Here is a 47,224-nt window from a genome sequence, read left to right as displayed (position 1 = left end):
GTTTCCAGCACGAACCCCATGTTACTGGAGGTGGTAAAGCAGCTGTAGAGCATCCATCCTTCAAATGGGTCAATATAATACTTGGTAACTTAAAAAATGCGCTCAAAGGTACTTATCATGCAATTAATCGCAAGCATGTTCCGCGGTACCTGGCAGAATTTCAGTACAGATTCAATCGCCGATATGATCTGCCGTCCATGATTCACAGACTGATTTATGTTGCTCTTAGGACTCCACCCATGCCATCAACCATGCTTTCTATGGCTGAAGCAGAGTGGTAATCAGAATTATTAATGACATATATTCTCATGGCATGTTATAGCTACCGATCAATTCTATAATAATATTGTTTCATTTGTATTCAAACTGGCAGCAGTCAGCAAGTTGGTAGCATGAATGTTCGCAAGGCGCACGTTCTTTCCTTGTGTTCACCTGCCTTTTGAATGTAGACAGGAATGATGAGGCCCAGAGAATTTGTATGGTCAATATAAGACTTAATATTACCCTTCCAAATCATATTGTGGATGACATCAAGGAACTCTACGGGCAACGCGGCCTGAGCCAGTTCCTTGCTGACGCTGCTAACGAGAAACTCCTTGAAATAAAAAAACAAGCTTATCAGGGACTCATCGAGGGATATCAGGCCACTGCGTCCGAAACTGTGGAAGTTCTTAAAAAATTCGAGTCTGCATATACTGAGAAACCTGATGTATAAACGTTGTGGAATATATCAGGTGAGCCTTTCGCAGTGCTGGGAAGAAAATTCATCTGTTTCTCCTTGTCTTGTTATCAGCAATAATATCAGCAACGGATTTTCACCTGTGCTTACTGTTGCTCCGCTTATATTTTCAAGCCTTGACAAGATCTACGAGTTCGAGACATTTCTTCCCGCCGTATCAAATGGTCTTGGAAAAGATGCAAAGATAAGTTCCCACATAATCTTGACCATTAACAAAACCAGAGTGATAGGAGAGCGGATAGCCTTTTTGCCAAAATCGATCATGTCTAATGTTGACAAGACCCTGCGTACGCACCTTGATTTATTGTAGATTCCTAACTTGGACGACTGTAGGCTCCTCTATGGCGAAATCATCAGGCTTTGGAGTAATGGGCAAGCTCAAGAAGCGTTCCGTCTGGGTCTAAGAAATAACACAGGGTTTTTCTGCCTGAATCATGGGCGATTATGTATTCAGGAACAGTTGCCGGGCCTCCCACAATTTTAACACCAGCCGCCCTTATTTTTTTTACCGCAGCCTCCATATCATCCACTTGGAAAGCAATATGTCTTAGGCCAATGGTGTTTGGCATAGAATTAGGCCCAAAGCATTTTCCTTCAGGGGTTTTATAGCAGAGAAGCTCGATTCTGGGGCCTGAATCCATACTTATAAAAACCACATCTGCTAATATACTTTTGAGGCCGGTTACTTTTTCAATCCATTCGCCCTCAAGATGACCCCTTCTAATTTCCTTGAATCCTAATACCTGGGTGTAAAATTCAACCGATTTTTCAAGGTCAGACACCACAATATTTATATGGTCAACATTGTTCAGCATATTTTATCCTTTTCAAGACAAGAATGATATGGCATAAAGCTAGAGTAAACTTTAACAATGAATGGTAATCAAAATTTATAATGCTGATTCTGCGATCCAGCAGACTGGAAATTAATTATGCCAAATAGCAGAAATACTCCACTAAAAACAGGCCGATTTCTTGGGATTCATTCGATTCCAGCCTATATATCCACTATTTTTCTTGCTGAATATGAAAATGCTCTTCTTCTTCTTGATGCAGGTTGCAAATGCGATGTCAAAAGAGTCGTGGATTTTATAAAACATGGCTTAAATAGGCCGATATCAGACCTTAAGCTTGTGATATCAAGCCATACCCATCCTGATCACGCAGGTGGCATCCAATATTTCAGAAAAAGATATGGAATTCCGGTTGCAGGCCCTCATAATCTGAATGACTGGTATTCAGGGTTTGGCGGCTATATCCAGCACAAGGTTGATACTGCGCTCGGATACTGGGTTGCAAAGGTTTATAACAGAAAATTCGAGGATATGTTTTATGGCAGGAGCTATGAGCTTGATTTTAAGCTTAGAGATGGTATCAGACTTCCTTTTTTTTCTGACTGGACAGTCTATGAAACACCTGGCCACACAAGCCATGACATAGTTGTCCATAACAGAAAGGAAAAAATTCTTTATGTTGGCGATCTGTGTCTTATGGTGAACGGTAAATTTATTCCTCCTTTTCCAGTAAGCTACCCAGAAGTAATGAAAAAATCCCTGAAAAAAATTGAGTCATTGAGATCTGAAAAGGTTCTTCTGGCCCACGGAGGGTTTCTTACTCCGCGCAAGCTTACAACCATTACAGAAGCCATTGCGAAGCAGATATGCAGAGGAATTCCAAAGCATCTGAAGCCTTTGACTCATTTTGAGGGAATAAACGGAGAAGCCCACAGAAAGCCATGATTTTTTGTGCCGTTTCAAAAACTTTCTTTTATGTCGTCTTTATATATGGATATTCCTGCTCCGGCTGGCCGTTTTTTGGAAAAAGCCCGGCAAAAACTTTTCAGCAATGTAAATAAATTCATTATGATGGTCTCGAAAAAGTCAATAAAGGCCTTCAACGTTATGCCTGACTTGACCGGCATCTTTGTATTTTCAGATATTTATAGATGCCGGTATGACTGAAATCGGACTTTTTGCGGCCTTGCCAATTATTATTTGGCTTTAAACCAGCAGAGGCCCCGGAGTGTTTCCAAATTGATCGTCAGGCACTTTAATCGATGCCGGAAATAGTCTGTTGACATAGCCTTATAACAAGGCTACATCCCTTTATATACACGGCTGGATTTTATAAGTTCACCGTTTTTACAGCCTTATTATTTCTAGCTGCAAGGGGTCATATTATATTTGATTTCCTTGCTTTTTTTCACAAACCTGCAGAATCGGAATCATTGGGATGACCCACTCAATTCTTGATTTTATCGGCAATACCCCACTTATTGAAATCAGTAGACTTAATCCTAATCCTTCGAAGGTAAAGATCTTTGCCAAGCTTGAATATATGAATCCGGGCGGATCCATAAAGGACAGGGCAGCTCTTTATCTGATAAACGAGGCTGAAAAATCAGGGGACCTGACCCATGACAAGATCGTCGTGGAAGCGACAAGCGGCAACACAGGAATAGGACTTGCCCTGGTTTGTGCAGTTAAAGGATACAGGCTTCTTCTGACGATGTCAGAGGCCGCAAGTGTGGAGCGGCAGAAGATTTTAAGGGCAAGAGGCGCTGAAATACTGCTTACTCCCGGCCAGATGGGTACTGACGGAGCAATTGAAGAGGCTTATCGCCTTGGCAGAGAGAATCCATCTTTATATTTTGTTACTGACCAGTTCAATAATGAAGCTAACTGGATGGCTCATTACCGTGGAACTGCCGAAGAAATATGGAATCAGACAGATGGCAGAATCACCCATTTCATTGCGACTATGGGAACCACAGGCACTCTTATGGGGTGTTCAAGAAGACTTAAGGAGTTCAATCCTGAAATCAGAATAATAGGCGTTGAGCCATATCTTGGTCACAAGATCCAGGGCCTCAAAAATCTTCGTGAAGCCTATGTTCCTGAAATATTCGATAAAAAACGTCTTGATGAAAAACTTAATATCGAAGACGAAGAAGCGTATGAAATGGCAAGAAGACTTTCTAAAGAAGAAGGCCTTTTTGTCGGAATGAGCAGTGGCGCGGCCATGGCAATGGCTGTCAGAAAAGCAAAAGAACTGGAAGAGGGTATTATCGTCGTAATTTTTCCTGACAGCGGAGAACGCTACCTCAGCACCTCTCTTTTTACAGTGCAGACTCCTCTTGATTTCAAACTCTTTAATACACTCACAAGGCGCAAGGAAGTTATCGAGCCAATTCTTCCAGGAAAGATAAATATGTATTCATGCGGCCCTACTGCCCATGATGTCATGCATCTTGGTGAATGCCGCAGATTTGTCTTTGCTGATCTTATCTACAGATATCTTGCTTATCATGGGTTTGAAGTCAACCATGTCATTAATATTACGGACATGGATGACAAAACCATAGAAAAGTCTGAAAAGACAGGGCAGAGCCTTGCTGATTTTACAGAGCACTATATAAAGCTTTTTAAAGATGATTGTGATTTTCTGAATATCATTCCAGCAAAAAAATATCCAAAAGTGTCAGAACATCTTGGAGATATGGTGGAAATGACAGAAAAGCTTGTCGAAAAGGGTGTGGCTTACGAAAAATACCATTCCATTTATTTCGATATTTCAAAAATTTCCGAATACGGCGGGCTTTCAGGCGTTGATCTTGAAAAAATAAGGCTCGGTGCCACTGTTGATCTTGATGAATATGAAAAGGAAAATCCCAGGGATTTTACTTTATTTAGAAGAATAAGGCTTTCAGAGCTTAAACGCGGAATCTATATCAAGACCAAGTGGGGGAATGTCAGGCCTTCATGGCATATTCAGTGTGCGGCAATGTCCATGAAATATCTTGGCGGAACATTTGATATACATACAAGCAGCATTCATCTTCTTTTTCCTCACCACGAGAATGAAATGGCAATTGCCATGGCACTCACAGGCAAACCGCTTGCAAATTCATGGGCACATTGTGAAAGGGTTATTTCCGAAGGCAGGATTGTTGATGACAAAGGATTCAGGCTTACTCTCAGAGATCTTATCGAGAAGGGTTGGAATTCAAGGGTTATCAGATTCTGGTTCTTGTCCACTCACTACAGAAAGCCTTTGACTTATAGTGATTCGAGTCTTGAGGCCGCTTCAAAGAGTCTTTCAAGAATAGATTTATGTATTAGCTCCATTCTCGGATACCAGGGCGGAACTCCTCATCATGATATTGATCAGTTTGTCTATGATATCAGGAAGGAATTCAATGATGCCATGGATGACGATATGAATATTTCTGAAGTCATGGCTGCTCTTTTCAAGGCTGTGAAAAAGGTTAATTCCCTTGTGCTTGAAAAGAGAATTTCATCAGAAGATGCAGTTAAAATTCTTGATGCTTTCAGGAAAATAGATGGGGTTCTTGGGGTAATGGTTTTTTCAGTTACAGCTGAAAGTCCTGAAATTAATGCCCTTATAGAAGAAAGAAATCTTGCCAGATCCAATAAGGATTGGGAAAGGTCAGATAGAATAAGAGACAGGCTGATAGCGCTTGGCGTTGTTGTCCAGGATGAGAGGTCATAAATGATTACTGATGTTCCTGTTTATTTCCCTTTTACTTTTATGGAACCGGAAAGGGTCGAAAAACTTTTTAGTTTTATGGGCCAGTTTAAGGCATACAGGGTTTTTGAAAGAAACGTATCAGATGAGATTTCTAAATTAGAGGCGGATGGGAAAATAATATGCGAACTATTCAGACTGTCATCGGATAAATCCGTAAAAATAGCTCATGGATTTCTGGACTGGTCAAAAAACATGGAGTCTATTGATCTTAAAGCTGTTGCAGCTTTCTTCAACCATATTGATCCGTTTAATGAGTCAGTTGATATAATGGGCAGCATGGATGGAATCGATAAAGATCCTGAAGACGACCATCAATCGTTTGATGAACTGCTCTTAAGACAGGAAATAACTCTTTTTCTGATTCAGCTTCTTGACCGTCAGGAATATGATATTAATAGTGCGCTCAGGCGTATTTCACAGAACCATAAAAGGCTTTTTATTGATCCTGAAAAGAAGAATAATGATTTTGAGGATAATGCTTCTTTTGATCTGTCCGGTTTCAGGCTTGATAATATGAAGTCGAGGGTGGTTTCGTGGCTGGCGGCATTCTTTTTTTTGTCTGGCCAAAGCAGAATGATATTTACGGACGAGAAGGAAGCCTTTATAGCCTTCAGTGAATTTTTTAAGAATGGTGAAATAAAGTTCTATAAAGCCAAAAAAGGAAAAGATGGGATTGCTAACTCAGATTTATTGAAGCTCGCATGGCATGTTAGTGAGAATCATAAATTTGATCCAAATTTTTTTGAGCTTCTGGAAAACGGGGAGCAGATTGTGGAAAATCCTGGCAACTTGTTTTTTGCTGCTTCTGATCCTTCAGACTTTAGGAAAGCACTGGCAGGAGCGCTTGGGTTAAAATTAGATGCTTTTGCTGGATATTCTTTATTATCAGATAATTGTATCTTTCCTGTTGTCTGTTTTGTTGCTTAAAACTTGTCCGCCTGTTTTTTTTTATTTCACAAGGTTGACATGCCAAATCAAACAAAATATAAAATTGGCGTTTCATTAAAAAAGCACATCTGGAGCTTTAAAATAAACTGTGTCTTATGGTTTTGAATAACCTTCACTTTTTGTTTTATGCCTTCAGCCACTCTCTTTTTTTATAGATGTTTAGTTGATGTTTTTCGTTATTTTTTTTCATGAAAATATGAATTTCATGCTTTACAAAAAAATACCGGCATATAATATGGGGTTCCATAAAGTATAATTAAAAAGATCCTTAAGGAGGGAATTAATCATGGGTTTCAATCCAATAGTTGATGAAGCAAAATGCCAGGGCTGTGAAGAATGCGTAGATGTATGTCCAGTAAACGTATTTGAAATGCAGGATGGAAAATCAGTTCCAGTTAATGCAGAAGAATGTCTTGGTTGTGAAAGCTGCGTTGAAGTATGTGAGCCAGGCGCAATCACCATCGAGGAAAGCTAATTTAAAGCTTTTATTCCGGTTTCTCTCCAATGAGGGAAACCGGTTTTTTATTTATTCCTGCCATAAAATTTCATAAAAATCCGCTCTGAATATTATCCTAAGTTTAAATCAAGTTAACATGGATTATTGCCGTAAAATGAACAGTTTTTTTCATGGGTATTTTTTTCAAAAACCCCATTGATTCTTTGGTTTTCATTAATCTATCTTTTTTATTTTCAGTAATTTCGAAAGCACAACTGCACTTAAGGAAATAACTGCGCTGAACAGGGCCCCCATTTTTGCTGCTCCTTGGACTTCCCCTGTAAAAGCCTGGCCTGCGACAAAAAGCGCTACTGTAAGGCCAAGTCCAGCCACGTTGCCTGCCACAAAAAGGGTCTTGCTGTCCATTCTGTCAGGCAGTGGGAATCCCATGGCCATTCCTATCCTGCCAAAAACGAAGACTCCAATGGTTTTTCCAAAAAGAAGGGAACAAAATACGAGCCAGGTTGCGGTTGATATTTCTGAAAACTCAACGCCTGCATTTGAAATTCCGAACATAAGCAGTCCGAAGTCTACTATGACTTTCCATTCGTGCTCGAATTTTGCGAGTGGGGTCTGATCAGAAGGATCATCCTCGTAGAGTTCGCCTTTTGAAACTTCGGTACATGGCATAAAAGGGACTATGAAAATTAACGCAAGGGCAGGGTGCATGTGTGCGAGAAAGAGTCCTGTCCATGATGGTATGCCTCCAAGAATAAGATATGGCCAGTAGTTTTTCGTATTATATTTTCTCAGCAGATACGCTGCTATCATGGCTGCAAAAACAAGTAAAAACCAGGCAGGGTTAACAGGGTTATTAAGATCAGGATAAAATATGGCTATTATCACAAGTCCAATGGCATCGTCAGCGATTGCAAGCAGAAGAAGAAACGATACTGCCGGGTGATCGGAACCGAATACAAATCTGGCCAGCAGCCATGCAAGGGCAATGTCGGTTGCTGTGGGTATTCCCCATCCGTTTGCAAATTCTGGTGAGCCTATGAAATGGTTCATTGTTATATAGACAACAATAGGGCCGGTGACTCCTCCAAGAGTTGCAATGATCGGATTGATAGCTTTTTTTATCGGGTTTAGATTTCCACCCGGATGAAAACTTTTTGTTATTTCAACGGCAGCAATGGCAAAGAAAAACACCATGAAAACATCATTTACAAAAAAATGAAAATCTATGTTTTTAAACCATTTTGCCTCGTTAAGGTGATGGTAGGTATCTGGAGATAGGTTGGCCCAGATTAGTCCTATTATTACTCCTGATATGAGAGGTATTGAAAATTCCCTCAATAAATTAATTGTTCTGCGCATTGTTTATCCTTATTAAAGAAATTGGCAACGAAACAGGAAAATATTGATTATGAAGAACTGCCTCGTTTTTCAGCCATTCCGGCGAAGACCTGAATCAATAAGTGGCTGAAATTAATGGACGCCCTATCAAGTCAGGTGACGCTTAAGCCCTTTGAGACTCCATCAGTTTTAAAGGCTCTGTTCCCATTTAGTGCCGAATATTTTTTCCCCAATAAAAAGCTGATACTTTTAATAAAAAAGCGACCTCGGGGAGGAATGTACCTTAGGACACTTAAAGACACAGTTGTGAAAGGGAGTCCTTGTATGGTCAATTTGCCATCAAAAATCAGGCCTATTGCCCCTTTTTGCCGGACTCCCTGAAAAACCTGTCTTTTTCGCTGTATATGCATCCGCAGTAATTCTGTCTGTACATTCCTTTTTCCTTTGATACTTCTATGCCCTTTTTCCAGCCTTCGCGGAAGTCCACATATATAAAAGGTATGTCCAGGTTCTTTGAAACAGCTTCTCCTGTTTCACGAATAAGTTCATGATTCTGGAATCTGCTGTACAAAAGCGTGCTCGAGAAGCCGTCGAATCTGCCGCTTTTGGCCATCAGGGCCGTGGTGCTCAATCTCTCATGGTAGCAGAATCTGCACCTTTCCTTTTCCCTGTAAACCATCTTCCTCAGGAACTCCTCAAGCTCATATCCTTTCTGAACGATTACTTTCAGATTTGATTCTTCGGCAAATGAAAGGAGCGTCTCTTCCCTTTTTTTGCATTCAGTATAAGGATGAATGTTATGTCTGTAATAAAAGCCTGTAACTTGGAAATCTTTTTCTCTTAGGACATCAAGAGGGTAAATAGTGCATGGGCCGCAGCATGTGTGAAGAAGTATTTTCAAGATCTTCCCCCAAAAATTGCGGTTCCGACCCTGACAAGAGTCGCGCCTTCGCTTATGGCAACTTCAAAGTCATCACTCATGCCCATGGACAGTTCATCCATTAATACTCCGGGAATGTTGTTAGCCCTGATTTCATCAGAAATATTTTTAAGCTTCCTGAAGAAGGCTCTGGCTTCCTCCGGGTTTTCGACCGGTGGCGGGATTGTCATCAGTCCCTTTATTCTTATATTTTCAATATTTGAGATGTTTTTTACAAGTTCAGCGACCTTAAAAGGCTCCACTCCTGATTTTGAGTCCTCATCTCCAATTCTAACCTGAATCAGTATATCCTGGATCTTGTTTATTTTTGCGGCGTTTTTGCCAAGTTCTGAAGCCAGGGCTTCTGAATCAACAGTATGAATAAGATCAAAATATCTGACCGCATACTTTGCCTTGTTTTTCTGCAAATGCCCGATAAAATGCCAGGAAGATTCCGGTCTTGATACCTCTTCTATCTTAGAAGCAGCTTCCTGGATATAATTTTCACCGAAAATGGTCTGGCCCGCTTCGATTGCCTGTATTACCATTTCGGCAGATTTCTTTTTGCTGACAGCTATCAGTCTGACATCATAAGTATTTCTGCCAGCTTTTTTTGCAGCTGTTGCAATTCTGCATTTTATTGATGCAATTCGTTCTTTGAGTCCGTCCATATATGAATCCCGGCTTTATTATTAGTATGATATGAATCCATTATCCAGAAGATGGGAAAGCACATGGCTTACAGGCAGGCCAATAACATTTGTGTATGAGCCTTTTATTGATTCGATCATAAAGACGCCGGCTCCTTGAACCGCATATCCACCGGCCTTGTCATAGGGCTCGTCTGTATTTGTATACCAGTTGATTTCTTCATTGGTTAAGCTTTTGAATGTGACATCTGTAATTATTGAATCTGAATATATCAAGTGTTCGGAAAGGCACGCAAGGCAGATTCCCGTAAATACCCTGTGGGTCCTGCCCGAGAGCATCTTCAGCATTTTAACTGCGTCTGTCTTAGACGATGGTTTATTCAGGATTTGGTCATCAATGACAACTATTGTGTCAGCTCCTATGACCATATGATCGGGGTTTTTTCTCGCTACTTCAAGAGCCTTTTGCTCGGCCAGTAATTTTGTATATTCAGATGGTTCCATAAAAGGCACCGATTCCTCATCAAAAGATGCCGGCACAACTTCAAACTCTATTCCCGCCATTCCAAGCAGTTCCCGCCTTCTTGGTGAGTTTGAAGCCAGTATTATGCCTGGTTTTTTTATTATTACCGTCATTTCATTGCCTCTTTTTTTAAAAAAACGCTGCTAAAATCTCTTATGACTTGTCGCAAACATCAAATATAAAACCATGCCCACCATTCTGTATCAGAAAATAAGCTGTAGCTTCACTAAGCTGTGAATGGTAAATAATACCGTTTCTGTTTTTTTGTAAAACAATTAATGCCTTTCAGATAATTATGGCCTCCAGATCAGCTTCACCTCATCTTTATTTGACTAACTCCCTTGTAAAATTTTTAAATTGCTGTAAAAAGACTCTTCCCTTGCCATATTGACAAGGCATTTTTTAATTATGATGGGCGGATGATAACACTTTGGGGCCTGTAATGGCTATGTTTCATCCTTTTTATGCAGTTTAGGAGAAGTACCAAATCATGCAGTTAAATTGTGGCATCGTAGGTCTGCCAAATGTCGGCAAATCCACCCTTTTTTCAGCTTTGACTTCAGCTCCCGCTGAAGTTGCAAATTATCCTTTTTGTACGATTGAGCCCAATGTCGGCATTGTCGCTGTACCTGACAAACGAATGACAAAAATCACAGAATTTATATCTCCCAAAAAAGTCATCCCTGCAGTGGTTGAGTTTGTTGACATAGCCGGGCTTGTTCGCGGCGCTTCCAAAGGAGAAGGGCTTGGTAATCAGTTCCTCGGACATATTCGTCAGACCGGCGCCATTATTCATGTGGTAAGATGTTTTGAGGATGATGATGTTGTTCATGTGGAGGGTCGGGTCAATCCTTTAAGCGATATTGAAACCATTTCCATTGAGCTTGCTTTTGCGGATCTCGATACCGTCCAGAAAAGAATCGACGGCCTGGCAAGATTCATGAAATCAAATGATAAAAAGGTCTCGGACAGAGCAAAAGCCGTTGCCCCGGTTCTTGATCGCATCAGGGCTGCTCTTGAAAAAGGAATTCCTGCCAGAAATGCAGGGCTTGATGAAAACGAAAAGGAACTTGTTTCAGATCTTCACCTGATTACCATGAAACCACAGCTATACTGCTGCAATGTTGGTGAAGAGGATATAGGCAAAGAAAATGATTTCGTAAAATCTGTGAGAACATTTGCTGAAACCGACGGATCAGGAATAGTTGTTATCTGCGGCAAGATTGAGTCCGAGATTTCTGAGCTGGGGTCAAGGGAGGAAAAAGAGGAATTTCTCGCTGCGGCAGGGCTCGATGAGTCTGGGCTCGATTGTCTTATCAGGGAAGGCTATAATATGCTCGGGCTTAAAACCTATTTCACTGCCGGAGAAAAAGAAGTCCGCGCCTGGACCTTTCCGGATGGAGCCAAGGCGCCGCAAGCGGCAGGCGTTATTCATTCCGATTTTGAAAAAGGCTTTATCCGTGCAGAAGCATATCATTGTGAAGAGCTTTTCGAGTACAAATCCGAAGCAAAGCTAAAAGAAGCCGGCAAATTAAGGGTTGAAGGGAAAGAATACATAGTTAGGGATGGTGATGTTCTTCATTTCAGGTTTAATGTATGATTTAATAAATGACACTCTCGCAAAAAGTCAGATTTTCGTCATTCCGGCGCAGGCCGGAATCCATAAATAATTGAAAGTATTGGATGCCGGATCAAGTCCGGCATGATACTGAATCCCTTTTCTGCTTTTTTGCGAGTCCATCATAATCCGGCTTTCCTACTTTTTATGAAATGCTTCGTGATCAGATAAACCGAAGCAAAAAAAATCAGGATCATAAATCTTCTGTAGGAACCGATGATATCTATGATTTTTTCTTTTATTGTTTCTTCTTTAATGCCTGTACCTGTAATTAGTTCCGAAAGATTTGACTTTGAAAAATTGCCAGTGTTTTCGCTAAAGGCTTCGTATTCCTGTCCTGGATTGAATTTTGCAAATCTAATAATATTTTTAAAATTGTTCCTGGGCTGATCTCCAAGTTTTTCATTGACCTGTGTATATATTGACAGGACTCCATTTCTTCCAAGTATTTTTATATTGTAGATAATTTCGTTTTGAATTTCGTTGCTGAATGAGTATTTGATTGCCCAATAAAGGCAGCGAATTGTTTTGTCATATACCGGTTTTATTTCCCAGTCGACTATCTGCATGGTCTGGCGATTTTCATTCTGTCTCTTCAGGTTTTCAATTACCAGATTCTGTTTCAGCTTTGAAATGAGTTTTTCAGAATCAATGGTAATGTCAATTGTGTCACAAATATGGCCTATGGGGTCAAATGTTATTAAATACGCCCAGTTATGATCAGAAAAAGGGCCTGTTCCGGGAGGAAGTATTGCTCCGTCCGTGTTTTCAGGGATGTTTTGTCCCCATAAACCTGAAAGGACTTTTTTTGCGTCCCTCTCATCAAGGAATCTGTAGCCTTCCATTAATCTGAGCGTAACCCTGTTTCCAGAAATTGGAACAGTTCCCTTTTTGTAATCAAGGGAAGCCTCGAATTTCCTCATGAATCTTTCGTCGTGGGTTTCATCTGCATATACTTGGCCGTTTATGGACACAAGAAGCATTGAGAGTATAAATAAGATTTTTTCAGTCATATTTGTCACTCCCCATTCTAAATAATTAGAGGGCAGGAAAGATATTATATTCCATTTTTATATCAAAGAATCATTATTTGTGTTTCATATTCGATTTCTTGAAAGCCATTATGAAATTTTTTGTGGAGCTTTTTTCAAAAAGCGACCCGCTCAAGGCACTCGCCATATTACCTGTTTAACTGTCAGACCAATAAGCTTTGTCTGACTTGGGTTGATTGGTTACATTGCTTCCCTGGAGGCACTCACCAGAACAACGGAGATATTGAATATCCTTATTATATTCCTATTCTCTTAGGTTTATAAGGGGATATTGCCTACCAGAAGGCTTCGGATTAATGTCGGATTACGAGGAAAAGACCCTCTAATCCGGCCTATGAATTTGATTTTTTTAACGACAATTTAACCATACAAGGCATTGCAAATCAATGCTCTCTTAATTTAAAATTGTAATTACCTTATTGAGATTCCTGGAGTAGATAGGTCGATTGACAAAAAGTTGGACGATATGATGCTTTTTCCCACTGGGTTAGTATATCAATAAAAAAGGCACCTGCCAGACGGCAGATGCCTTTTATACTTTTTTATAAAAATCTGATGGAGTCGCAAAAAGTCAAAAATCGCTTAATCGTCATGCCGGACTTGATCCTGCATCCATTAATTTTAGCCACTTCTGGATTCCGGCCTGCGCCGGAATGACGATAATCGGACTTTTTGCGACCTTGTCAAAATCTGAAATACTATTTAATTCTGTCGAGCTGAACTCTTCTGTTTTTTGCTTTTCCTGCAGCGGTTTTGTTTGTAGCTATAGGCTTGTCAGGGCCATAACCTTTTGCAGTCAATCTGGATGGAGCAATTCCGCCTTTTTTCACAAGATAATCCATGACAGCATTTGCGCGTTTTTCTGAGAGCTTCATATTTGATTCTCTTTTTCCGTCAGTGTCTGTATGACCCTGGATTTCAAATTTCAGATCCTCGGCATTTTTGATTATTGATATAACAGTGTCAAGGGCTGCTATTCCGGCAGGTTTGAGATCTGCCTTACCTGAGTCAAAATAAAGATCGCCTATTACCCAGCATCCCTTTTCATTTACTCTTATGCCTTTTGGAGTGTCAGGGCATTCGTCTTTTGAGTCTTTTACTCCGTCTCCGTCCTTGTCGCCTTCCATCGCTACTGGAGCAGCGGAAGCAACTTTGTCCTTAAGGAATACTTTCTTTACGAAAAGGTCCATTTTGTCCGGACTTGCAAGTTCTTCAGCATTTACCACAAAGCCGCAGCCATAATTGCCGGATATTTCTTTAAGGAATCTTGTTCCTTCCTGAGAGTCGCCAACATGGATTGTGTAAACACATACTGTTCCGAGTTTCTTGAGTTTATCAAGGGCGTCGGTTGTTGCTCCTGTTGTCATTTCTTCGCCATCTGAAATTATAACAACGGATGTGGTGCCTTTGTAGGACTTGATTTCTTCGTATGATGAATCAATTGCTTCAGAGAGGGGGCTGAGACCGCCAGGCACCTTCACTTTATCGATGCCAGCAGTGAGGGCTGCTTTTGTGTACGGAGCCTTTACATAGGTATCCATAACATTTTTGCTTGTCACTTCAGACGCATGTCCGAAGGTTTTCATAGCTCCGTTTATTTTCATATCAGGCATTGTCTGGTTCATATATTCTGCAATGCTTCTTGCAATGTCGTATTTTACCTGATTTTTGTAAGAATAAGACATTGATGATGAAGCATCCATCAGAACCATGAAGTTATCAACTTTGTTGGTGTATTTTTCAGAGCTGATTTTTTTTGCTTCTGGTAATGTTACTTTTGTTGTTTTTGCAGCGCAACCTGCAAAAAGCAGGGCAACCAAAATGACTGGTATTAATTGTAATCCTCTTAGTGATTTCATTCTTCCTCCTTTTTTCATGAATAATAAAAAAAGCAAAATTTTATAAAGTTTGCTTTTTGCTGCACTTTTTTCCCATATATATATTTCAGAATTTCATTTTTTCAAAGAATTAATTGATTAATTGACCTTTTCTTTTGCCTTTAACTTGATAGTAATTTCAAAAACAGATATTTGATTTAAATAAACTCAATTTTGATGGATTCACAAAAAGTCAAAAAAGGGCGTTGGCGTCATGCCGGATTTGATCCAGCATATAGTATTATCAGTTACTTCTGGATTTAGGACTGAGCCGGAACGACGGAAATAGTACTTTCGTGACCTTGTCAATTTTTACAGATGTTATAATGTTTTTCAGTCAAAGGTTTATTTTTTTATGAGACAATATGTGGTTGATGATTTGAGATATTCTGATCATGAAAAGCTTAAAACATTACTTGATAATACTTATGGAAATTCAGGTGTTGACGGTATATATTGGATTGAAATAGCCGCAGATGTATTAACCCCTGTTCAGGCTTCGCATAATGACTGTAAACCTTATTATTTTGCAGTCGAACTTCATGAGGATAAAATTTCTGCGGAGTTTCTTGTCAGAAGCAGAAATAATATGCGTTGCCCGTGCATGGGACTTGCCACCGGAACCCAGCTCAAATGGATAATCGATTTTGTGGAACATCTTATGTCTGAAACCGGAATAATCAATTAATTGTTTTAAGGAAGCTCAGATGCTGAAAATAATACCTCTTGGCGGACTTGGTGAAATCGGTCTCAATATGATGGTCTTTGAATATGATGAGACCATTATCATGGTTGACGCAGGGCTTATGTTCCCCGAGGATTATATGCTGGGTGTAGATATAGTCATCCCCGATCTTACATATGTTAGGGAAAAAAGTTCACAGATAGCAGCTGTTTTTTTGACTCATAGTCATGAAGATCATATTGGGGCTCTGCCTTATCTGTTGAAAGAGGTTAATCCGCCGGTTTACGGAACTCCTTTTACAATGGGAATAGTAAGAAACAAGCTTAGCGAACACGACGTTGCGGTTCATGCAAATCTTAATGATCTCAAGGCCGGTGAGAATATTAGTATCGGTCCGTTTAATATCGAATTTATCAGGGTCAATCACAGCACTGTTGATGGAGTAGGGCTTGCCATCAAGACTCCTGAAGGACTCATAATTCATACCGGGGATTTCAAGATTAATAATACTGTGATAGCCGGGATGATGACAGATGTTAACAGGTTTGCCCGCCACGGGGAAGAAGGTGTTCTCGCGCTTCTGTCCGATTCGACCAATGTCGAAAAAGAAGGATATACAATTTCAGATATGACTGTTGGTGATACCCTTGATCGGATAATCGCGTCGAGCAAGGGCAGGGTGATAATTGCCCTTTTTGCATCCAATGTTGCGAGAATCCAGCAGCTTGTGGATATAGCCATAAAAAGAAAGCGGAAGATAATCTTTAATGGCAGAAGCATAGAGCTATCGGTTAGTGTTGCAAAGTCTCTGGGATTTATGGATTTTCCGGACGATTTGATTGTGGATATCAGGCAGCTCGGACTGCTTTCTGACAAGGACGTGCTCATCATCACGACAGGAAGCCAGGGAGAGCCAATGTCCGCACTCGCAAGAATGTCTTCTGGAGTTCATAAGCAGATAAGGATAAAGGAAGATGATACTGTTGTGCTTTCTTCAAAATTCATTCCAGGCAATGAAAGGGCTATAACAAATATTATAAACAGCCTGTACAGAAAAGGCGCAAATGTCATATACGACAAAATTTCGGAAATCCATGTGTCCGGACACGCTTTCCAGGAAGAGCTGAAGCTCATGATAAGCCTTACAAAACCCAAATATTTCATGCCTGTCCATGGCGAGTACAGGCATCTGATTCATCATGGCAGACTTGCCGAGCAGGTTGGAATTCCAGGCGAGAACATACTCATAGCCGAAAATGGTGACATTGTGGTCTTTGATGAAAACGGCGGCAGGATTGTCGAAAGCGTTCAGACCGGAAGAGTTCTTATTGACGGCAAGGGTGTTGGGGATGTAGGACGAAGCGTATTAAAAGAGAGAAGGGCACTTTCAGAAGATGGCATCGTTGTGGTAACCATGATTCTGGATGAAGAAACCGGAACGATTTTATACGGCCCGAAATTAGAGTCCCGCGGATTTGTTTTTTGGATGGAAACCGGTCACCTTGTTGAAGATGCCCAATGCGTAATCCTTGAAATAGTTGAGGAAGTGATGAATAATTCGGAAATAGGCCAGCATGATCGGCCTGATATAATAAAAAACAGACTTCAGAAGGCCCTACGTCAGTATTTTTATTTTACCATTGAAAGGCGACCAGTGATTCTTCCCCAGGTAATCGAGGTATAAATCAGGTATCATGCGGAAAGAGATTTATTCCATATTGCTTTTCTTTTGTGTTGTTTTTGTTTTTTTCAGTCTTTTGACATTTGATCAGGCTGATCTTTCTTCTAAGGCGGCCATGTCTGCATCCGGGACTCACAATCTTTTCGGAATAGTAGGTGCGTGGGTATCCTCCATATTGATGGGGCTGTTCGGCATTGGTTCTTTCTGGTTTCCCCTTATATTATTTTATATCGGAATAAATCTGCTTTCAGGTGAAGAGCTTGAACCTGACGAATGGATCCCCCAGTCTATGGGAGCCGGGCTTCTTGTTGTAGCAACCGGAGGACTTTTTAACCGGAGTTCTATTTTTGGTGCCAGATTCTCTGAAGGAAGCATAATTTCAGGAACAATACAGGATCTTCTTTTCAGGTTTGCCCAGCCTGCAGGCGGTTATCTCATACTTGTTTCCGTATTTCTCGTAGGTTTTATTCTCGTTTCAAGAATGTCAATTTTCAGGATTATTCTTAAACTTGGCTATTATACAGGTCTGTCATTAAAGACCTTTTTTGTGGCCATGATTTCCTTAATAAAATTATCTAGTTACAGAGCTTCTCGTTTTTTTGCTGATTTCATCGAAGGATTTAGAAAACGGAGGGAAGTTTCCGTAAACAAACCAGATGCTGTAAAAATACCCTCAAAAATCCAGTCTTCTCAGGAAAAAAATAAAGATGAAAGCATCCCTAAAGCGGCCTTGACTGAGCCTCTGAAAAGAAATGTCCCGGAACAGTCTTTAAAAAAGATTCAGGTCGGAATTGAAGAAAAAACTGATGGTCTTGCTGAAGCTGATATTACGATTAAGGATGAAAGACCAAAACCTTCCAAAATACCACACCAGATAAAATTCGAACTCGAACTGCCATTTGCTAGAAAAGAAGGTTTTCAGTTACCTTCAATCTCTCTGCTTGATGATCCCAAGTTTGAGCAGACTTCCATTGACGAGAATTTCCTAAGGACCCAATCCAAAATTCTTGAAGAAAAGCTTGGTGATTTCGGGGTTCAGGGCAGGGTTGTTACAGTCCTTCCCGGACCTGTTGTCACTACTTTTGAGTATCAGCCAGCGCCTGGGGTCAAAATAAGCAAGGTGGCCAATCTTGCGGATGACCTTGCCCTGGCACTTAGGGCTCTTAGCATAAGAATTGTCGCGCCTATTCCCGGCAAAGGAGCAATCGGCATAGAAATCCCCAACGAAAAAAGGGAGATGGTCAGTTTCAAGGAAATGATCGTTTCATCTGATTTTCAGAAGATAAAATCCAAGCTCACTGTTTGTCTTGGTAAGGATATTGTCGGTAATCCTGTTTCAGTAGAGCTCGAGAAAATGCCACATCTTCTCATCGCAGGAGCAACCGGTGCAGGTAAAAGTGTCGGGCTTAATGTCATGATAACTAGCCTTTTATATAAGGCAACTCCTGATGAAGTTAAGCTGATCATGATAGATCCGAAAAGAATCGAACTTTCGGTTTATGATGGAATACCCCATCTGATAACTCCTGTTGTTACTGACATGAAAAAAGCAACAAATGCCCTTTATTGGGCTGTAAGGGAAATGGAAGCGCGTTACAAGCTTCTTGCGGACTACAAGGTCAGAAACATCTCCCAGTTTAATAAAAAAGTTGAAAAACTATGGGGTGAAGATCCTGACCAGTATGCGGAACTTGAAAAACTACCTTATATTGTAATTATTATTGACGAGCTGGCTGATCTCATGATGGTGGCTTCAAAAGAAGTTGAAGTTGCCATAGCAAGGCTTGCCCAGATGGCGAGGGCTTCGGGCATGCATCTTGTGATAGCCACCCAGAGACCTTCCGTGGACGTTCTCACCGGTATGATCAAGGCTAACTTTCCGACCAGGTTGTCATTCCAGGTTTCATCTAAAATTGACTCAAGAACCATTATTGATTCCAATGGCGCAGAACAGCTCCTCGGAAATGGCGATATGCTTTACCTTCCTCCTGGTACTGCCAAGCTACAGAGAATACATGGCGCTTATATTTCAGAAGATGAAGTGCTAAGGGTCATTGATTTTCTGAAAGAGCAGCAGGAGCCGGAATATATTGAAGATGTTGTCCAGGGCGCTGAAACCGGTGGCAAGGCAGAAGTTGACAGTGAAGATTATGACGCAAAATATGATGAGGCCGTTGCGCTTGTTGCAAAACAGAAACACGCCTCAATCTCCATGGTTCAGCGTCATCTGAGAATAGGCTATAACAGGGCTGCAAGAATTATTGAAATTATGGAGAGGGACGGTGTTGTCGGACCAGCAGATGGGGCAAAACCAAGGGAAGTATTAATTAAAAGCTATGATTTGCCTGGCGGTGATGAAGACGCCGCATGATAATGATTTTATCAGTCAGATCATTTTTTTAGAAAATTTCGCAAAAATACGGATGTTTTGAAACGGGAATAAGATGGATTACGATAAGAATCTGATAGCAAGCGTCAAGGGTTTCATGGATGAAGAAGAGGGACAGAGGCTTTATGAAGTTTCCGAAGCAGCGGCAAAAATAGGGCCATGCCTTGAAATTGGAAGCTACTGCGGGAAATCGAGTATTTACATTGGCTCTGCGTGTAAAAAGCATAACAGTGTCCTTTTTTCAATAGATCATCATCGTGGCTCTGAAGAACAGCAGCCAGACCAGCTTTATTTTGATCCTGACCTGTTTGACGATGCGGAAGGAAAAATCAATACCCTTAGGTTTTTCAGAAAAACCCTTGAACTGGCTGATCTTGAAGATACTGTTATTCCGATTGTAAGCAGTTCAGCTGTTGTCTCAAGGCGCTGGTCAACACCGCTTGCAATGGTTTTTATTGATGGCGGGCATACATTTAAAGCCGCTTATACTGATTATATGTGTTGGTCATCCCATATAATGCCAAATGGATTTCTTGTTGTTCACGATATATTCGAAAAACCCGAAGATGGTGGACAGGCGCCATGGTATGTTTATGAAAAGGCCAAATCAACCGGTCTTTTTATAGAGCTGGAAAGAACAAAGACCCTAGGAGTTCTAAAAAGACGCACAGGGCTGGAGCTTCCATCAGATTTGCCGGCTTGATTATTATTATCAGTTATTTTCTGATTCAGGCATACACAGGAAAGTCTGAAAGCTAAATTTTTGCGACCTTTTCAAGCCTGATGGACTCGCAAAAAGTCAATAAAGAGCGGGGGCGTCATGCCGGGCTCGATCCGGCATCTTTATATTCTTAAATACTTCTGGATTACGGCTCCAGATTTTCACAGGGACAGGCCCCGCCGGTTTGAAAAAAGCTACTGTTAGGTAAATTTTTATGTTTTCTATAGATATTCCTGGAAATAGCCGTCTTGATATAGAGCATCTTGTGCTTGATTATAACGGTACCATAGCTTTTGACGGTCAGCTTATAGCTACTGTCGGCGATCTTATTAACAGGCTTGCCGAATCAATTTCTGTCCATGTTATTACTGCAGATACTTTTGGCAGTGTGATTAAAAGCCTTGCAGGAGTTAATTGCAAGATTCATGTAATACCTGAAGGTGGCCAGGATAAGTCAAAGCTGGCTTATATCCTCTCGCTTGGAAAAGAAAAAACCGTGGCAATCGGAAACGGCAAAAATGACGGGCTTATGATTGAAAATGCAGCACTTGGGATTTGTGTGATTTTAAATGAAGGCGCCTGTACAGCCGTACTTTTGAAATCAGATATTGTCTGTACGAGTATTATTGATGCTCTTTCGCTGTTTGAAAATCCCCTGAGGCTCAAGGCAACTCTGAGAACCTGATGCTATGGACTCTTTTCAATAATCTATCCAATATCAGAATACGGCTGTGCCCAAAGCCAGAACGGTTGCAAGCACGCATGCGCCGGACAACAATAAGTGTATTTTGCCCATTCCTTTTATTCCAGCTGTTTTAAGTGCAAAATAAGCATACACAGCGCCTCCGAGGAAACCGCCTCCGTGCGCCCAGTTGTTTATTCCTCTTATCATGAGCCCCATCATTATGAGACTTACAATCCAGCCTGTAGTCTGCTTTTTTACAACAATTGCAATGGCGTCCCTGGACACAGTGCCAAAAATTATGGAGGCTCCGACAAGACCGCAGATGCCGGCCGAGGCTCCGACTGTCAGAGGAATTCCTGCCAGTGCTGACATCAGGAAGCCGGTTGTAGTTGAAACAGTGTAGATTATGAACATCACTGAGTTGCCGTAAAGAGCAGCAATAAGTCTGGCCAGGCTCATAAATGCGAGCATGTTGAAAACAATATGCAGCAGATTCGCATGGTTATAGCCAGCAGAAAGAAGGGTCCACCACATATGCTTTTCAAAAACAAGCCCGGAGCCTGATGCTCCCAATCTGATAAGACTCTCGGACGTAACCTGCAGAAAAGTCAGTGGGTTGATATCAAGAAAAACCCTTCTTCCTGAAAGGACCACAGATATTGCGAACATGATCATATTCTGGGTGATTACTGCCTTTATTAGAAATTCAGGATCAAATTCAATTTTTTCAGTGATTTTTGATATTTTTCCTGTAATTACAGATTTGTTTTGCATTTCACTCATATTTTACCTTTGGATTTTTTAATCCTTTAATATTTTGATGGAGTCGCAAAAAGACAAAAATAGCGTCGGCATCATGCCGGGCTTGATCAGGCATCCAGTTATTTCAGATACTTCTGGATTCCGGCCTGCGCCTGAATGACGGTAATCTGACTTTTTGCGACTTTGTCAATATTTTGCGAAGTTTGCTTTTTACCGGACAGTATACATGGTCTCAATAAAAAACAGAAAAATTATTCTTGTACAGCCTCCCATAAGGGATTTTTATTTTACTTCAAAGCGATCGATTCCATACGGACTTCTTTCAATTGCAGCCTCATTAAGGAAAAGCGGATTTGACGTCTCACTTATAGACGGTCTTGCCACGTCAAGGTCAAGGAAAATATCCGTTCCTGAGGAAATGAATTACCTTGCTGAATTCTACGGTAGAGAAGATATTTCTCCTCTTGCGCTTTTCAATGGATATAAGCATTTTGGCTATGGTTTTGAAAATATAGCGAAAAGGGCCGCAGAAACCGGAGCTTTTCTTGTAGGTATTTCATCCCTTTTCACAGCGTACAGTGAAGTGGCGCTTCAGACCGCAAAATCAATAAAAAGCGTAATGCCCGACGCATATATTGTAATGGGCGGACATCATGCGACCGCAATTCCTGAACATCTTCTTGAAAATTCATATGTTGATTTTGTAATAACCGGAGAAGGTGAACATGCTTTGCCCATGCTTTCAAACGCTTTATTGTCCGGTTCTCCGCTTACAGATATTCCCGGGCTTGTCTACAAGGATGACAATAAACGGATAATAAAAAATGAGAGGGCGATTGTTCATGATCTTTCTGAAATACCAATTCCGGCTCTTGATCTCATGGATCATGGTTTTTATTCAAGAAAAGATGGCGGAAGCGCTGTAATAACTTCAAGCCGCGGTTGTCCTTTAAAATGCTCTTATTGCTGCGTTGGGTCTGCGAATATAAGGTGGAGAAAGAGAAATCCCGAACAGATTATTGAGGAAATAAAGACAGCAGTCGAAATATATGGGGCCAGATTCATTGATTTTGAGGACGAGAATCTGTCCCTTGATAAAGTCTGGTTCAATGAGATACTTGACGCTGTAATCGATGAATTTCCTGGACTTGAACTAAGGGCAATGAATGGCCTTTTCCCTCCTTCGCTCTATCCTGAACTGATGATGAAAATGAGGATGGCAGGGTTCAGGACACTTAATCTATCTGTTGGCTCAACATCAAGGGAGCAGCTTGAAAAATTCGGAAGGCCCGATATAATGGACTGTCTGGACGAAGTCCTTGAAAATGCGGGAAAAGCTGGTCTTGAATGTGTCTGTTACGTCATCGCAGGAGGGCCAGGACAAAGCCTCGAATCAAGTGTTGATGATCTGGTTTATTTTTCATCAAGAAACGCTCTTGTTGGAGTTTCTGTCTATTACCCCGCACCTGGCAGCAGGGATTATGCACTTCTGTCAGGTTCAGGCCAGCTTCCAGGATCATTTTCCCTGATGAGATCAAGCGCCATGCCTTTGTCAAAACCAGAAGACAGAATCAAAACAGCGACAGTAATGAGGCTTGGAAGAATACTGAATTTCATGAAATCCCTCGATAAAATGAGTATTCAGTCTTTGAGGCCTGAAAAATTAGCCATGGGCACAATACACTTTGAAGATAGAGTCAGTGCCGGGATAAGTCTCATAAACTCCTTTTTGTATGATTTTAAAATAAGGGGTATTGAGAAAAACGGGTACGTTTATGAACATTCTTCATGCGAAGAATTATGCAAGAGATTTGCATATAAACTGGATTTTCTATGAAAAGGCTTCTTAAGTCGTTCCCTATTTTTAAGGTAATTTATTGCCATGAGCGAATCTGACCACTTGATTTAAAACTGATGGCCTCGCAGAAAGTCAAATAAGGGCGGCGGCGTAATGCCGGACTTGATCCGGCATCTTTGTATTTTTTAGACACTTCTGGATTAAGACCTGCGCCGGAATGACGGAAATCTGACTTTTTTGCGACATTGTCAAAAATGAAATAAGGGCAACAAGCATTTTTTATAGATACGAAACAAACCATTTAATTGCTTCATCTATTAAAATTTTCTGGTGTTCTTCGTTTGTGATTCTGTGATCACCGCTTTTAAATATGATGATTTTTTTCGGATCATTTGCAGAAATAATTATTTCATCGGCATTTGAGCATGGAACCACCTGGTCTTCCTCTCCGTGAAATACGAGGCAGTTCCTTAAAGAAGACAGGTTATCGCTGATCTCGAATTTAAGGCCGGTTTCATAGAAGTCCTCAGTAAGGTTATGAGGATTCGGATCATCTGGTCTTCTAATTATGGATGATCCCCTGACTGGAGCCGCGAGTGTAACAATTGCCTTTGCGTTGATTTTACCAAATGCAGAAATGGCTGTGGAGCCGCCCATGCTGCTTCCAAAAATTCCGAATCTGCCGTTAAGGCGCGGATGGGATCTAAGAATGCTTATTCCGCTGATTATATCCTGGCATCTTCCATCAAGTGAGGTCACTTCCGCGAAGTTTCCTTCACTTTCTCCGCAGCCTCTGTGATCCAGTCTTAAAAATGCTATTCCTTTTTCATTCAGTCCTTTTGCAAGGGCTATCATCTTGCCCGATGTGCCGTCACTCAGAAAACCATGTGATCCAATAACTGCCGGTATTTTATCGCCGTTGTCTTCGGATTCAGGCAGATGGAGCCACGCGTTTATTCTAAGGCCATCCGAATAAAAGGATATGTTTTTTATGGTAGTATTATATTTATTCATGATTTAGTAATTCCCCGTCCAGAGGGCTAAAATATTAAAAATGCTATTTTTTTGAGGATTCCTTGATAAAGGAGCTGTTTGAGTTTAATAAGTCTTTCTAAGGGCACTTCTAAAAATTGTCTTTTTGCGCGTTAGCAGCGTCAGCGTCGTACTCTAAGCCTTATTTATACCGCATAAACTCCGGTTCTTAGTGCGACGCTGCTGATTCCCTTGGCTACCACATCAAAAATTTTAATTTTTAGAGGCCACCCTTAAACTATCATAAGTTAAGAATAATTTGAAAATATTATTGATTAAGGGAAAAGGCGTTTTCGATGATTAAAAAGGGGCAGGACATTCACCTGGAAATATCTGATCTGGCGTTTGGCGGTCGTGGGCTCGCAAAAATTTCAGGGTTTGCAGTATTTGTTGACGGCGCTGTTGAAGGTGATCTCGTACTTGCAAGGGTTACAAAAAACAAGAAAAGTTTTGGCGAGGCAAGGGTTCTTGAAATAATTACTCCGTCGCAATTCAGGGTTGACCCCGTCTGTGACTATAGCGGAGTTTGCGGCGGATGCTCCATGCAGTTTATAAATTATGAAAGACAGCTTCATTACAAAACAAATCATGTACGGGAGGCCATCGAGCATATTGCCTTGATGGATAATGTGACTGTCCTTCCTGCAGTATCTTCAGAAAATAATTTTGCTTACAGAAATAAAATGGAATTCACCTTTTCCCCTGACAGATGGCTCATGCCTGGCGAACTCGGAGTCGAAGGCGTGGAACGAGGGGCAGGAGTTGGTTTCCATGCCCCAAAATCATTTCAGAGGGTAATTGATATAAAAAAATGTCATCTCATGCCTGAACAGGGTAACGATATTCTTCAGGAAATAAGATCCCATGCTCTAGAATCAGGACTTGATGCCTACAACCAGAGACTTCACACAGGCTTCTGGAGATTTGTGACGCTCAGGCATTCTGTTTACTCGGATTCTTGGATGGTTAATCTTGTTACTTCCTCAGAAAATGACAAAACGATTTTCTCCCTTGCCGACAAACTGACTAAAAAATTCGATAATATCACTTCAATTGTTAACAACATAACTGCCCGTAAGGCAGGCGTTGCATTTGGGGAATACGAAAAACCTGTTTACGGGAATAATTATATAATCGAGCGCCTCGGTAAATTTGAGTTTGAAATTTCCCCTAATTCTTTTTTCCAGACCAACACAAGAGGCGCTGAAAAGCTTTATTCTATTGTCACCGAATGTGCGGGCCTCACAGGTTCGGAAGATGTTGTCGATCTATACTGCGGAGCCGGAACAATTGGAATATGGCTTTCCCAGTATGCAAGGAAAGTTACCGGAGTCGAGATTGTTGAAAGTGCTGTCATAGATGCAAGGAAAAACACAGAGCGCAATGGCATAGAAAATTGCTCATTCCACTTGGGAGATGTCGCTCATATTCTGAGTGATGTTGAAAAACCTGATGTCATGATTGTCGATCCTCCAAGATCAGGGATGTCAAAGGAAGTCGTTAAGCAGGTTATTGAAATGGCCCCCAAAAGGATTGTTTATGTTTCATGCAATCCTGCCACAATGGCCAGGGATTTTCTGGAATTGAAGAAATTTTACAAGGTAAATCAAATTCAGCCTGTGGATATGTTTCCAAATACTTACCATATAGAAGCTGTGGCAAGACTCGATCTGCTCTAAAGATAAACCTTGTTGAGCCGTATCCAGAAAAAAAAGGTGCCGGATCAAGTCCGGCATGACGCCGATGCATTTTTCTGTTTTTTTGAGAGGCCATCAATTTTGATTTTTTGTATCTATTCACCAAATATGAAATTCAACCTTTTAAAAGGACGCTTTTTTGAAAAAAAGATTGGCAAAAAACCTCAGGTTTTAGATTTGTTGCCTGAATCCGTTGTGTATAACTTTCTTAAAAATATCATAAAAAAGTTTTTGGGAAAGGTTTGGAAAGCACTTTTTACAAAAAGGGTTTTCCAAGAATAAGGCTATCCCTTTAAAAAGCTAACTGTATAGTTACTTTTTTTATTATCCTATGCATCTCCTTTTCTCTCCACTGTTAGTACCTGAAAATAAAAAGGTGCCGGATCAAGTTTTGCATGATCATGAAGCCTTTTTCAGACTTTTTGCGAGGTCTTCAAAATCAGAGTGAATCTATAAAATCAGGAGAATAAAAAACGGTTTATATTTCATGGAAAATGAGTTTTACTGATGTTTATCAAAACATAATGATCTAAAACTGGGAACCTACTAAAAGGCTATATAAATCCACATGACCACATTCACATCTTCAGATGCATGGTTTGATAAATGCAGAGAGATAATCATTAATGGGGAACTGCCTGCAACTATTATTACATCCCTGTGCAGAACGTTCGTGGAAGAAGGGCCATTTGATCTCGCCTGGTATGGAGAGCCGTGTTTGGACTCAGGTAGAATCATCCCTGTAAATGTTTATCCTGATGAAAAAGCATTCCCGGATATTTCGGGTTTTGAGAAAGGCTCAAATAATGAAACCCCATCATCTCTGGCCTTGCGTCAGAACAGGATTATTAGGATCAGCGGAATCTCATCTGATGATGATTTCTTAAAATGGGCAAGTGTTGCCATATCCCAAGGTTTTGATTCAGTTATCGCGCTGCCAGTCAAGAACAATCCTCATGCAAGTGGCGTTCTGACTCTTTATACTTCAGGTGGATTCCTCGTCACAGACGTTATTTCCAGCAGACTTGAGGATCTGGCCTCTTATCTTGGCAGAATAATTGAATTGCTTGGCGACAGGGGGAAAAAGGAAAACAAATTTTCAGAGCTTGCAGTTCGTGAAAAAATGTACAGGTCTGTTTTTGAAAACACCGGCACAGGAACCATTATAATAGATCATGACATGACCATATTGTATGCCAATGACAAATTTCTGGGCATGACAGGGTACAAAAGAGAAGAAACTGAAAATATAATGAAGTGGTCGGATTTCGTAGTTCAAGAGGATAATGACCGCATGAGGCTTTATCATTCAGGGAGACGAAAAAAAGAGTCCGGCGACATACCAACAGAATACGAATGCAGGATTACAGACCGTAACGGCAGGGTTAAATCAATATATATGAAAGTTGGAATGATCCCTGACTCATTGCAGTCAATAGCTTCATTCATGGACATAACAGCATGGAAAGTTGCTGAAAACCAGTTAAAGGAAAACGAAGCAAAATACAGAAAACTTTTTGATTTTTCAAATGATTCAATTTTTATTTTAAGGGACGGTATATACATAGACTGCAACATAAAAACCGAAGCCCTGTTTGGAGCAGGCAGGGATAATATAATAGGGAAAACACCAGCATATTTTTCTCCTGATTATCAGCCAGATGGAAGGCGATCTGATGAAAAGGCAAAGGAGATTATTGAGCAGGTTCTTAATGATATACCCCAGTCTTTTGAATGGCTGCATCTAAGGTTTGACGGCACCATGATCGTTTGCGAAGTCGCTCTGACAAAAATATTGATAGAAAACGAGATCTGTATACTTGGTTCCGCAAGAAATATTTCAGCCAGAAAAAAACATGAAGAAGAAATGGCTCGTCTCGCAACCGTTATCGAGCAGGCCGCAGAAGAAGTTATAATCACGGATATTAACGGTATAATAGAGTATGTAAATCCGGCTTTTGAAATAATTACAGGCTATACCCCGGATGATGTTATCGGTAAAAAACCGAGTATAATGAAAAGTGGAAAGCATAGCAGCAACTTTTATAAGAGGATGTGGGCCAAGCTTTTGAATGGTGAGGTATGGAGAGGAGTAATAATCAATAGAGTCAAATCCGGGGATGAGATTATAGAAGATTCCATAATATCTCCTATCAGGGCCAAAAATGGTGAAATAATAGGTTTTATGGCCGCAAAACGCGATGTCACGGAAGAATACGCACTCCATGAACAGCTGAAAACAAGGGAAGAACATTTCAGGGCAATATTTGAAAAAGCCCCTTATGCCATAACAATAAGAAATTTTGACGATGGTAAATACAGTAGCGTCAACCCTGCTTTTGAGCGCCTGACCGGATATTCAAAAAAGGATATTATTGGCAAGACGCCCAAAAATATAGGTTTGCTATCATCAAATTATGACAGGGATAAATTTTTTGAGCGTCTCGTCAAGGATGGTTTTGTCGAGAATCATTTATTAACGGCAACCACTGTTAATGGTGAGACGATCCATTCTATTATTTCTTCTGTCACCATTAACTCAGATGGCAGAAAAAGCATTCTTTCAATGATAGTCGATATTACCGAAGAAAAACGCCTTGAGGAACAGCTTCGTCAGTCCCAAAAAATGGAGGTTATGGGGCAGCTGGCAGGAGGGGTTGCCCATGATTTTAATAATCTGCTTAGCGGTATTATGGGAAATGCCGAGCTTCTGGCAATTTATCTTAAGGATGATTCTCCATTAAAAAAATACGCGGTCTCAATTATCAAAGGGGCTGAAATCGCTGCCGGACTTACAAAAAAACTGCTTGCCTTTTCACGAAAAACACAAATGGTTTCAAGACCCATCGATATACACGAGCCGATTCGTGCAGCAATTGCTCTGCTTGAAAGAAGCATAGACAAGCGGATAACCATTGAAACTGAGTTTAAGTCTTGCTCTCCGATTGTGACCGGAGATATTAACCTTCTTCAGAATGTTTTTATCAACCTTGCTGTAAATGCAAGGGACGCAATGCCTGATGGGGGAAGGATAGTTTTTACAACTTTAGACATTACGCTTGATGACGCATTCTGCAAAAGCCTTAATTATGCCGTAGAACCTGGTAAATTTGTTGAGATTGACATTGCTGATACTGGACTTGGAATCCAGCCTGAAATCATCTCCAAGATTTTTGAACCTTTTTTTACAACCAAGGATATAGGCAAAGGCACCGGTCTCGGACTCTCGGCTGTATATGGCTCTGTAAAGGAGCATCATGGGGCAATAAGCGTTCATAGTGAAATAGGCACCGGAACCATTTTCAGAATTTATCTTCCTTCCGCTAAGTCAGGTGAATATCTCCGGGCTAAACAACATGAAGAGACAGTTATGGGCCGGGGATGTATTCTTGTTGTCGATGATGAGGAAGCTGTCAGAAGTACGGCTGCCGAACTTCTTTTATCCATTGGTTATAATGTATTGACTGCATGTGACGGTCGTGAGGCAATGGAGATTTTTACAAAAGAAAAAAATGAAATAACCGCGGTTTTTCTTGATATGGTTATGCCAGGAATTACAGGTATTGAAGCTTTCAGGCTCTTAAAGCAGATTGATCCGGATGTAAAAGTTGTATTTACTTCGGGATTAACCCGGGAAATTAATTTTTTGGACAAGAATGACTTAGGTTCTTTCCAGTTCATCCAGAAACCATACAAACTTGCCGAACTCAGCAGGGTTATTTCTAATATTAAAAAAAATTAGCGCGGCTCTGCCATTATCCTGCTCTTTTTAATGATGTTCGAACAAACCATATTTTGATGGACTCGCAAACAGTCGAAAAATGCCGTTAGCTTCATGCCGGGCTTGACCCGGCATTATTGTATTTTCAGTGACTTCTGGATTCCGGCCTGTGCCGGAATGACGGAAATCTGACTTTTTGCAAGCCCATCATTATTTATATCCTTGGTTTATATCCCTGAATGAAAAAAATGAGGAACTTTTTTTCAAAAAAGCGACCCGCCGGAGGCACTCACCATAAGAATGGTGACATTGAATATCCTTATTATTCCTATCTTCGTTGGTTTATAAGGGTAACATTGCATTCGGATCAATGTCGGATTACGAGCAAAGAACGCTCTAATCAGACCTACGAATTGGCCTTTTTAAACCTAAGATCATGCGGCGCTCTCAATTTGCCCAAGAATTTTGGATTTAATGAAGTCCTTTATTATTAAAGCGCATTCTTCTGGTTTTTCCATTGGGACAAAATGTCCGGTGTTTGGAACTGTTACAAGGGTGTAGTCCTTAATATATTTTTTAAGGCTTTCCGCAGCGTCAGGATAAAATGTATCTGATTTTTCACCTCTTATTGCAAGGACAGGGCAAAGAATCTTAGAAGCGAATTCCCATGCATCTGTTGGTGCTGACTCAAAAATCTGCGCTTCGAGTTCAGGATCGCATTTAAGTATTGCTGTATTTTCGTCTTCCTCAAGAAGTCCGCATTCAAGGTATGCATCCACAAATTCAGGAGACCAAGTTTTGAAAATCCCACGACCGGACGTAAATCTCTGTAATGCTTCATTTTTACTTGAGAAAACTCTTTTTCTTCTCCTTGCTCCACTTGCAAGATGGAATTTTCCAATCAGTCCTGTAAGTCTGAGAGCTTTAAAAAGATAAAGAATTCTTTTTGGCAGAATTACAGGATCAATTAGAATGATTCCTGAAAAAAGATGGGGATATGTAGCCGCTGCCATATAAGTTGTTACAGCACCAAGAGAATGGCCGATTCCAATTACAGGCGGACTCATTTTTTTTTCTATGAAATTTTTAAGATCATCCGCAAAAATTTTCCAGTGGTTGATTTTCCCTAATGTTTGGCCTATGGAATCACCGTGTCCTCTTATGTCCGTAGCAGTGATTTTTATATCGCTCGCCAGGTGCTTTACAAATGGGTTGTAAGTCCCGGCGCAGAAACCATTGGCGTGGAGAAGATGTGCTTCCGGGCCACTCCCGCTCCAGTCAAGAAAGTGAATTCTTCCGCCGGGTATATTCACAAAGCCTTCATTTGGGGCTGTATCTATGATCTCTGTCATGGCTGTCTCCAGATAATATTTTGTCCAGATTATTTTGTTAACAGATATAATAATGGCTTTGCTATTTGTCAAAATTTGTTTGACAGAATGCGTCACCGGGAGGATATATAAGTATATTATTTTTTGTTTTCTTAAAATCGAATTATTTGGATTTTATCTTTTCTGATAAAATTTTTGTCATAATTATTTTTTAAAAATCCTTGTTCTTGACAAGTTAGCAAAAAGTCAGAAAAAGCCCTGATCGTCATGCCTGACTTGATACGGAATCTTTGTATTTTCAAACGCTTCCGGATTCCGCCCCTGCGCCGGAATGACATAAATCTGACTTTTTGCGAGTCCATCATTCTTAATTACAGCCTCAAAAAGATTTTTCCTAAATTTATTAGTAAATACAATTAGGAAAATATTCTGTTCAACCTTATCAAAAGGAGTCTTTATATGGCAATTATAAGTATTTCGAGAGCATCCTGCAGCGGAGGTAAGTATATTGCTGAGCATGTAGCCGAACGGCTTGGATATGAGTGCATATCTCGCGAGATTTTGATAGAGGCTTCCGGGCAGTTTAACGTTCCAGAAATTCAGCTTGCCAAGGCAATACATGACGGGCCATCTTTTTTTGAAAAACTTACCCATGGGAAAGAAAAGTATATTGCCTATGTTAGAGCTGCTTTGCTGAATTACATCAAAAAGGACAATGTCGTTTATCATGGGCTTGCTGGGCATTTCTTCCTTCAGGGTATTTCGCATGCCTTGAAAGTAAGAACGATTGCAGATTTTGAGTCAAGAGTGCAAGAAGAGATAGTTCGTGAGAATGTTACAGCCACGGTCGCGAGAAAGCTTCTCCTGAATGATGACGAAGCAGGTAAAAAATGGACTCAGCATCTGTATGGAATGGATCAGAATGATCCTGAATTATATGATTTGATTCTTAACCTTAAACAAATAACCATTGAAGATTGTGTAAGCGCAATTTGTCATACTGCTTCGCTTAAATCTTTTGCAACCACAGAAGACTCAAGAAGAATACTTGATAACATAACTCTTTCAGCCAATGCCAAGGCTCTGATTGTGGACAAGTATCATGATGCTATAGTATCTGCTGATTCAGGCGTGGTTGACATTCAGATACCCAAGACCGTTCCTAACAAGAGCGCTATTATTTCTGAAATAGAGAAAAAAGTCGGCTCATACGAAGGGGTTAAATCGGTGAACATACAGGTGACTGAAGAAATTACGCCCCGTTCGTTAATGTATATGTCCAGATAATATTATCAAAAGCAGGGAATCGGTATAAACCGTTCCCTGCGTGATTTGTTTTTAAGGAAAAGAGCTTTTTCGTTTTACAGATTGTTCAATTCTTCTTCGAAAATCCGGTTTTTTTCATCATATTGTTCTGTGTAATCAGCAAGTTTATCAAAAAGATCCTCAATTTCCTTTTCATGGCTGCTGATGGAAATGGATAAATCCCTGATTTTTTCAACATTCTGATCTTCCGAGGCTTTCTGCATTTCCAGGTGAAAAAACGTTAGTTCGGCCTCAAGTTTTTCAATCCTGTTTTCCGTTTTTTTTATGGACTCTTCAAGAGGTTTTAGCTCTTTCGATTTTCTTGTTATTATCTCTGATCTGAGCTTCCTGAGTTCTTTTTTACCAGTTTTTCCTGACTGGTCAGTATCATTGGAATTGATGGACTGGGATGGAGCCTTTTTATCTTCATTTTCCCACCCGATTTTTTCAAGGAAATCCTGGTATGTCCCTTCAAAAACGTCAATCCCATCATTCTGAAAAACGATAAGTTTGGTGGCTATGGCATGTAGGAACATTTCATTATGCGTAACCATCAGAAGCGCACCGTCAAAATTGTCTATCGCGCCAAGAAGAGCGTCGCATGAGTCCATGTCAAGGTGGTTGGTGGGTTCGTCAAGCATCAGCAAATTGAGGGGTGTGACCAGAAGTTTTCCGAGCATGACCCTGCATTTTTCACCACCAGAAAGAACACTTACTTTTTTCAGGGCATTGTCGCCTTCAAACATCATAAGACCGCTTATGTTTCTCGCCTGCTGAAGTGTTACGTCAGCATGGGCATAATGAATTTCGTCAGCAACGGTTTTGCCAGGATCAAGACTTGCAATATTGGTCTGTTCATATACTCCGGTTTTTGCTGAAGCATGATAGGTTATTTTGCCCGAGTCAGGGGATAAGGTACCTGCAAGGAGTTTAAGAAGTGTGGTCTTGCCCCTGCCGTTCTGCCCGATTATACATATTCTGTCGTTTGAGGTTATATTGATGCTGAAGTTTTTGATGAGTGGCTTATCTGTTTCATAGCCAAAATTGATGTCGTTTGCCTCCATTATGAATTTTGCTTTTAGAGGATCGCACCTGAAAGCAAAATCAAGCGAAGACACCTCTTCAAGCTTTTCTTTTTTATCCTGTCTTGCAAGAGTTTTTACCCTTGACTGTACAAGACTTCCAAGCCTGGCTTTTGCCCTGAATCTCCTGATGAAATCCTCGGTTTCCTTTCTTTTCTTTTCATCATTGATTCTTGTTTTTTCATATATTTCTTCCTCTTGTGCGATCTGATTATAAAATTTAGAAGTATCGCCCTGGATTTTTCTGATCTTTGCCCTGTGAATCCCAAGTGTGTGAGTAACAACCTTGTCCATGAAGCTTCTGTCATGGGTTATGAGTATAAGCTCGCCTTTCCAGGAAATAAGGAATTTTTCTATCCATCTTATTGATGTAATATCCAGGTAGTTGGTGGGTTCATCTAAAAGCAGCAGGTCCGGTTCTGATACAAGTACTTTGGCCAGATTTAGTCTTACCTGAAAACCGCCTGAAAAATCGGAAGGAGATCTTGAAAGATCTTCCCTTGAAAAGCCAAGGCCCGCAAGAATTTTTTCGCATTTCCAGACATTGTCTCTTTCAGCTTTTGGAAGGCCAAGGCAGCACTCATCCAGAATGTTTTTTTCAGTGAAGGCAAGGTGCTGCTTTAGATAGCCTATTCGAAAATTTTTGGGACAGGTTATGGAACCGCTGTCATATCCTTCTTCACCACTTATTATTTTTATTAATGTTGTTTTTCCGTGTCCGTTTCTTCCGACAAGACCGATTCTTTCTCCGTCTCCTATCTGGAAACCGGCATTTTCAAATAGAATATGGCCGCCAAAACTCTTGCTTAAATTTTCTACTGCTATCAAGGCTTCCTCCGTATTGGCCTTTGTAAAAACAAAATCAATGACTTCTCAAATCATCATAAATAGTGGGGTTGTGTTTTATTTTTAGCTATGATGCGCATTAATTGCGGCGCTTTTTTTTAAAGCTCCGCAAAAATTTTATTGTTATGTGATTCAACACTTCCCTAAGGAAAATACTTATGAGGCATTCCTCGAGTATTCTTAAAAACCTGGGTTAAAATAACCAAAATAAATAAAAACGCAATGCTGGAATCTAATGAAAGAACAATATGATTTGTAACGTGCGGGTTGTTTTCAGGAAAAATGGGTATTGAATTCTTTAGCCTGGTCTGAATACGATCAGGCTAAAGAATTCATTTATAGATGCTTGAAATAATATATTAAGAATCAATACGTCCCTGATCTTTGGTTTTACGAGCCTTTAGGAGCCATGATTTTCCAAAACTGATCAAAAAATCGTGGGATTGTATCAACAAGATTCCATTTCATCTGATGAAAATACCAGACATAAATCTGCCTGTGTGAAAACATATAGTAAAGATCCCTGGTCATCTGGGGGGTAATTGCAGGATCGATCTCACCCTTTGCTTTGCCATGTTCAATTATTTTATCTGCAATATCAAGTATTTCTGATGTCGTGTAGGTGTCTTCCCTCATCCATGCCCGCATTGGAACCGTAATAAAGGCTGTTATGGCAACTCCTGGATTATTATCGTAATAATTTAGCGTGACCCAAAAAACCTTTCTGAATATTTCCTTTGTGCTGTCCAAGCCTCTTATGTGTTCCTTGATGAGTTCCCTGATTTCTATGATTTTTTCGTCAAGAATTGTGAACAGCAGATCTTCTTTTGATGTAAAATATCTGTAGATGGTACTCGGGCTAAGCCCTGAAAGTTTGTAGATTTCACGGATATTCACCTGATGAAAATCCTTTTTTGAAAAAAGATCAAGCACAACAGGATAAAGACGTAGTTTGTTTTTTTCGGAAAGAGCATTTTTCTTAGTAATTACAGGGGTTTTTTCTAAATAAATCATTTTTATGACCCGACCTGGTTAAAAAAATTAATAGCCGTTCAGTTTTTTGAGATTGAATAATACCGCTAATAATAAAAACATTAGATTAAATCAAGTAGTATGTTAATAATATGTGTTTCAATAATAACATCTAAAAGGAGATTCTGACGCAATTATGGCTGGATCTGACTCAAGCGGCGGTAACAGGAAAGATAATTTGATTCTAACCAGTGGTACTACTGTACGAAGAACTCTGGACAGGACTATCCATCTGGGAATCATACTTGCGTCCATAGTGCCTATAATCATAGTATTCGGCGTGATGAGCTATCATCTTGAATCATCATTTAAAAAGGTAGCTTATGGCCAGATCGAGGACATGGTTTATAAAGACACCAGAAAAATAGACAGTTTTCTTTCTGAAAGACTGGCGGTGCTCAGGCTTTTTCTTGATAACAATGCAGAAAAAATGATGGAGAAGAGCTTTCTCAAACACCAGCTCGATGCCCTCAGAAATGTTTACGGCAATATTTATCTTGATCTTGGAATTGTTGACATAAGAGGGAATTACAGAAATTTCGCTTTACTTAAAGAAGACGGAAAAGAAACCCCGCCATCAGGTGAAGACTGGTTTGTAAACGCAATCACAAGGGATACCTATATAAGCGACGTGTCCGTTAATTCAAGTGGTGAACCATTTTTTGTCGTCGCAATTAAAGTGGATGCAGGTGAGGAACATTTCATATTAAAATCCTCCGTGGATTTTTCAGGTCTTTCAGGACTGGTGAATGATCTTAAAACCGGCAACAGCGGGTCTGTCTGCATAATAAACAAAGCCGGAGCCTTCCAGTTCAAACCTGAAAAAGCTGATTTGAGCGACGGCAAATTGCTTGCCTCTTATGCTGAAAAATATGCAAAGCATTTATCCCCGGGCAAAAAACCAGTAACATTTGAAATTGATAGAACAATCTATTCCATGTCCATACTTAAAGAAGGTGACTGGATACTTGTTTTTCAGCAGAAAAGGGATGAAGTTCTTGAAAGCTTAATTGCAGCAAGGAGAACCCTTCTCATGGTTCTTGCCCTTGTGAGCGCATTTGTCGTAATTGCAGGTTTGTTTATTTCAAGCAAAATTATCACCCAGATAGACAGGCTTGAAACTGAAAAGGAAGAGTTGAACGACAAGGTAATCGAGGCAGGGAAATTGAGCTCCCTTGGTGAGATGGCCGCAGGTATTGCCCATGAAATTAATAATCCTTTGGCAATCATGGTTGAGGAAGCAGGTTGGATTCAGGATATTCTCGAAGATATTCACGAAAAAGACGCAAATACTGAGGAAATTTCAAGGAGCGTCGCACAGATAAGGAGCCAGGGCATTAGATGCAGAAATATCACCCATAAGCTCCTGACCTTTGCAAGGAAACCTGATCACAAGATCGAAGCTGTTGATATTAATGCCCTGATCAGGGAAATGCTTGATCTTACAGGTTCAAAGGCCTTACAGTCAGGAGTTACTATTTCTTTCAACCCTGACCCTGACCTGCCTCCAATCGCAGCTTCGTCCACAGAACTTCATCAGGTTTTCATGAATCTTATTTACAATGCTCTGGACGCCATGGAGATAAAAGGCGGCCAGCTCGGGATTGAAATAGGCAGAACAGATAAGGACATGGGGTACGTCAGGATATCTGATACAGGTGAAGGTATTTCTTCCGATAATATATTTAAGATATATGATCCTTTTTTTACGACAAAGCCGGCAGGCAAGGGGACAGGACTCGGACTATCCATATGCTATGGTATAGTTACGAATCTTGGAGGAGAAATCAAGGTCAACAGCGTTCCTGGTGCAGGTACTATTTTTCACGTAATTTTGCCTTTTTATAAAAACAAATAGTCTTGTGCCCAGGCTTTTTCTTTTTTATCTGGACTTGAATGCATATGGATTCTAATACGATTACAGGCACGTCGGTCAGAGCGGCTTAGTCCAGTCCAAGAGATTTATTTGTGTTTGGGTTCACATGGGTTTTCGCTTTGATCCTGATTAAATTATGGAGGCCGCATGATTTCAAAATCTATACTCATTGTGGATGATGAAAAAGACCTGATGTCAACACTTGTAAGAAGATTGACAAGAAGAGGAATCCGGGCAGACGGTGTCTCCACTGGAAAGGCCGCTATTTCCCGGCTTTCTGAAAAAAGGGCCGATGTTGTTGTTCTTAACATCATTCTACCTGATATGAAGGGGCTGGATCTTATGATGGCCATAAAAAAGCCGGACATGACCCGATCATAATAATACTCACAGGCCATGCTTCGGTAGATCTTGCAAAAAATGCGCTTGAAAACGGAGCAAGCGAATATATTATAAAGCCTTGCCCTGCAGAGGAACTGCTTGGTAGGATTGCGCACTCTTTCAGGAGAAACGATAATCAAACAGTTTATTAATGACAAGGTCTCAAAAAGTCCGATTCCCGTCATTCCGGCGCAGGCTGGAATCCAGAAGTGGCTGAAATTACAAAGATGACGGATCAAGTCAGGTATGACGATTAAGCCATTTTTAGACTTTTTGCGACTCCATCAATAATGGTTTGTTTTGGAATGTTTTTGATCTGCTTGCCTTCTTTCAAAACGAAAGCCTGCAGTTTTGTTCAATCATGATTAACGGCCATTTTCTGGTCATTACATCATCAATGGGTGGTTTCAGGAAGTCCTGACATGGAAATAATCAAACACGCAAAAGAAGTATTGGAAATCGAAGCCCAGGGTATTTTAAGCCTTGTAGACAAGATTGATTCAAATTTTGTTACCCTCGTGGACACAATCTATGAATCAAACGGAAGAGTCATTATATCCGGAATCGGCAAATCCGGTCTTGTCGGTAGAAAAATTGCCGCCACAATGAGCAGCACGGGCACAAATTCTCTCTTTCTCCACCCTGTGGAAGCAATGCATGGTGATCTTGGCATGGTTTCACCAAATGATGTATTCATAGCTCTATCAAACAGCGGAGAAACGAGTGAGCTTAATCTCCTAATGCCAAGTGTAAGAAAAATAGGATGCAAGCTTGTCGCCATGACAGGCAGAACTGATTCTACATTGGCAAAACTCTCTGACATGGTTATTGATGTGGGAGTCTCAAAAGAAGCCTGTCCTATGGGCCTTGCTCCTACGGCAAGTACGACCGCCCTTCTTGCCATGGGTGATGCCCTGGCCGTAGCCCTGATTCACAAGAGGGATTTCAAACCCAGCGATTTCAAAAAATTTCATCCTGGCGGACAGCTGGGGCAGAGACTATCAAGCAAAGTCGGGAACCTCATGCTCAAAGGCGATCTGGTTCCAATAGTCAGGCCAGGAACAGACATGAAACAGGCTCTTCTTGAGATGGACAAATACGCCATAGGCGCCATAATTGTATGTGACGACGAGTGTAATCTTGCCGGAATAATTACAGATGGGGATATCAGGCATAATATTGTCAAGAATCCGAACATGGGTGAACTCAAGGTGGATGACATAATGACAAGGTCGCCAAGATCCCTTGACGAGGAAACTCCAGGCTATGATGCCCTGAACATGATGGAAAAATACCAGATTACTGTTCTTCCGATAACTTCCGGAGGCAATCGTGTCATTGGTGTCCTTCATCTCCATGATATACTTGGAAAGGGCGAGTTCAAGTTCAATGCATCATGATTTTTTTTGATGCTTCCATATTATCATTGGCAACGTAGCAAAAAGTCCGATTTCCGTCATTCCGGCGCAGGCCGGAATCCAGAAATGACTGAAAACACTGGATGCCGGATCAAGTCCGGCATGACGCTGATGACTTTTTGTGTGTTTTTGCGAGTTCATCCTCTTTAATGATCAGTATTCTGGACTAATTAATGGAAAGCCATAAAAATACGGAAGATTTTATATCCCTCACTTCGGCAGACACAGAAATCAGGACTCTTGGAAAAGCAGGTTTCAGATCTCCACTGGCTGAAATGGCTTCGGAATCACCTTGTCCGAGGTTTATAAGCGATTCTGACAGAATTCTAATAGATACCGACGCAAAAAGACTGGCTGAGGTTATTTCAAATGGAGAACAGCCTCCGTCCTTCGAGCTTGCAGGTCCTCGAGAAGACATTTTTTTTGATCCTACAGAAACTGGGTGTGCTGTTGTTACATGCGGAGGTCTGTGTCCTGGCCTAAATGATATCATAAGGTCAATAGTCCTCGAGCTTTATTACAGGTACGGAGTCAAAAGGATTTATGGTATTAAATACGGACTTCAGGGTTTTATTCCTAAATACGGTCATAAAATTGTTGATCTGAGCCCTGAAAATGTCACAGGGATTCTTAACCTTGGCGGTTCAGTGCTTGGCACATCAAGGGGAACCCAGGATATAAACGCAATAATTGACACTCTTATTGAAAAAAAAATAAACATAGTCTTTATGGCTGGTGGAGACGGAACTCTCAAGGCTGCCCTTGCCATTGATTCTGAGTTAAGAAAACGCAATCTGCCCATAAGTATAATAGGTATTCCAAAAACCATTGATAACGACATTTTCATGGTTTCACGATCTTTTGGATTTGATACTGCCGTTGATGTGGCAACCCATGTTATCCAGGCTGCACATAATGAGGCCGCAGGTTTTCCTTATGGAATCGGCCTGATTAAGCTAATGGGCAGATATTCAGGCTTTATTGCGGCAACAGCAGCTCTTGCCCAGCAGGACGCGAATTTTGTTCTTATTCCTGAAGTGGATTTTGATCTTGAAGGACCAAACGGACTCCTGACAAAGCTTCATGAACGTCTCAAGGCAAGGGGACATGCTGTAATAGTGGTGGCCGAAGGAGCAGGGCAGAAATACCTTGAAGATGGAGACAGCCAGCTCGACAAATCAGGTAATGTTAAACTGAAAGACATAGGAATCTACCTAAAAGACAGAATCACAGACTATTTCAAGTATGATGGCATAGATATTTCCATGAAATATATAGATCCAAGTTATACAATCAGGAGCCTGAGAGCCAACGCAAACGACAGCGTTTTTTGTGGTTTTCATGCAAGAGATGCAGTTCATGCAGGTATGGCCGGAAAAACCGGAATGCTTGTTGGGCACTGGAACGGCAGCTTTGTTCATATTCCCATGAAGCTTTCGGCAGGAAAGCGCAAACAGGTCAATCCAAGGGGTAAACTATGGCATACAGTTCTTGAGGCAACCGGGCAGGGCATGCTTCTGAACAATACTGAATGCTGACAAAGCCGCAAAAAGTCTGATTAGCGTCATTCCGGCGCAGGCCGGAATCCAGACGTGTCTGAAAATACAAAGATGCAGGATTAAGTCCGGCATGACGCCGATGCCTTTTTTTGACTTTTTGCGAGTCCATCAATAATCAATTGTGGCTCTGTCTTATTTTCAGCTTGAGCGCCTTCGGCGAGTCGCTTTTTGTAAAAAGCCCCGCAAAAACTTTATGATTATGTCAGATGCTTGGAAAACTTTCGATATTTTTGTAAATCACTTTTTTCAGACCAGACAATCATACTGAAAATAGTGCATAGCCATTTAATCAATTGAGAAATTTTGAAATCAGCTCCGATGCCTTTTCAATTTCTTTAGGGGCAAGCCAGATTGCGTTGGGCTCGTGTCTGAACCACGTAAGTTGCCTTTTGGCATAACGTCTCGTGTCCTGTTTCAGGATCTCTATACTTTTATCAAAATCGACTTCCCCGGCCAGGAATTCACACATATGTCTGTATCCAATTGATTTCATGGGTTTAAGATCTCTTCTATAGCCCATTTCAAGAAGTTTTTTCACTTCATCCGGGAGCCCTTCCTGAATCATGATCTCTACGCGCCTGTTTATTCTCTCATAAAGGTCCGCTCTGTCAATTCCGAGGCAAATTTTTAGGTAGTCGTATCTGCTTTCCCTGAATCCGTGGTCTTCCCATGATTCAGAAATTGGGCGGCCTGTTTTTTCATGATGTTCAAGTGCTCGTATTATCCTGAACGTGTCATTGGGATGTATTTTTTCAGATGCTGGCTGATCTATATTTTTAAGTCTTTCATGAAGAATTGCAGAACCAACGGTTTCTGCTTCTGCTCTTAGTTTTTCGAGTACTATGTCTTCAGCAGGTTCTGACCTGAAAAGCCCGTTTAGGAAAGCTCTTATGTAGAGTCCTGTGCCGCCGACCATAAAGACATTTTTCCCTAAATTTCTCAATCTCTCTTCTTCTTGTGCGGCTCTGTTTGAAAACATTGCAGCATCAAAAGGCTGGTCAGGGGTTACTATATCTATCAGTGAATGGGGGACCAGTGAAAGCTCTTCGGGTGTTGGTTTTGCAGTGCCAATATCCATGTGTTTATATATCTGCATGGAATCCGAGTTGATGATTTCAGCTCCGAATTTCAGTGCGAGTTTTATAGCAAATGCGGTTTTACCAACTCCTGTCGGACCACATATTATGACTACTTTTTGCTTCGAGGTAGTAAATTTGGAAGTTTCCATATGTTTCCATTATCGGCTTGAATCAAGTTAAGGTGTAAGGTCTTTCTAAATACCACAATTTAATGCGTTTTGCCTTAAATATCGAGGGACAAATATATTGACAATAATAATTTATCTGGTTAATGAAAGTACCTGCATAAAAAAGATTCGGAAATATGGCGGTTAGAGCCGCCTCGGTTTTGTAAATCAGTTATTTGTATCAGTTTTATTAATAAGCCGCTTCCTGATGGGGGTGGTGAAACGTTTTGAACAGGAGAAGGAAACCATGGCAAAGGATGTAATCGGATCCGCAATGGTCATTGGTGGTGGTATTGCAGGCATGCAAACTGCACTGGATCTCGCCGACTCCGGGTATTATGTTTACCTGGTCGAAAAAGGCCCGTCCATCGGTGGCGTCATGTCACAGCTGGACAAGACCTTCCCAACCAACGACTGCGCGATGTGAATTATCTCACCCAAACTGGTCGAGGTCGGCCGGCATTTAAACATCGAGCTTAAAACACTTAGTGAAGTAGTAAACGTAACCGGTGAAGAAGGGAATTTCCAGGTGGAAATTCTCCAGAAACCAAGATACGTAGATCCTGACAAATGTATCGCCTGCGGAGCATGTACTGAAAAATGCCCCAAAAAGGTAACTGATACATATAATGCAGGTCTTAAAACCAGAAAAGCCATTTATGTAGAGTATGATCAGGCGGTGCCATTAAAGTATGCTATTGACGGCACTCAGTGTATCAAGATTACAAAGGGCAAATGCGGTCTTTGCGAAAAGATCTGCCCAACCGGCGCCATTCTTTATGATGACAAGGAAAAGACAGAAGTCATAAATGTAGGTTCTGTTGTTCTTGCTCCTGGCTTCAAGCCTTTTGATCCTTCAGTTTTCGATACGTATCAGTACACAAAATTCCCGAATGTAATTACTTCTCTGGAATTTGAGCGTATTCTTTCTGCTTCTGGCCCCACCATGGGACATCTTGTCAGAAGATCTAAAGATCACGAAGAACCTAAAAAAATAGCCTTTTTCCAGTGTATCGGTTCCCGCGATATGAACCGCTGCAATAATGGTTATTGCTCATCCGTATGCTGTATGTACGCCATCAAGGAAGCCGCTATTGCCAAAGAGCATAATGGTGATGATCTTGACTGCGCGATTTTCTTTATGGACATGCGTACCCACGGCAAGGATTTCGAGCGTTATTATAATGATGCAGAGAAAAAAGGCGTCCGTTTCGTAAGAAGCCGTGTCCACACCATCAATCCTGTTCCTGAAACCGATGATCTTGAAGTTCGCTATGTAACTGAAAGCGGAGAACTCAAGACCGAAGTATTCAACATGATTGTTCTCTCCATCGGCCTTGAAACCGATCCCAAGACTGTTGAGCTTGCTAACAAGTTAGGCGTTGAACTTACCAAGGGCAGATTTGCTGCTACAGGTTCTTTCACTCCTGTTGCGACTTCAAAGCCAGGCGTTTTTGTTTGCGGTGCTTTCCAGGGACCAAAAGATATTCCTCAGGCTATGATCGACGCGAGTGCCGCAGCAGCTGCTGCCGGAGAACCGCTTGTATCTGCCCGCGGAACACTCACAAAAACCGAGGATGCTGTCCCCCAGGTCAATGTAAAAGGCGACAGACCTAAAATCGGTGTATTTGTATGCAGTTGCGGTACAAACATTGCGGGTGTAATAGATGTTGCAACCCTTACCGAATATGCCAAGTCTCTTCCATATGTCGAGTTCTCCTTTAACAACATGTTCTCATGCTCCCAGGACTCCCAGGACAAGATTGCTCAGATTATCAAGGAACAGGGGCTTAACAGGGTTGTTGTTGCAGCCTGTACTCCTAAGACACATGAGCCTCTTTTCCAGGAAACCCTGCTTGCTGCCGGTCTGAACAAATATCTCTTTGAGATGTGCAATATCCGTAATCACGGATCCTGGGTTCACAAAGAAACTCCTGAAGCTGCCACAGAAAAGGCAAAAGACCTCCTTAGAATGGCTGTTTCCAAGGTTGCTCTTTCCCAGCCTCTTGAAGAAGCCCAGCTCCAGGTAAATCAGGTGGCTCTTGTAATCGGCGGTGGTATAGCCGGAATGACAGCTGCAAAAGCTCTTTCTACTCAAGGTTACGAAGCTCATATAGTTGAAAGAAATGAAACTCTTGGTGGCCAGGCTCTCCGTCTGTTCAAGACTCCGAAAGGCGAAGACATCCAGGCCAACCTTGCTGCAATGGTCAAGGAAGTAAATGACAATCCAAAGATACACGTCCATCTGAATACCAGTATAGACAATGTTGACGGTTTTGTCGGAAATTTCAAGACCAAGCTTGTTTCAGCCTCTGGTGAGAAGATGCTTGACCATGGCGTTGCCGTCATGGCAACAGGCGCTGCTCCTCTTGCTCCCACCGAATACATGTTCGGCAAGGATCCCCGTATAATCACAAGCCAGGAGCTTGATGAGAAGTTCATTAAAAATGATCCTTCTCTGAATGACGTTGAAACAGCTGTGTTTATCCAGTGCGTTGGCTCAAGGGAGCCTGAAAGACCATATTGCTCGCGTCTTTGCTGCACACACAGCATAGACAACGCCCTTGAACTGAAGCACCGAGATCCGGAAAAGACTGTTTATGTTCTATACCGTGATATCCGTGCATATGGTGAACGTGAGTATTTGTACCGTGAAGCACGCGATGCAGGAATCATATTCATCCGTTACGACCTTGAAAGCAAACCAAAGGTAAGCATCAAGGAAGGAAAGGTATCCATTCTGATCACCGATCCTGTTCTTGGTCTGCCACTTGACATCAGGGCTGATCTTGTTTCCCTTGCCACAGCTATAATACCTTACAAGGATGAAAAACTCGCCCAGTTCTTCAAAGTTCCGATGAATGCGGACGGTTTCTTTGTTGAACGTCACGCAAAACTCGGACCTTCCGAATTTGCTACAGACGGCGTATTCCTCTGCGGTATGGCTCATTATCCTAAGCCTATAGATGAATCAGTGGCCCAGGGTCAGGCAGCGGCATCAAGAGCTATAACTCTTCTTGCAAGAGAAAATATTTTCACCAGCGGTCAGGTTGCCTCTGTTGATCCTTATTACTGCAGTTCATGCGGAATATGCGTGAGTGTTTGTCCTTACTCTGCTCCTTCTTTCATTACTGAAGGACCAAATACAGGTAAGGCCAAAATCAATCCGGTACTTTGCAAAGGCTGCGGTCTGTGCGTTTCATCATGCCGTTCCGGTGCCATCCACCACAGCGGCTTTGACAATGACCAGATTTTTGCCCAGATCTTCGCCTTGAACCAGGGTTAATCGAGCAGTATTTAAGGACGCGAATTATTTTTAAGGAGATAATATAATGGGTGATTGGGAACCTAAAATAGTCAGTTTTCTCTGCAACTGGTGCAGCTACGGTGCAGCTGACCTTGCAGGCGTTAGCCGGTTTCAGTATCCGGCAAACATACGTGTAATACGCATACCCTGTACTGGCCGTATGAGTCCTAAGTTCTTCCTCTCAGCACTTAAGGAAGGCGCCGACGCGGTATGGGTCTCTGGCTGACATCCGGGAGACTGCCATTACCTGGAAGGTAATTACTACGCAAGAAGAAAGTTTGTACTCTTTAATGAACTGGCTGAATATATGGGCATCGAGCCTGGCCGCCTCCATTACTCGTGGATTTCCTCTGCAGAATCCACAAAATTTGTGGATGTAGTCAAGCAGGTGACAGAGGCGGTTAAAGCTGTTGGACCCAATAAACGTTTTGTAAAAGACCAGCTAAGGTAAAAGACTATGAACGGATACATAGATAAAATTAAAGAAGCAGCACGCCGTGTTCTTGCAGAGAAAAAGGTGGATGTTGTCATAGGCTTCAAAAAAGGAAGTGTTGCCATGATGACAGAACCTTGCCTCGTGAGTGACGCGGATTCGGTTGATAAACTGGTGTGGGATTCCAACTGCCGCCTTAACCTTGCCAATTACGCAAAGGGCAGAAAAGGCACAATGGCAGTCATAGCCAAGGGCTGTGATTCCCGTAACCTTGTTACACATATAATTGAAAACCAGATAAAGCGTGAACAGGTTTATATAATCGGCGTACCATGCAAGGGCATGGTTGATAAGACAGCCGTGAAGGCAATGTTCGACGGTGACATTACTTCTATGACTGAAAATGGCGACGATATAAAGTTTGTTTGTGACGGTGCTGAAAAATCAGTTAAGAAAGCTGACATTTTGCAGGATAACTGTAGAACATGCATACGCCGCAATCCTGTTCTTTGCGATGAGATGATAGCTGAACCTGTGGAAGAGCAGCAGGTTGTAGATCGTTTTGCATCTGTAAACAAGATTGAAGCCATGTCAGTTGATGACAAGTGGAAGTTCTTCGAAGACTTGCTTTCTCCATGCACAAGATGTTACGCGTGCAAGAATGCGTGTCCTCTATGCTACTGCCCGACCTGTTTTGTTGACGAATCCCGTCCACAGTGGGTAGGAAAAGGCACGGATCCGGTTGATATCAGAACTTACCATTTCCTCAGGGCATATCACTGCGCTGGCCGCTGTACAGATTGCGGAGCATGTGAAGCAGCATGTCCTATGGATATAAAGGTAAGGCTTTTCACCAAAAAGCTTGAAAAAGGCTGTGTTGAAAATTTTGGTTGGGAAGCGGGAATGTCGCTTGATCAGCGTCCTCCAATGGATACATTCAAGATCGACGATCCAGAAACCATTATCCGGTAGCAGATCAGGCCATAGTGGTCTGATCATATAGAAGAACTCAACGTTTTCAGGGGACATGCCATGAAAATTATAAAGATAGACAAGTCAGCCTGGGCTGCCGGAGTGGATAAGTCACGGAGTGCATACCGTCTGGTGGGCCCGGTCAAGGATAAGCAGTTCCATGTATTCAGAGGGCTTGCAGCTGGCGAACAGCCCGACATGGGTTACAAAAACACAAGACTTTCACCAAAGTCCATAGCTTTCCCGGCATCTGAAACCATGCTGGTTTATAATCTGGACGAAAATGTGGAAGGCCATCATATAATGAAAGAGGCTGAAAAGGATTATTCAGCCCAGGCCGTAATCGGCATCAGACCATACGACGCCAAGGCTTTCAAACTTGTTGAACTCAACTTCAACAATCCTGATTATCAGGATCCTTACTGGGTAAAGGCTTATGAATGCACAACCTTCATAGGCCTTGCGATCAACAGCCCTGACCAGTTTGATTTTTCCACAAGCTGCGGAACAGGGCCATTTGATGACTCGGCTCTGGATGTAATGCTTGTTGATGCTGGTGACAGCTACCTTGCAAAGGTGATGACAGACAAGGG

General features: G+C 41.3%; 36 protein-coding genes and 2 pseudogenes. 25 read left to right on the top strand and 13 right to left on the bottom strand.

Going from position 1 to position 47,224, the window contains the following annotated elements; all coding sequences use genetic code 11:
- The 3 genes from K245_RS0111080 to K245_RS0111070 all read left to right on the top strand — a co-directional run.
- Nucleotides 1–281: transposase (locus tag K245_RS0111080; protein ID WP_027359340.1), on the top strand; the 281-nt coding region annotated here is incomplete at its 5' end.
- A 197-nt stretch (nt 282–478) separates the two neighbouring features.
- Nucleotides 479–715, top strand: coding sequence for a hypothetical protein (locus tag K245_RS0111075; RefSeq protein WP_027359339.1), 237 nt, complete (start codon nt 479–481; stop codon nt 713–715).
- Nucleotides 708–1,049: a type II toxin-antitoxin system PemK/MazF family toxin gene (locus tag K245_RS0111070; RefSeq protein ID WP_027359338.1), complete on the top strand. Its 342-nt coding sequence runs from the start codon at nt 708–710 to the stop codon at nt 1,047–1,049. Before K245_RS0111075 ends, K245_RS0111070 begins: the two co-directional genes overlap by 8 nt.
- A gap of 43 nt (nt 1,050–1,092) precedes the next feature.
- Here the strand turns inward: K245_RS0111070 and K245_RS0111065 are convergent, their stop codons facing one another.
- Nucleotides 1,093–1,554 (bottom strand): VOC family protein, encoded by a 462-nt coding sequence (locus tag K245_RS0111065; RefSeq protein WP_027359337.1) that lies wholly within the window; start codon nt 1,552–1,554, stop codon nt 1,093–1,095.
- Nucleotides 1,555–1,671: 117 nt separating this feature from the next.
- Here K245_RS0111065 and K245_RS24035 point away from each other — a divergent pair, with 117 nt between their 5' ends.
- From K245_RS24035 to K245_RS0111035, 4 genes are all read left to right on the top strand, one after another.
- The gene (locus K245_RS24035) at nt 1,672–2,478 is read left to right on the top strand and encodes an MBL fold metallo-hydrolase (RefSeq protein ID WP_051284050.1); all 807 of its coding nucleotides are present in this window, start codon (nt 1,672–1,674) and stop codon (nt 2,476–2,478) included.
- A 493-nt stretch (nt 2,479–2,971) separates the two neighbouring features.
- Nucleotides 2,972–5,251, top strand: a complete 2,280-nt coding sequence (cysS, locus tag K245_RS0111050; RefSeq protein ID WP_027359335.1) for a cysteine--tRNA ligase — start codon at nt 2,972–2,974, stop codon at nt 5,249–5,251.
- Entirely contained in the window at nt 5,252–6,217 is a 966-nt protein-coding gene (locus tag K245_RS0111045; protein WP_027359334.1) for a hypothetical protein, read from the top strand.
- Nucleotides 6,218–6,524: 307 nt separating this feature from the next.
- Nucleotides 6,525–6,713, top strand: a complete 189-nt coding sequence (locus K245_RS0111035) for a ferredoxin (protein ID WP_027359333.1) — start codon at nt 6,525–6,527, stop codon at nt 6,711–6,713.
- 195 nt (nt 6,714–6,908) lie between these two features.
- On the opposite strand, the gene K245_RS0111025 is transcribed toward K245_RS0111035, so the two are convergent.
- The 4 genes from K245_RS0111025 to K245_RS0111010 all read right to left on the bottom strand — a co-directional run bounded on the left by K245_RS0111025 (nt 6,909) and on the right by K245_RS0111010 (nt 10,238).
- Entirely contained in the window at nt 6,909–8,054 is a 1,146-nt protein-coding gene (locus K245_RS0111025; RefSeq protein ID WP_027359332.1) for a Na+/H+ antiporter NhaA, read from the bottom strand.
- Between the two features lie 331 nt (nt 8,055–8,385).
- A complete protein-coding gene (locus K245_RS0111020) occupies nt 8,386–8,934 on the bottom strand; it encodes an epoxyqueuosine reductase QueH (protein ID WP_027359331.1) in 549 nt (182 codons plus the stop codon).
- Entirely contained in the window at nt 8,931–9,623 is a 693-nt protein-coding gene (locus tag K245_RS0111015; RefSeq protein WP_027359330.1) for a YggS family pyridoxal phosphate-dependent enzyme, read from the bottom strand. Before K245_RS0111015 ends, K245_RS0111020 begins: the two co-directional genes overlap by 4 nt.
- 21 nt (nt 9,624–9,644) lie before the next feature.
- Complete coding sequence (locus K245_RS0111010; RefSeq protein ID WP_027359329.1) at nt 9,645–10,238, bottom strand: Maf family protein; 594 nt, start codon at nt 10,236–10,238, stop codon at nt 9,645–9,647.
- Nucleotides 10,239–10,615: 377 nt separating this feature from the next.
- Here K245_RS0111010 and ychF point away from each other — a divergent pair, with 377 nt between their 5' ends.
- Entirely contained in the window at nt 10,616–11,725 is a 1,110-nt protein-coding gene (ychF, locus tag K245_RS0111005) for a redox-regulated ATPase YchF (protein WP_027359328.1), read from the top strand.
- Nucleotides 11,726–11,865: 140 nt separating this feature from the next.
- Here the strand turns inward: ychF and K245_RS0110995 are convergent, their stop codons facing one another.
- Nucleotides 11,866–12,756 (bottom strand): DUF2167 domain-containing protein, encoded by an 891-nt coding sequence (locus K245_RS0110995; RefSeq protein WP_027359327.1) that lies wholly within the window; start codon nt 12,754–12,756, stop codon nt 11,866–11,868.
- Nucleotides 12,757–13,493: 737 nt separating this feature from the next.
- On the bottom strand, nt 13,494–14,654 hold the full coding sequence (locus K245_RS0110985) for an OmpA family protein (protein WP_027359326.1): 1,161 nt from the start codon (nt 14,652–14,654) through the stop codon (nt 13,494–13,496).
- A 373-nt stretch (nt 14,655–15,027) separates the two neighbouring features.
- Between K245_RS0110985 and K245_RS0110980 the strand changes: the two genes are divergently transcribed.
- From K245_RS0110980 to K245_RS0110960, 5 genes are all read left to right on the top strand, one after another.
- Nucleotides 15,028–15,360 carry a hypothetical protein gene (locus tag K245_RS0110980; RefSeq protein WP_027359325.1) on the top strand — a complete coding sequence of 111 codons (333 nt, stop codon included), beginning with the start codon at nt 15,028–15,030 and terminating at the stop codon, nt 15,358–15,360.
- A gap of 19 nt (nt 15,361–15,379) precedes the next feature.
- Nucleotides 15,380–17,041 carry a ribonuclease J gene (locus K245_RS0110975; protein WP_027359324.1) on the top strand — a complete coding sequence of 554 codons (1,662 nt, stop codon included), beginning with the start codon at nt 15,380–15,382 and terminating at the stop codon, nt 17,039–17,041.
- A 10-nt stretch (nt 17,042–17,051) separates the two neighbouring features.
- On the top strand, nt 17,052–19,409 hold the full coding sequence (locus tag K245_RS0110970) for a DNA translocase FtsK (protein WP_027359323.1): 2,358 nt from the start codon (nt 17,052–17,054) through the stop codon (nt 19,407–19,409).
- 73 nt (nt 19,410–19,482) lie between these two features.
- The gene (locus K245_RS24030) at nt 19,483–20,130 is read left to right on the top strand and encodes a class I SAM-dependent methyltransferase (RefSeq protein WP_051284049.1); all 648 of its coding nucleotides are present in this window, start codon (nt 19,483–19,485) and stop codon (nt 20,128–20,130) included.
- Between the two features lie 232 nt (nt 20,131–20,362).
- Nucleotides 20,363–20,833: an HAD family hydrolase gene (locus tag K245_RS0110960; protein ID WP_027359322.1), complete on the top strand. Its 471-nt coding sequence runs from the start codon at nt 20,363–20,365 to the stop codon at nt 20,831–20,833.
- A 33-nt stretch (nt 20,834–20,866) separates the two neighbouring features.
- Here the strand turns inward: K245_RS0110960 and K245_RS24025 are convergent, their stop codons facing one another.
- The gene (locus tag K245_RS24025; protein ID WP_051284048.1) at nt 20,867–21,616 is read right to left on the bottom strand and encodes a rhomboid family intramembrane serine protease; all 750 of its coding nucleotides are present in this window, start codon (nt 21,614–21,616) and stop codon (nt 20,867–20,869) included.
- Nucleotides 21,617–21,821: 205 nt separating this feature from the next.
- Here K245_RS24025 and K245_RS0110945 point away from each other — a divergent pair, with 205 nt between their 5' ends.
- Complete coding sequence (locus tag K245_RS0110945; RefSeq protein ID WP_027359321.1) at nt 21,822–23,432, top strand: B12-binding domain-containing radical SAM protein; 1,611 nt, start codon at nt 21,822–21,824, stop codon at nt 23,430–23,432.
- A gap of 240 nt (nt 23,433–23,672) precedes the next feature.
- On the opposite strand, the gene K245_RS0110940 is transcribed toward K245_RS0110945, so the two are convergent.
- The gene (locus K245_RS0110940; protein WP_027359320.1) at nt 23,673–24,407 is read right to left on the bottom strand and encodes an alpha/beta hydrolase; all 735 of its coding nucleotides are present in this window, start codon (nt 24,405–24,407) and stop codon (nt 23,673–23,675) included.
- Nucleotides 24,408–24,721: 314 nt separating this feature from the next.
- Here K245_RS0110940 and rlmD point away from each other — a divergent pair, with 314 nt between their 5' ends.
- Together rlmD and K245_RS0110925 are read left to right on the top strand one after the other, a co-directional pair.
- Nucleotides 24,722–26,104, top strand: coding sequence for a 23S rRNA (uracil(1939)-C(5))-methyltransferase RlmD (gene rlmD, locus K245_RS0110935; protein ID WP_027359319.1), 1,383 nt, complete (start codon nt 24,722–24,724; stop codon nt 26,102–26,104).
- Between the two features lie 586 nt (nt 26,105–26,690).
- Complete coding sequence (locus K245_RS0110925) at nt 26,691–29,864, top strand: hybrid sensor histidine kinase/response regulator (protein WP_027359317.1); 3,174 nt, start codon at nt 26,691–26,693, stop codon at nt 29,862–29,864.
- Between the two features lie 413 nt (nt 29,865–30,277).
- Here K245_RS0110925 and K245_RS0110920 read toward each other — a convergent pair whose 3' ends face one another.
- Nucleotides 30,278–31,195: an alpha/beta fold hydrolase gene (locus K245_RS0110920; protein WP_027359316.1), complete on the bottom strand. Its 918-nt coding sequence runs from the start codon at nt 31,193–31,195 to the stop codon at nt 30,278–30,280.
- 438 nt (nt 31,196–31,633) lie between these two features.
- Here K245_RS0110920 and K245_RS24020 point away from each other — a divergent pair, with 438 nt between their 5' ends.
- Nucleotides 31,634–32,461, top strand: a complete 828-nt coding sequence (locus K245_RS24020) for a cytidylate kinase-like family protein (protein ID WP_051284047.1) — start codon at nt 31,634–31,636, stop codon at nt 32,459–32,461.
- A 74-nt stretch (nt 32,462–32,535) separates the two neighbouring features.
- Here K245_RS24020 and K245_RS0110910 read toward each other — a convergent pair whose 3' ends face one another.
- Both K245_RS0110910 and K245_RS0110905 read right to left on the bottom strand, forming a co-directional pair.
- Entirely contained in the window at nt 32,536–34,347 is a 1,812-nt protein-coding gene (locus K245_RS0110910) for an ABC-F family ATP-binding cassette domain-containing protein (RefSeq protein WP_408605760.1), read from the bottom strand.
- Between the two features lie 450 nt (nt 34,348–34,797).
- Nucleotides 34,798–35,421: a TetR/AcrR family transcriptional regulator gene (locus K245_RS0110905; RefSeq protein ID WP_027359314.1), complete on the bottom strand. Its 624-nt coding sequence runs from the start codon at nt 35,419–35,421 to the stop codon at nt 34,798–34,800.
- Between the two features lie 154 nt (nt 35,422–35,575).
- Here K245_RS0110905 and K245_RS0110900 point away from each other — a divergent pair, with 154 nt between their 5' ends.
- The 4 genes and pseudogenes from K245_RS0110900 (at nt 35,576) to K245_RS24010 (ending at nt 40,652) form a co-directional block, all read left to right on the top strand.
- Nucleotides 35,576–37,297 (top strand): sensor histidine kinase, encoded by a 1,722-nt coding sequence (locus K245_RS0110900; RefSeq protein WP_051284046.1) that lies wholly within the window; start codon nt 35,576–35,578, stop codon nt 37,295–37,297.
- A 165-nt stretch (nt 37,298–37,462) separates the two neighbouring features.
- Nucleotides 37,463–37,848 (top strand): annotated as a pseudogene (locus tag K245_RS28560) (response regulator).
- 270 nt (nt 37,849–38,118) lie between these two features.
- The gene (locus K245_RS0110890) at nt 38,119–39,096 is read left to right on the top strand and encodes a KpsF/GutQ family sugar-phosphate isomerase (RefSeq protein WP_027359312.1); all 978 of its coding nucleotides are present in this window, start codon (nt 38,119–38,121) and stop codon (nt 39,094–39,096) included.
- A gap of 191 nt (nt 39,097–39,287) precedes the next feature.
- Nucleotides 39,288–40,652, top strand: coding sequence for an ATP-dependent 6-phosphofructokinase (locus tag K245_RS24010; RefSeq protein ID WP_051284044.1), 1,365 nt, complete (start codon nt 39,288–39,290; stop codon nt 40,650–40,652).
- 310 nt (nt 40,653–40,962) lie between these two features.
- Here K245_RS24010 and miaA read toward each other — a convergent pair whose 3' ends face one another.
- On the bottom strand, nt 40,963–41,901 hold the full coding sequence (gene miaA, locus K245_RS0110875; RefSeq protein WP_027359311.1) for a tRNA (adenosine(37)-N6)-dimethylallyltransferase MiaA: 939 nt from the start codon (nt 41,899–41,901) through the stop codon (nt 40,963–40,965).
- A 265-nt stretch (nt 41,902–42,166) separates the two neighbouring features.
- Here miaA and K245_RS0110865 point away from each other — a divergent pair, with 265 nt between their 5' ends.
- From K245_RS0110865 to K245_RS24000, 4 genes and pseudogenes are all read left to right on the top strand, one after another.
- Nucleotides 42,167–45,205 (top strand): CoB--CoM heterodisulfide reductase iron-sulfur subunit A family protein, encoded by a 3,039-nt coding sequence (locus K245_RS0110865; protein WP_156906771.1) that lies wholly within the window; start codon nt 42,167–42,169, stop codon nt 45,203–45,205.
- A gap of 46 nt (nt 45,206–45,251) precedes the next feature.
- Complete coding sequence (locus K245_RS24005; protein WP_156906770.1) at nt 45,252–45,677, top strand: hydrogenase iron-sulfur subunit; 426 nt, start codon at nt 45,252–45,254, stop codon at nt 45,675–45,677.
- A 6-nt stretch (nt 45,678–45,683) separates the two neighbouring features.
- A complete protein-coding gene (locus K245_RS0110850) occupies nt 45,684–46,631 on the top strand; it encodes a 4Fe-4S ferredoxin (RefSeq protein ID WP_027359306.1) in 948 nt (315 codons plus the stop codon).
- 60 nt (nt 46,632–46,691) lie between these two features.
- A pseudogene (locus tag K245_RS24000) lies at nt 46,692–47,224 on the top strand (4Fe-4S dicluster domain-containing protein); the annotation flags it as partial.

It is taken from the genome of Desulforegula conservatrix Mb1Pa (assembly GCF_000426225.1).
Lineage (GTDB): Bacteria > Desulfobacterota > Desulfobacteria > Desulfobacterales > Desulforegulaceae > Desulforegula > Desulforegula conservatrix.
The sequence above is the reverse complement of the archived record's forward strand: the minus strand, read 5'-3'. Positions and strand labels throughout refer to the sequence as shown.

Bases quoted from the DNA above. Each gene is read 5' to 3' on its own strand.
- K245_RS0110975 (WP_027359324.1), top strand. From the start codon at position 15,380: ATGCTGAAAATAATACCTCTTGGCGGACTTGGTGAAATCGGTCTCAAT.
- K245_RS24025 (WP_051284048.1), bottom strand. From the start codon at position 21,616: ATGAGTGAAATGCAAAACAAATCTGTAATTACAGGAAAAATATCAAAA.
- rlmD (WP_027359319.1), top strand. From the start codon at position 24,722: ATGATTAAAAAGGGGCAGGACATTCACCTGGAAATATCTGATCTGGCG.
- K245_RS0110970 (WP_027359323.1), top strand. From the start codon at position 17,052: ATGCGGAAAGAGATTTATTCCATATTGCTTTTCTTTTGTGTTGTTTTT.
- K245_RS0110920 (WP_027359316.1), bottom strand. From the start codon at position 31,195: ATGACAGAGATCATAGATACAGCCCCAAATGAAGGCTTTGTGAATATA.
- K245_RS0110985 (WP_027359326.1), bottom strand. From the start codon at position 14,654: ATGAAATCACTAAGAGGATTACAATTAATACCAGTCATTTTGGTTGCC.
- K245_RS0110905 (WP_027359314.1), bottom strand. From the start codon at position 35,421: ATGATTTATTTAGAAAAAACCCCTGTAATTACTAAGAAAAATGCTCTT.
- K245_RS0110960 (WP_027359322.1), top strand. From the start codon at position 20,363: ATGTTTTCTATAGATATTCCTGGAAATAGCCGTCTTGATATAGAGCAT.
- K245_RS24010 (WP_051284044.1), top strand. From the start codon at position 39,288: ATGGAAAGCCATAAAAATACGGAAGATTTTATATCCCTCACTTCGGCA.
- cysS (WP_027359335.1), top strand. From the start codon at position 2,972: ATGACCCACTCAATTCTTGATTTTATCGGCAATACCCCACTTATTGAA.
- K245_RS0110940 (WP_027359320.1), bottom strand. From the start codon at position 24,407: ATGAATAAATATAATACTACCATAAAAAACATATCCTTTTATTCGGAT.
- K245_RS0111025 (WP_027359332.1), bottom strand. From the start codon at position 8,054: ATGCGCAGAACAATTAATTTATTGAGGGAATTTTCAATACCTCTCATA.
- K245_RS0111015 (WP_027359330.1), bottom strand. From the start codon at position 9,623: ATGGACGGACTCAAAGAACGAATTGCATCAATAAAATGCAGAATTGCA.
- miaA (WP_027359311.1), bottom strand. From the start codon at position 41,901: ATGGAAACTTCCAAATTTACTACCTCGAAGCAAAAAGTAGTCATAATA.
- K245_RS0111010 (WP_027359329.1), bottom strand. From the start codon at position 10,238: ATGACGGTAATAATAAAAAAACCAGGCATAATACTGGCTTCAAACTCA.
- K245_RS0110850 (WP_027359306.1), top strand. From the start codon at position 45,684: ATGAACGGATACATAGATAAAATTAAAGAAGCAGCACGCCGTGTTCTT.
- K245_RS24035 (WP_051284050.1), top strand. From the start codon at position 1,672: ATGCCAAATAGCAGAAATACTCCACTAAAAACAGGCCGATTTCTTGGG.
- K245_RS0111070 (WP_027359338.1), top strand. From the start codon at position 708: ATGTATAAACGTTGTGGAATATATCAGGTGAGCCTTTCGCAGTGCTGG.
- K245_RS0110995 (WP_027359327.1), bottom strand. From the start codon at position 12,756: ATGACTGAAAAAATCTTATTTATACTCTCAATGCTTCTTGTGTCCATA.
- K245_RS24020 (WP_051284047.1), top strand. From the start codon at position 31,634: ATGGCAATTATAAGTATTTCGAGAGCATCCTGCAGCGGAGGTAAGTAT.
- ychF (WP_027359328.1), top strand. From the start codon at position 10,616: ATGCAGTTAAATTGTGGCATCGTAGGTCTGCCAAATGTCGGCAAATCC.
- K245_RS0110890 (WP_027359312.1), top strand. From the start codon at position 38,119: ATGGAAATAATCAAACACGCAAAAGAAGTATTGGAAATCGAAGCCCAG.
- K245_RS0111045 (WP_027359334.1), top strand. From the start codon at position 5,252: ATGATTACTGATGTTCCTGTTTATTTCCCTTTTACTTTTATGGAACCG.
- K245_RS0111065 (WP_027359337.1), bottom strand. From the start codon at position 1,554: ATGCTGAACAATGTTGACCATATAAATATTGTGGTGTCTGACCTTGAA.
- K245_RS0110900 (WP_051284046.1), top strand. From the start codon at position 35,576: ATGGCTGGATCTGACTCAAGCGGCGGTAACAGGAAAGATAATTTGATT.
- K245_RS0111035 (WP_027359333.1), top strand. From the start codon at position 6,525: ATGGGTTTCAATCCAATAGTTGATGAAGCAAAATGCCAGGGCTGTGAA.
- K245_RS0110945 (WP_027359321.1), top strand. From the start codon at position 21,822: ATGGTCTCAATAAAAAACAGAAAAATTATTCTTGTACAGCCTCCCATA.
- K245_RS0110925 (WP_027359317.1), top strand. From the start codon at position 26,691: ATGACCACATTCACATCTTCAGATGCATGGTTTGATAAATGCAGAGAG.
- K245_RS0111075 (WP_027359339.1), top strand. From the start codon at position 479: ATGGTCAATATAAGACTTAATATTACCCTTCCAAATCATATTGTGGAT.
- K245_RS0110980 (WP_027359325.1), top strand. From the start codon at position 15,028: ATGAGACAATATGTGGTTGATGATTTGAGATATTCTGATCATGAAAAG.
- K245_RS24030 (WP_051284049.1), top strand. From the start codon at position 19,483: ATGGATTACGATAAGAATCTGATAGCAAGCGTCAAGGGTTTCATGGAT.